The following is a 55,872-nucleotide window of genomic DNA, read 5'->3' as shown; positions in this document are numbered from 1 at the left end:
GAGCCGCTCGACCTCACGCTGACCATCGGTGGCGAGCAGCGCATGGGTGGCGGTGAGCGTTTCGACGTCGTCCAGCCGCACAACCACCGCTCGGTCCTCGGCACGCTCGCCGGCGCGACCCAGCAGGACACCGTCGACGCCCTGGCCGCGGCCCGCGAGGCCGCCCCGGCGTGGCGCGCGCTGTCGTTCGACGACCGCGCGGCGATCATCCTGCGTGCCGCCGACCTGCTCGCCGGCCCGTGGCGCTCCACCCTGAACGCGGCCACGATGCTCGGCCAGTCGAAGACCGCGATCCAGGCGGAGATCGACTCGGCGTGCGAGCTCATCGACTTCTGGCGCTTCAACGTGCAGTTCGCCCGGAACCTGATGGCCGAGCAGCCGATCTCCTCCCCCGGCGTCTGGAACCGCACGGACCACCGTCCGCTCGAGGGCTTCGTCTACGCGATCACGCCGTTCAACTTCACCGCCATCGCCGGCAACCTGCCGACCGCGCCCGCGCTCATGGGCAACGTGGTGCTGTGGAAGCCGTCGCCGACCCAGTCGTTCGCCGCGCACCTCACCATGCGGCTGCTGGAAGAGGCGGGCATGCCGCCCGGCGTCATCAACCTGCTGCCCGGTGACGGTCTCGCCGTGTCCGAGGTCGCGCTCAACTCCCCCGACCTCGCGGGCATCCACTTCACCGGCTCCACGCCGACGTTCCAGAAGCTGTGGGCGCAGGTCGGCTCGAACATCGCGAACTACCGCTCGTACCCGCGCATCGTCGGCGAGACCGGCGGCAAGGACTTCGTCCTCGCGCACCCGTCGGCCGACCCGGACGTGCTGCGCGTCGCCCTGATCCGCGGTGCCTTCGAGTACCAGGGCCAGAAGTGCTCCGCCGCGTCGCGCGCCTACGTGCCGCGCTCGGTGTGGAACAAGATCAAGGACCGGTTCCTCGACGAGGTCAACGCCCTGACCTACGGCGACGTCACCGACTTCTCGAACTTCGGTGGCGCGGTGATCGACCGCCGTTCGTTCGACAAGCTGTCGGGCGTGCTGCAGGCCGCTCGCGCCGACTCGTCGCTCGAGATCGCGGCCGGCGGCACCGCGGACGACTCGGACGGCTTCTTCGTCCGGCCGACCGTGCTGCTCGGCTCCGACCCCGCGAACTCCGTGTTCACCACCGAGTTCTTCGGTCCGGTGCTCGCGATCCACGTGTTCGAGGACGCGGACTACCTGACCGTGCTCAAGCAGATGGAGAGCGCGGCGCCGTACGGCCTGACCGGCTCGATCATCGCCCGTGACCGCGCCGCCGTGGCGCACGCGCAGGAGGAGCTGCGGTTCGCCGCCGGCAACTTCTACGTCAACGACAAGCCCACCGGTGCCGTCGTGGGCCAGCAGCCGTTCGGCGGCGGCCGCGCGTCCGGCACGAACGACAAGGCGGGGTCGGTCCACAACCTGCTCCGCTGGGTCAGCCCGCGCTCCATCAAGGAGACCTTCGCGGCGCCCACCTCCCACCTCCACCCGCACCAGGGCTAGATCCGGCCCTCCTGAGTGAGGGGAACGTCGTTGCGCCACAAGCACATCGACGTTCCCCTCACCTTTCACACCCTGAGGACGTGAACCTATGTTGCGCTCCAGTCTCCTTCTGGCGTCCCGCAGCGCGGGTGCCCGCAAGCTCGTCGAGTCGACGCCGCTGACCCGGCCGGTCGTCGACCGGTTCATCGCCGGTGACGACGTCTCGTCCGCGATCCGGGCGACCGCCGAGGTGCTCGGTGACGGCCGTCTGGTCACCCTCGACCACCTCGGTGAGGACACCTTCGAGGAGTCGCAGGCGAACGACACCGTCGAGGCGTACCTGACGCTGCTGTCGCGGCTGGAGTCGCACGGGCTCACCGAGGGCGCCGAGGTGTCGGTGAAGCTGTCGGCCGTCGGTCAGTCGCTGGCCGTGGACGGCGAGAAGATCGCGCTGGAGAACGCCCGGCGCATCTGTGCCGCCGCCGCTGTCGTCGGCACGACCGTGACGCTCGACATGGAGGACCACACCACCACGGACTCCACGCTGGGCATCCTGCGGGAGCTGCGGGTGGACTTCCCGTGGGTCGGCGCGGTGCTGCAGGCCTACCTCCGCCGGACCGAGCAGGACTGCCGCGACCTCGCGCACTCCGGTTCGCGCGTGCGGCTGTGCAAGGGCGCCTACCAGGAGCCTGCTTCCGTTGCATACCAGGACAAGCACGACGTCGACCTGTCGTACGTGCGGTGCCTGAAGATCCTCATGGAGGGTCAGGGCTACCCGATGGTGGCATCGCACGACCCGCGCCTGATCGCGATCGCCGCCGACCTGGCGTCCTCGCGCTCCAAGGACACCTATGAGTTCCAGATGCTGTACGGCATCCGGCCCGAGGAGCAGAAGCGCATCGCCGGCGAGGGCAACCGCATGCGCGTGTACCTGCCGTACGGCGACGAGTGGTACGGCTACTTCATGCGCCGTCTCGCGGAGCGCCCGGCCAACGTCGCGTTCTTCGCGCGGTCGCTGCTCACCAAGAGCTGAGCTCCTCGGCGGTCGCCAGGGCGAACTGCAGTTTCACCGGCTCACCCACCTCGCGCAGGATGTCGGCCGCGCGGCGGGTGAGCCGGAGTGCCTTCCCGGTCCCGAACCTCGTTTCCGCGCAGAGCTTTCCGTAGATCGTCAGGGCGTCGGCGTAGTCCACGTGCCGGTCGAGCTCGACGCCGGACAGGTGCCACAGCACGACGGCCGTGTGCGCCGTGTCGCGCGCCTCCTCCTTGCGTTCCGCGGCCCGAAGCCGGCACACGTGCCGTTGCAGCGCGTCGAGGTAGACGGTGGGCGCGGTCCTCGACCTGATCGCCGCGCAGACCCCGACGGTGAACTCGGACATGCCCAGCGCGCGGACGTGGTGGTCCGAATCGGACAGTGCGCGGGCCGTGTTCTGCAGCGGTGGCGCCAGGTTCGCGCCGAAGAACTCGACGAGCTGTGACGGCAGGCGGCGGCAGAGGTCGAGGCATTCGTCCGCGGTGGTCAGCGCGTCGCCGTCCTGGCCGTGCAGGAGCTGCTGGCGGACGAGGGTCGCGAGGGCGATCACCAGTCCCGCCTGGTTCCAGACGAGGTCCTGCGCGACCAGGTCCCGGTACACCCGCACGGCCTCCTCGGCCGCGCCGACGTCGCCGACGACCTGGGCGACGTTGAGCAGTGCCGCGGCCAGCCCCTTGAGGTCTCCCGTCTCCCGCCACAGCATCACGGCCTCGCGGGCGGTGAGCGCGGCGTCGACGTCGTCCGCCAGCTCCAGCAACGCCTTGCTGCGGTGCGTCAGCGCTTCGGCGAGCTCCTTGCCGAACGTGCCGGGGTTGGCGACGGCGAGGCGGCGGAAGAGGTCGACGGCCTCCCTCAGCGTCTCGCTCGCGGCCTCGGCCCTGCCCAGGTCGGTGAGCATCGTGCCGGCCGCGACGAGGTTGCGGGCGAGCTCGGGTTCGAAGCGCGGGTCCTCCTGGGCGAGCACCCGCCAGTTCGCGATGGAGAGCTGCATCGAGTCGGCGGCGTGCTGCCTGTTGCCCTCGACGTGGAAGCGGCGGGCCATCGCGGCGGCGACCCGCGCGAAGTCGGCGCGGAAGAGCGCCGGGTGGTTCTTGGCGAGCTCCTGGAAGAGCAGGGTGGCGCGGCTGATCGCGGTCATCGCGTCCTCGTCGCGGCCGAGCGCCTGGTAGCGGTAGCTGATCTGCTCCAGCGCGGACGCGAGCTGCGGGACGGTCTCCGGGTCGTCCTCCGCGATCTCGCGCCAGAGGTCGATCGCCTCCTCCGAGACGGCGAGCACCTCGTCGTTGCGGTGCGCGTTGATCAGCCTGAGTCCCAGGTCGCCCAGCGCGTCCGCGAGCAGCGGCCGGTTCTCGCGGTCCCGCGCGACGAGCTCGCGGTAGCAGGCGACCTCGGCCTGCGACGCCTCGACGGACTCCTGGCGCAGGCCGCACACCATCGTGCGGGCGCTGAGCATCCCGTACATCTCGGCGCGGTCGAGGACGTCCTCGGCGCGCTCGGCCAGGCGCCGGGTGAGGATCGACGGGAGGGCGTCGGTGGCGAAGCGCTCGTCGCGGAAGATCCTGCGCGCGATGGCCTCCACGGTCGCGATCGACCCGATCTCGGCGGCGATGCGGAGGCTGTCGGGGGCCATGACGTGCACGACGCCGGGGTCTCCGGTGATCAGCTCGTCGAGCCCGGGCCTGAGGGTCGGCCACCGCTGGGCGGCTCGGGCGAGCAGGTCCGGGTCCGGCGTGGCGGGGGTGGCGACCGCGAGGTGGTCCTCGGCGAGGCGGCCGGTCGCGGTGCCGTCGTCGCGCTGGAGGAGCTGCCGGACCAGTTGGGTGCGGTTCACGTCGCACGGGTCGCCGTGCACGACCGCCAGCGCGGCCATGTGCAGGTCGAGGACCGTCTCCTGGGCGATGTTGGGCGGCGGCTCGTCCGGGGCGGTGACGTCGAGGTGCTTCGCGAAGTGCTGGCAGGCGAGCGTGAACGACTCCTCCCGGCCGTCGAGCGTCGGCGCCAGCTCGACGGCGGTGACCTCGTGGTCGAAGTCCGCGATGCGCTGGCGGGTGGAGGACCACCACCACCCCGTGGTCCGCGCGGCCAGCAGGACCCGCGTGCGCGCCGGACCGTGGCGCAGCGTGTCCTGCAGCTGCCGGAAGACGTCCTGCCACGGGAGGCGGTCGGCGTCGTCGACCACCAGTAGCCTGCCGTGCTCCTCATCGTCCCAGTGCTCGTCCCGGAAGTGCTGGAGCAGCCTGGTCTTGCCCGCGCCGGCCGGGCCGTGCAGCAGCAGCGACGCCTGGGGCACGGGGCTGTCGCGCCAGAGCGCGAGCGAGCGGAGCTCGGATTCTCTGCCGTGAAAGGGGACCACCTGATGGGTGGGATCCAGCAAAGCGGCGACGCTGAGTGCTCGGTCCACCAGTTCATAGTCGGTCGCGGCTCAGGTCAGGGGTAGCAAGACCACACCATCGTGGTCTTTTGCCGTTTTTCCTTCACACCTTTGCTGACTGGCTTGGAGAACCTCCACCGGATAGCCACCGACTGCAAACGTTTTCTGTTCAGCCCGCACTGAAACTGTCGGACCTCGTCTGCACAATCTGGGGCGTGCTGGTCGCCCTGGTTCTGGACGCGGACGGCGCGGGGCGGTGGCAGAAGCTGCACGACGACGGGACCCCGGCGGGTCCCGCGATGGAGGCTTCGTCCGCCGCCGCGGCCGTCGCGTCGCTGGAGCGTGCCCACCGGCCGAGGTGGGTGTGGGCGGACACGTCCGAGGTCTACCCGGTGCTGCTGCGCGCCGGCGTGCGCGTCGACCGGTGCTGGGACCTGCACCTGACGGAGGCGTTGCTGCTCGGCGCCGAGGGGCGGCACAGGGAGCCGCGCGAGCTGGCAGGCGCGCTGGCGCGGGTGCTGGGGCTGCCGGCCCCGGCCGACGTGGGGCCGCCGAAGAAGGACGACGCGCTGACGTTGTTCGGGCCGGAACCGGTGGTGCTGCCGGGCGGGACGGACGAGCTGGCCGCGCTGTCGCTCGTCTTCCGGGCGCAGCAACGGAATCCGGCGCTGGGACTGCTGATCGCGGCGGAGTCGGCGTCGGCACTGGTGGCGGCCGAGATGACGTTCCACGGGCTGCCGTGGCGGGAGGACGTGCACACGCGGTTGCTGGAGGAGGTGCTCGGGCCTCGTCCCGCACCCGGTCAGCGGCCGAAGTTGTTGCAGGACCTGGCCGACCGGATCCAGGAGGCGTTCGGCGGCAAGGAGATCAACCCGGACGCGCCCGCGAGCATCGTGCGGGCGTTCGCGCGGGCGGGCGTCGAGGTGCCGTCGGCGCGGCGGTGGGTGCTGAAGAAGGTCGATCATCCTGCCGTGGCACCACTTCTGGACTACAAGGAGCGCGCACGGCTGTGGGTGGCGCACGGCTGGACGTGGCTCGACGCGTGGGTGTCGGAGGGGCGGTTCCGGCCGGATTACGTCGTGGGCGGCGTGGTTTCGGGGCGGTGGGCGTCGCGGGGCGGTGCGGCGTTGCAGATCCCGCGGCTGATGCGGCAGGCCGTGATCGCGGACGACGGCTGGGTGCTCGTGGCGGCGGACGCGTCGCAGCTCGAACCGCGGATTCTCGCTGCCCTGTCAGGGGATGCGCGCCTGATCGACGTGTGCGGGGACGACGACCTGTACGCCGCGCTGGCCGCGGACTCGTTCCGGGGCGAGCGGCCGCGCGCGAAGATAGCGATGCTGTCGGCGATGTACGGCGGCACGTCGGGTGAGGCCGGGCCGCTGCTCGCCGTGCTGCGCAAGAGGTTCCCGGTCGCCGTCGGGTACGTGGAGGCGGCGGCGCAGGCCGGTGAACAGGGCCGGATGGTGCGCACGCGGCTCGGGCGCACCTCACCCACGCCGTCCGCGGCCTGGCAGGAGCTGACCGGGGGCGCGGACGACTCGGGGGACGTGTCGCGGTCGTCGCGGCAGGCGGCGCGCAACTGGGGCCGGTTCACCCGCAACTTCGTCGTGCAGGGCAGCGCGGCCGACTGGACGGCGGCGTTGCTGGCCGTGCTGCGGGGCCGTCTGCCCGCCGAGGCGCAGCTCGTGTTCTTCCAGCACGACGAGGTGCTCGTGCACTGCCCGCGCGCCGACGCGGACGCGGTGGTCGAGGCGATCGCCGAGGCCGGGCGCGAGGCGACGCGGTTGCTCTTCGGCGAGACATCGGTGCGCTTCCCGATGAACGCGGTGCCCGTGACCTGCTACGCCGACGCGAAGTGAGTCCAAACGAGACTCCGCGTAATTTCCCCGTTACGCCGATTGGTCGCTTGTTCTTGCACCGTGAGAGCGCTCTCATAAATGGACTGCACCCGTGACGAGGAGGTCACTCGCGCATGAAGCAACGCCGCCGCGTCCTCGCGGCCTCGACAGCTCTTCTTGCCGCGGTACCCCTGGCGATCGCCGCCATGTCCGCCAACGCTTCGATCCCACCCCCTGCTTCGGGATGGACGCAGGTGTGGGGTGACGACTTCAACGGTTCCAACGGATCGCTGCCGTCGAGCGCCAACTGGATCATCGACACCGGCCACGGCTACCCGGGCGGCCCCGCCAACTGGGGCACGGGCGAGATCCAGAACTACACGAACAGCACCAACAACCTGAAGCTCGACGGCAACGGCAACCTGCGCATCACCGCCCTGAAGGACGGTGCCGGCAACTGGACGTCGGCGCGCATCGAGACCCAGCGCTCCAACTTCAAGCCCCCGGCGGGCGGCAAGCTCGCCATCGAGGGCCGCATCCAGATGCCGAACGTGACGGGCGAAGCCGCCCTGGGCTACTGGCCCGCGTTCTGGACCCTGGGTTCGCCCTACCGCGGCAACTACTGGAACTGGCCGGGCATCGGCGAGTTCGACATCATGGAGAACGTCAACGGCCTCAACTCCGTGTGGGGCGTCCTGCACTGCGACGTCGCCCCCGGCGGCGCCTGCGGCGAGTTCACCGGCATCGGCAACTCGCGGGCGTGCCCCGGCTCGTCCTGCCAGAGCGCCTTCCACACGTACCGCTTCGAGTGGGACGACGCCGCGAAGACGTTCACCTGGTTCGTCGACGGCCAGTCGTTCCACCAGGTCACGCAGGCCCGCGTGGGCGTCAACGTGTGGAACGCGATGACGTCGCACGCAGGCCACTTCATCCTGCTCAACCTCGCGATGGGCGGCGCGTTCCCGAACGCGCTGAACAACAACCAGCCGACCCCTGTCGCGGCCACCCAGTCCGGGCACTCCATGGTCGTGGACTACGTGGCCGTCTACTCGTCTGGTGGCGGGACCACCACTCCCCCGACGACCACGACCACGACGTCGAACCCCGGCGGTGGGGGTTCCGCGTACAGCGACCTGCAGGCGGAGAACGCCTCCGAGCGCTCCGGCGGCTCGGTGTCGCCCGGTGACGGCGGCTCCGGCGTCCACCAGATCGCGAACGGCGGCTACCTGAAGTTCTCCGGCGTCAACTTCGGCACCGGACCGGCCCGGCAGTTCTACGCACGGGTCGCCTCGGGCGCCGCCGGCGGCGTGAGCGGCCTGGTCGAGGTCCGTCTCGGCTCGCGCACGGCCACACCGGTCGGCTCGATCGCGGTCGGCAACACCGGGGGCTGGGACGCGTGGAGAACCATCCCCGCGAACATCTCGAACATCTCCGGCACGCACGACGTCTACATCACCTTCACGAGCGGGCAGCCTGCGCCGTACGTGAGCGTGAACTGGGTGAAGTTCGGAACCTGACCCCTGGATTCGGTGTCGGGGAGGCCCGTCCGCTAAGATGACATCCGCACGACCACGGATGATTAGCTCAGCGGGAGAGCACTACCTTGACACGGTAGGGGTCACTGGTTCAATCCCAGTATCGTCCACGTGAAATGGCGCCGCGTCCTCCAGGACGTGGCGCCATTTGCTTTGATGGACCCGTGTACGCCGAACGTCCCGCTCCCGCCGGACTGGCCTGCCTCTGGACGCGCACGGTGTCCTCGCCGACCATGCAGCGCGTGGTGCCGGACGGCTGCACGGACCTGATGTGGACGCCCGCTTCCGGCGCTCTCTTCGTGGCCGGCCCGGACGCTGTCGCACAGCTCGCTTCCGTTGCTCCCGGCACGTTGTACGGCGTTCGGCTACCACCCGGAGCGTTCCCGTCGGTGTTCGGCGTGCCCGCACATGCCGTACGCGACCTGCGGGTGCCGTTGTCCGACCTCGTGCCTTCAGCACGCTTGACGTCGTTCTCTTCGATGGTGGAGTTCTGCACCTCACGGGTCGTCGTCGATCCTGCTCTCGCCGCGACGGCGTCGTTGTTGCGCACCGGCGACGTGGCCTCGGCCGCGTGGGAGATCGGCCTGAGCTCACGCCAGTTGCGACGCCGGTGCCTCGACGCGTTCGGCTACCCGCCCAAGGTGCTGCAGCGCGTGCTCCGGTTCGACTCCGCGCTCAAGCTCGCCTGGAGTGGTCTGCCCTTCGCTTCGGTCGCCGCCGACGCCGGTTACGCGGACCAGGCGCACCTGGCCCGCGAGGTGAAGGCGCTGGCAGGGGTGCCTTTGAGTCAGCTGATCCGGCCGTAGCGGCGCAGCGTCAGCAACGAGTCGAGAGTGGCGATCGAACGCCATTCGAAGTTGACGACCGGCGTGAAGGCGGGGAAGCCGAAGTTCCAGCCGCCGTCCGCCTGCTGGCCGGTCTGGAGCGCGTCGAGGTCTTTCTCGATCTCCTCCGGCGTGAACCAGCGGCTCGCGACGCTGGTGGGCTTCTGCGCGAACTCGTGCGGGTCGAGCCCCTCGCCCTCCGCGTACCCCTCGGTGCTCGGCGTCAGGTGCTTGAGCTTCTCGGCCAGCAGTTCGGCTCGTGCCCGGTCCGGCACGGCGTCGAGGAACATCGCCGCACCCCGCAGCTCGTACGGGTGGGTCTGCTCGAGTCCCTCGATCTCGCGCCAGCAGTAGTCGGTGGCCTTGTCGAGCCACGGGTGGGTCACGCCGAGCTCGTGCAGGGCGGCGGCGATCTGCGAGGTGATGAGGAGCCCGCCCTGGTCGTCGGCCGCCACCCACGGCGCCTTGGGGTGGTCCTTGGAGGTGGAGAACCCGAACGGCACACTCCCGTCCGGACAGGTGTCGGTCAGCCAGGTGAGGATCGATTCGGCCTGGTCAGGAGCACCGGCCTGCCCGAACATCTGCAGGGCGCGCAGGGCGTGCAACGGCTGGCTGGTCGGCCCCCGGTGGTCGGGTTCGAGCCCGTACCCGTACCCGCCGTCGTCGTTGCGGTAGGCCAGCACCGCCCTGACCACAGCGTCCGCACTCCCGCCGTCGAAGGCGTGCTCGAACCAGCGCTGTTCCAGCGTGCGGGCGTTCAGCCAGAGGAAGGTCCTCGCTTCTTCGATCATGCGTCGAACCTAGGCCGATCGTGACACGCGGTCTTGAACGAATCGGCCATGTGACCTGATCTGCTGATTCGTTCGCCTCCACCGGGAACCGGTCCTATGCGAAAATCCTCCAACAGGGGTGTGGAGAGTTCTGAGGGGAGCTGGCTGAGATGCTGATGTTCGACGCGCTCGTACCCGTGAAGACCGCCGGGTCCGTCGGCAAGGGCGTCGGAGCGGCGCTCGGCGCGGCGGCAGGAGCAGCCGCCGGTGCTGGTGGCGGCGGTGTGGCGAAGTTCAGCGTCGACCCGGACCAGGCGCAGAAGATGATCGACGGCCTGAAGCTCGCCATCGAGAAGCTGGTCCAACTTCGGGACAAGTCCGATGAGATCCAGGCGTCAGGCGCTCCCGGTCCAGATCCCTACAGCGGCTACGCGACGCTCGCGATGCGCAGAACCGCAGGTGCTGAGCAAGGCGGGTACCTGTGGGCGAACCAGGAAGCGCAGAAGGCCCTGGAACAGACTGTGATGAACATCGAGAAGGCTCTGGCCGAGTACCGGAAGACCGACGAAGCGGCGACGTCCGCGATGAAGGGCTGACAGACCTTGAAGCGCATGACCGCCCTGCTGACCGCCGTGCTCGCTCTCGGTGTGCTGGCGGGGTGCACCAGCACCCAGACCGGCGGAAATCCGACCTCGGCACCCACGACGGGCGCCGGACAGACGAGCAGCCAGCCGACCAGCGACGGATCTGACGCGGGGCTCAGCATCGCCAAGTACGTGAGCAGCCCTTGCAGCATTCTCACCGCGAGCCAGGTGTCCTCGCTGGGTTCGGTCCGCGAGCCCGCTCCCGGATCGGGAACGCTAGGCCCCAACTGCGTGTGGATGGGCCAGGACGTCATCAAGAACTCGAAGTACACGGTGCATGTGACTGAGAACAAGTCCTTTGAAGACCTCGTGGGCAACGTCAAAGCCAACCCGGTCTTCACGGACAAGACGATCGATGGCGTGAGGGTCATCTCGACCAGTCAGACCGACGCGTCGACCGGCTGCCTGACTTCTCTGCAAGCGTCCAAGACCGACTCGATCACGGTGCAGGTCTCCACCGCCGCTGAAGAGCGTGCTAGCAAACCCGCCTGCCAGGAGTCCGAGCGGGTCGCACAGCTGATCATCACAAACCTGAAGGGGTAGCGAGATGGCTGGGGATGAGCCGAACATCGGCGGTTTCGCCTTTCTGCCCCTCGCGGGCGGAGAAACGATCTACAAGTGGTTCGAAAACGGTAGTGGGCCTGGTCAGAGCACGTCGCTCATGGCGCAGGCATGGCGTGATCTGTCCAGTGGTCACGGAGATGTCGCCCAGCTGATCGAGAAGGCCGTGCGCGACTCCGGGGCTGCCTGGGAGGGTTCCGCGGGTGACTCGGCCCGCAGCGGAACCTCACCGCTCGCCACCTGGGCAACCGTCACGGGTGACTCGGCGACTCAGGCCGGAACCACGGCCGACACGGTTGGCAGCGCCTACGTCGACGCCAAGAACTCGATGGCGATGCCGCCGTCCGTCCCCGACAAGCCGTTCCTGAACGACCTGCGCCCGTGGGACACGGACTACGACAAGGCGCTGGAGAAGAACCAGCAGGTCAGCGAGCAGAACATCCGCGCCTTCAACCAGTACGCGGGTGCGGTCAACGCCAGCATGAACAACCAGCCGACGTTCATCGCGCCGACCGCCACCGAGGGGTCCGTCGACGAGCAGTCGAGCGGTCAGTACAACGTCGACGAGGTCGGCAAGGTCGGGAACAACACCCCGCCGAGCATCGGCAACCCCGGCGGTGGCGACCGCAGCGGCGGGACCGACACGGGCACGTCCGGCTGGACCCCGCCCGGTACCGGTGGCAACAACGGCGGCAGCGACGGCACCAACACGGCCGGCGTGAACGACCCCAAGTTCACCCCGCCGCCGACTGACGACGGTGGCCGGCGCACGCCGCCCAACATCGGCAACCCGACCGACCCGCCCGGCGGTGTGTTCAACCCGAACGACCCGCGGCGGCCAGGTGGACCGCTCGACCCCAACAACCCGCGCAACCGCCCCGGTGGGCCCGGTAACCCCAACGGTCCTGGTGGCCGCGGGATCGGTGGGCCCGGTGGTGGCGGTGGTGGCGGAGCCGGTGGCGGCGGGCGTGGTGCCGGTGGTCTCGGAGGGCCCGGTGGCGGTGGCCTCGGTGGTGCCGCGGCCGCGAAGGGTCTCGGTGGGCCCGGTGGCATGGGCGGTGGCTTCGGCGGCGCGGCCGGTGTGGCCGGTAGCGGTTCCGGTGGCGCTGGTGGCTTCGGGCCTTCCGGTGGTGCCGCGGGTGCCGCCGGTCGTGGTGGCGCGGCGGGCATGGGTGCCGGCGGCATGGGCGCGGGTGGCGCGCGTGGTGACGGCGCGGAGGACTCCGAGCACAAGTCGGCGTCCTACCTGCAGGAGACCGAGGACATCTTCGGGGACGGAACGATGGTCGCTCCGCCGGTCATCGGCGGATAAGGGGGAAACGTGCTGCGGAGCAGGGTCGCCATCCCTGTCACGGCGCTTTATCAGGCCTGGCAGGCCGCGGGCCTGCCGACGATGCACCGTGCGCTGCTCGCCCAGGTCGACTTCGACGAGGCACTCCTCGAGTCGGGCGACGTGAGCGAGCTCGAACGGTTGCAGCGCTCGGCGTGGGCGCAGCTCGAGCAGTACGGGCTCGCGCGCGGCAACCAGATCCACCCGGACCTGGCCAACGCGCTGCGGCTCGTGGTCGAGGCCGGCGTGGAGTACTGGGCGTTCTTCAGCCTCAAGGACGGCCCGCAGCAGAGCGCGCTGGTCGTGTCGAACGGCCAGGACGCGCTGCGGATCGTGCTCACGGCGGACCAGCAGTTCGTGCTCGAACCGATCAGGGCGGACGAGGCACCGCAGGCGTTGGTCGGTGCCCTGCCGCCCACCCCGGCGGGCAGGGGTGCCCCGATCACGTTGCCGGAGGACGCGTTGCAGCCGAAGCGGCAACCGTCCTATGAGGACACCGGTTCGTTCCTGCAGCAGAGCCGGCCGACGAGCACGCCGAACGACCAGCTCGTCGCGCAGCTCAACGAGATCATGAGCCAGCCGCGCACCGGCGGCGGTCAGGTCTTCTCGGCCAAGCGCGACCACCTGGGCCGCAAGCAGCGCTGCGTCAACCCGCTCACCTACATCGACACGCCGAGCGGGCGGTACCTCGCGGCCAAGAGCGACGGCTGGTTGCGGGTGCAGCCGGCCGACTTCGGGACGCTGGCCCACATGACGGCCACGATGCCCTGAGAGACGAAAGAACCGGGTGGGCCGCGATCGCGGCCCACCCGGTGTCGTTTCAGGAGAACCGCAGCGCGTCCGGCCCCAGGTCGGCCGGGCTGCGGTGACCCGACAGCCCCAGCGTCAGGTCGAAGTCCGCGAGCAGGCTGCGCAGCACGTGCTTCACGCCGACCTGCCCGCCGTGCGCGAGCCCGTACGCGAACGGCCGCCCGACCATCACGGCCTTGGCGCCCAGCGCCAGCGCCTTCACGATGTCCGCGCCGGTGCGGATGCCGGAGTCGAACAGCACGTCGACCTGCTCCCCCACCGCCTCGACGATCGACGGCAACGCGTCCAGCGACCCGACCGCGCCGTCGACCTGGCGCCCGCCGTGGTTCGAGACGACGACACCGTCCATTCCGAACTCGACGGCCTTGCGCGCGTCGTCCGCGTGCTGGATTCCTTTGAGGACGATCGGGCCGTCCCAGTGCTCGCGCAGGAACGACAGCTGGTCCCACGACTTGTCGGTGCCGGTGAACAGCTGCACCCACCGCAGGATCGCCATCGGCATGTCCTCCTCGGGCGACTTCTGCAGCCCCGCGCGGAAGGCCGGGTCGCTGAAAGGGATCGCCGTGCCGATGCCGCGCAGGAACGGCAGGTAGGCCTGGTCCAGGTCGTGCGGCCGCCACGCGAGCGTCCACGTGTCCAGCGTGACGACGAGCGCCGTGTACCCGGCCTTCTTCGCCCGCTCCAGCAGCGACGCGCACACGCCGGGGTCGTTCGGCCAGTAGAGCTGGTACCAGCGCGGCCCGTCACCGGAGGCCTCCGCGACCTCCTCGATGGTGTGCGAGGACGCCGTCGACAACACCATCGGCACACCGAGCTCGGCCGCCGCCCGCGCCGTCGCCAGCTCGCCGTCCGGGTGCAGGATCGCCTGCACGCCAACGGGTGCGAGCATCACCGGGGCGGGCAGCTCGGTGCCCAGCACGGTCACGCCGAGATGCCGTTCGGTCGCGTTGGTCAGCATCCGCGGCACGAGCTGCACGCGCTCGAAAGCGGCGCGGTTCGCGCGCACGGTCGCGCCGGAGCCCGCGCCTCCCGCCACGTACCAGAACGGACCCGGTCCGAGCCTGTCACGCGCCGACTGCTCCAGCGCGTCCGGGTCGGTGGTGAACGGCGGCACGGCGCCACCGAGCCCCTGCAGGTAGATCTCGTTCTGGTACGAGGCGAAGGAGGTCATGCCGCCCACTCTGCTAGAAGCGGGCGGCACGGGCTAGACCCGCGCGGCCGCCGGGCGCTTCTTCGACGACGCCACCTGCCGCGGCCACCGCGACTCGAGCCAGATGGCGATCGGGGCGGCGGTGACCACTGTGGACACCGTGCCCGCCACCAGGCCGATCAGCAGCGCCACGGCGAAGTCCGCCAGGGAGCCGTCGCCCAGCACGAGCAGCGCCGCGAGCACGAAGAGCACGCCGATGCCCGTGTTCACGGTGCGCGGCACGGTCTGCACGACCGCGTCCGACACCACGTCCGGGTACGACCCCTTGAAGCGGGAGCCGCGGAGCTCGCGCAGGCGGTCGAAGACGACGACCGAGTCGTTGACCGAGTAGCCGATCACGGTCAGCAGGGCCGCGAGGAACACGCCGTCGGCCGTCTTGCCCATCCACGCGAACAGGCCGACCAGCACCAGGACGTCGCTGATCAGCGCGGCCACCGTGGCGAGGCCGAGGCGCCAGTCGAAGCGGACGGCCAGGTAGACCAGCTGGGCGGCGACGGCGATGGCGAGGCCGATCAGCGCGTTGCGGCGCAGTTCGGACGAGAGCGACGGGCCGATCAGCTCGTTGCTCGACTGGCGGGCGCCGCCGTCGACGGCCGAGGAGACGACCTGGCCGATGCGGGACGACGTGGCGTCGTCGATCGGGCCGGTGCGCAAAGACACCTCGTTGCCGGAGGACGACACCACGACGTCGGAGAAGCCCGCGTCGGACAAGGCGTCACGGACGCGACCGGAGTCCACGGCGCCGGCCGCGGTGAAGTCGAGCATGCGGCCGCCGGTGAACTCGACGCCCAGGTTGAGGCCGCGCACGAACAGGCCGGCGAACGCCACGAGCACCAGCACGCCGGCGCTGATCAGCCACCGCGACGGGCGCCGGTACAGCACGACCGACAGGCGCTGGCGGACGTAGCCCAGCGTGTGCAGGCCGCTCAGCTTCGGGCGACGCGCCACCCACTTGCTGCCGACGATCCACACGACCAGCACGCGCGACAGCACCAGGGCGCTGAACATCGACGCCAGCACACCGATCGTGAGCGTGACGCCGAAGCCGCGCACCGGGCCCGTGGCCAGCCAGAACAGCAACCCGGCTGCCAGCAGCGTCGTCACGTTCGAGTCGGCGATCGCGCTCAACGCGCCGCGGAAGCCGCTCTCCGAGGCGCGCCGGAGGTTGGGTTTGCGCGCGTACTCCTCGCGCGCCCGTTCGAAGATCAGGACGTTCGCGTCGACCGCCATGCCGATGGCCAGCACGAAGCCGGCCAGGCCCGGCAAGGTCAGCGTCGCCCCCACGGCCAGCAGACCGGCGTAGGCGACGCCCGCGTACCCGACCAGGGCGACGACGGCTAGGAACCCGGCCAGGCGGTAGGCGAACATCAGGAACAACGAGGTCAGGGCGATGCCGATGATCGCGGCCTTGGCGCTGGCCTCGATGGCGTCGGCCCCCAGGGTCGCGCCGACGGTGCGCTGTTCGATGACCTCGACCGGCACGGGCAGCGCGCCGGAGCGGATGACGAGGGCGAGTTCCTTGGCCTCGGGCTGGGAGAAGCGGCCGGTGATCGTGGTCGCGCCCCCGGCCTGACCGGCGCCGCAGGGCGTGTCGAGGCTGACCTCGGGCGACGAGATGGGCTTGCCGTCGAGCACGAACGCGATCTGGCGGCCGGGCGTGCCGGACGGTTCACAGGCCGCCTCGCCGGTGACCTTCTGCCAGGTCTTCGAGCCCTCGCCCTGGAACTGGACGTTGACCACGAACCCCGCACCCTGGGGGTTGGCGTTGGCCGAGGCGTCGGAGATGCCCTCGCCGGTCATGACGGTCTGGCCGTTGCGCTGCACGGTGAGCTGCGCGGTCTGGCCGAGGACCTTCACGGCCTCCTCGGGGTCCTGGACGCCGGGCAGTTCGACGACGATGCGGTTCTCGCCGGAGCGGGCGATCACCGGTTCGGCGACGCCCAGCGCGTCGACGCGGCGGCGCAGGACCTCCATGGAACGGTCGGCGGCGTCGGAGTCGCCCTTGGCTTCGAGCACGATCTGGGTTCCGCCGCGCAGGTCGAGGCCGAGGCGCGGGTCGGAGGTGAGCAGCAGGAATGCGGATGCGACGAGGACGCCCAGCGCTGTGAGACCGCGCACGAGCAGGCCCCGTCGCGCGGTGTCGCGCGACATGGGTGAAAGGCCTTCCGGAGAAGAAAGTGGTTGCTGGAGTGGGGACTTCAGCGACCGGAAGGCGGGGAGCGCGCGGGCTGCGGGGTCCAGCGGATGCCCTCGGGCGTGCGGTGCACGCGCCGGGCGAAGGAGACGACGTACCGCATCGGCAGCGCGGGCTTCGCGAGCGGCGGCACGTCGGACGGCACCTGGGTCTGCGGGACCTGGGCGGCGTTCGGGTTGTGCGGCTTGGGCGCGGTGACCGGCAGGTTCGCGTAGTCGTGGCCGTGGCGGACGACGGCACCGGAGGCGGTGGGCTCGGCGGGCGCGGCGACGATGAACAGCTGTCCGAGGAACAGCAGGAACGCGAGCGCGACCGCGTTGCGACGCATCACCGCTTCCTGCCTCCGCCGACGTAGACGAGCGCTCCCCCGACGACAGCGCACAACCAGGAAAGCACAAGTGGCTGCATCGTCGTAGCCCCGAACATCAACGCGACGGTCCAGCCGAGCAGGACGAGCGCCGACGCGGCGAGCAGCGACACCGTCACGGCGAGCTTGCGCAGGCTGAAGAGCAGCTTGAACGGACGCAGCCGCAGCGCCACGACCAGGCAGCACAGCACCAGCGCGCCGGTGAAGAACGCGAGGTAGGGCGTCGGCCGGGGCATGCCGGCGACGAGCGCGAGTAAACCGCCGCCGACCAGCAGCAACGAGAGCGTGCGCAGCGAACGCCACACCTGCACCTTGTTGAGGCGCAGCGGCGCGGGCCTGGCCGAACGCCGCCGTTGCACGGTCGCGAGGTTCGCCTTCGAGTCCGCATCGGACGGGTCGAGCTTGATCGCCGAGCGGTACGCGTGCTCGGCGGTGCCCCAGTCGCGCATCCGCAGCGCCGCGTCACCCAGCACCTGGAACGCGCGCGCCTCGGTCGGGGCGAGCTGCGAGGCGTGCAGGGCCGAGTCGAAAGCCTCGACGGCGCCGTCCTGCACGTCGGCGAGGACCTCGGCGAGCACGACGTAGCCGCGCCAGTCACCGGGCTTGCGCCGCACGGACTCCCGCGCCGCGACCGCCGCCTCCTGGTGCCGGCCGAGGTCGTTCAACGCCAGGGCCGCGAGCCGCTGGGGCCACGCGGGCTCGCCGTCGAGGATCATCGCGCGCTTGGCGGAGTCGAGAGCCTGGTCCGCCTCACCCAGGTCGAGGTGGGCGGCGGCGAGGCGGCACCACGCCTCGGCGTGCCGAGGGTTCGCCGCCACGAGGGGCCGCAACAGGTCGACGGCCTGCCGCGGCTTCCCCGAGGCGGTGAGTTCCGCGGCGCGCAGGAGCACCGCTGTCATCGGCTCGGACACGGGCACCAGTGTGACAAAGCGCCTCCGGCCCTCGAACGGGTGACCTCGGGCGGCGGACCGCGGCCGGGGTGGCGGCCCCCCTCCCGCCACCCCGGTCTGGTGCTCAGCGCGCGGCCCCGAACCAGCGCGCCAGCGCCCCCTCCACCCCCGCCTGGTCCGCGCCCGCCCACGCCACGTGCCCGTCCGGCCGGATCAGCACCGCGGGCGCGTCGAGGTCCTCGCTCACGTCCACCAGGTGGTCGACCCGATCGGCCCAGCCGCCGACCGACAACGTCCCGGCCTGGTCGAGCAGGATCCCGCGCCCGGCGTGCATCTGGTCGTAGAGCCCGCCGCGCTTGAGCGCCAGGTCGCCGATCCGCCGCCCGACCAGCTCGTCGTCGGACCCGAAGTCGTACCGCACCGCCACTGCGATGATCTTCTCGATCAGGTACCGGTTGACCTCCTCGAACCGCACCAGCTCGGTCAGCAGCCGCCGCACCGACTGCGGGCCGGGCTCGACCTTCATCAGCTCGATCTGCGCGCGGGTGTTGTTCAGCACCTCCTCGGCCACCGGGTGCCGCTCGGCCTCGTAGGTGTCCAGCAGGTCCGCGGGCGCCCACCCGTGCACGGCCGCGGCGAGCTTCCAGCCCAGGTTGTACGCGTCCTGCACGCCCAGGTTCAGGCCCTGGCCGCCGGTCGGCGGGTGGACGTGCGCGGCGTCGCCCGCGAGGAACACGCGGCCCGACCGGTACCGCTCGGCCTGGCGGGTGGCGTCGCCGAAGCGGGACATCCACCGCGGCGAGTGCACGCCGAAGTCGGTGCCCGCGATCCGGACGAGCTGCTGCTTGAAGTCGTCGAGGGTCGGCATGACCGCGCGGTCCTCGTTGACGCCGTCCGCGGGCACGACGACGCGGTACGTCGCGGAGCCGCCGATCGGGCCGACGCCGAAGCGCTTCTGCGTCTTGCGGACCTCCAGCATCAGCGGCATCGCCTCCTCCCACGGGATGCCGATCTCCATCTCGCCGAGCAGGGTCTCCACCCGTGAGGGCTCGCCGGGGAAGTCGATGCCGGCCAGCTTGCGCACGGTGCTGCGGCCGCCGTCGCAGCCGACCAGGTACCGCGCCCGCAGCGACGTGCCGTCCGCGAGCTCGACGGTCACGCCCTCGTCGTCCTGTGTCAGCCCGACGACCGTGGTCGAACGCCGGACGTCGGCACCGGCCTCGACTGCGTGCTCGGTGAGCAGCCGCTCGATCTGCGGCTGCGGCAGGCCGAGGACGACCGGGTACTTCGTGTCCAGCCGCTCCGGCGCCGGTCGGTCGATGCCCGCGAAGAACCCGGTGAGCGGATGGGTCGTGCCCGCGTCCAGGAAGCGGCCGGCGATGCCGCGCTGGTCCATCACCTCCATGCTGCGCGCGTGCAGCCCGAGCGCCCGGACGACCTTCGTCGGCTCCGCGTCCCGTTCGAGCACGACCACGTCCACGCCGTGCAGGCGCAGCTCCCCGGCCAGCACCATGCCGGTCGGCCCGCCGCCGGCGATGATGACGTCGATCATGGAGTTCCCCATTTCCCCAGGTGAATGACGTTGGCCGGGAAATGATGGGGTACGCCCGGGGTCTTGTGGCAAGGCCCCCGGTGCGCTATATGTTGAAGTGGGAGGAGAGCGGAGCTCTCCCCCTTTCGTCGTTTCAGGGGTCAGCGAAGAAGGCCCTCTGACTCCAGGTGGGCGAAGATGATCCGGTCGACCGGGGAGATCCGGTCCGCGTCGGCGGTGGTCAGCCAGGCGAGTTCCTCGATCTCGGCCGATGCCACCGGTTCCCCGTCGAACGACGCGGTGTAGCAGGTCATGCGCACGGTCACCCCCGACGAGTGGCCGTGTGCCTGCGCCTCGAACGTCCCCAGGTGCTCCGCCGACGCCGCGTCGATCTCGATCGACAGCTCCTCGCGGATCTCGCGCACGAGCGTCTCGACGTCGGACTCCCCCGGCTCGCGCTTGCCACCGGGCAGGTAGAACGTGTCCTTGCCCTTCGACCGGGTGCCGAGCACCTGGCCGTCCCTGAGATGGATCCAAGCCACCTTGTCGATCACAAGGCCGAACCCTAGGCGCTGGCCAGCTCCTTGACCACGCGGTGCGCGTCGGCCAGCGACTCGACGGCGAGCTCGCGGAACTGGTGCATCTGCGGCACCACGTCCGCCAGGGTCAGTTCGGCGTGCACGAACTCCAGGTTCTGGTCGAGGCCGACCATCGACAGCACGGCGCGCAGGTACGGCTCCTGGAAGTCGAAGCCCTCGCGGGGCGTGCCCGGCTTGTAGGAACCGCCGCGGGCCGTCACGACGACGACGCGCTTGCCGCCCCACGCGAACGTGCCGTCCTCGCGGGCGAAGTTCGCCGAGGTCGCGACCTGGTCGATCCACGCCTTGAGGGTCGACGGGATCGAGAAGTTGTACATCGGCGCGCCGAGGACGATCACGTCGGCCGCGTCGACCTCGGCGATCAGGTCGGCGGCGATGCCCTGCTCCGTGCCGTCCTTGTGCGGGATCGGCGACGCGTGCAGGTCCCGGTAGGTGTAGCCGGACCCCGGGTTCGCGGCACGCCAGTTCTCGGCGAACGCACCGGAGATCTCGCGGGTCACAGACCCCTCGTACCGAATGCTCGTGTCGATGTGAAGCAGATTGGTCATACCCAGAACATACGAGTGGAGAACTTCCGAGTCAAGATGTTCCGAGCCGAGAACATCTCTCCCGGGATGTAGGATGGGACACATGGAGGAGCAGTCGGATCTCGTCGAAGCCTGCGTGGAGAAGTGGGACTTCAACTGGCTGCTGCACCGCGCCACCCAGCGCGTCGGCGCCGCGTACGCCGAGGAGATCGCGAAGTTCGGGATCTCGCTGCGCGGCCAGCTCGTCCTTCAAGCACTCGCCAACGAGGAGCTCCAGCGCACGCAGCTCAAGCTCGGCGCGATGCTCGGCCTCGACAAGACCACGCTGACGAGCGAGCTCGACAAGCTGGAGCGGGCGGGCCTCGTCCAGCGCGTGCCCGACCCCAGCGACCGGCGCGTGCGCACGCCGGTGATCACGGACAAGGGCCGTGAGCTGCAGAAGGAGGCGGGCGACGCGCTCGCCGAGGTCGACAGGGCGTTCCAGGCGCGCTTCACCCACCAGGAGATGGTGATCATCCGCAAGGCCCTGCAGGACCTCTCGCGCGGCGAGGGCCCGATGCACGGCTCCTGCATCTAGGCCCTGTCCTGCCAGCTCGTCCGGTGAGAGGCGCGGGCGAGAGACCCGGAGGCGGTGTCGCCGCGACGCCCTCATACCGGGCGTATCCGGGCGTTGCGGCGGCATCGCCTCCGGGGCCCTCGGCCGCCACTGTCGCCCGACGAGACTTGCAGGACAGGGCCTAGCTCCTAGACCAGGGCGCCGAGGTCCGCCTCGCGCAGCTGTTCCGGCGTCACGGTCGCCTGCGCGTCCACCAGCGCCTTCAACGCCGTGCCGTGGTCCCAGACGTTGACGTTCATCGCCGCCCGCAGCCGCCCGTCGCGCAGCCAGAACGCGACGAACTCCCGCGCCGACACGTCACCGCGCACCACGAGTTCGTCGTCCGGGCCGGCGAGGCCGCGGTACTCCATGCCCAGGTCGTACTGGTCGGTGAAGAAGTACGGCGACTTCGCGTACGGCTCGTCCAGCCCGAGCAACGACCCCGCGACGTGCGTGCCCTGGTCCTTCGCGTTCGCCCAGTGCTCGACGCGCACCCGGCGGCCGTGGCGCGGGTGGTCGTGCGCGGCGATGTCGCCCGCCGCGAACACGTCGGGCGCGGAGGTGCGCAGCGCGGCGTCGACCGCCACGCCGCCTTCGGCCAGCTCCAGACCGGCGGCCTCGGCGAGTTCGAGGCGGGGTGTCGCGCCCACGGCTAGCACCGTCACGTCCGGCAGCAGTTCGGTGCCGTCGGCGAGACGCACTCCGGAGGGCGAGAAGCCCTCGACGCCCGTGCCGAGCCTGAACTCCACGCCGTGTTCCTCGTGCAGGCTGCGGAACACCGCGCCCATCTCCGGTCCGAGCACGCGCACGAGCGGTTCGGCCAGCGGGTCGACGACCGTGACGCGGCAGCCGTGCGCGCGAGCGGCGGAGGCCACCTCGCAGCCGATCCAGCCGGCGCCGATCACCACGACGTGCCTGCCCTCGCGCAACGCGGACCGCAACGCGAGGGAGTCGTCCAGCGTGCGCAGCACATGTCCTTGCGCCCCAGGCAGAACTCGGGGGCGCGACCCGGTCGCGAGCAACAACCGGTCGTAGGAGCGCACTGCTCCGTCCGAGTCGACGATCGTGTGATCACCCGGTCGCAGCTCCAACACGGACACCCCGAGCCGGAGGTCGATCTCGTTGTCGGCGTAGAAACCCGGTTCGCGCACCCACGCCGGTTCGCCCGCCTTGCCCAGCAGGACGTCCTTGGACAGCGCGGGAAGTTCGTACGGGCGGTGGCGTTCGGTGCCGAACACGACGATCTCGCCGCCGTAGCCGCGGTCTCGGAGCGCGCCTGCCGCGGAGGCACCGGCGAGGCCGGCCCCCACGATCACGATGCGTTGCGGTTCCGCCATTTTCACCCCTCCAGGTGACCTGAACTCGTCCCACGTGCGACGCTATCCGCAGCTCGGCGCAGTCGCTCGACGAAGAACGGAAACCTTCGTCATGACTTCCGGTGACGCACGTCTCTTCATCGTGGGCACCGGGTACACCGGGCCGGTGCATCGAGTGAGCTGGAGGAAGAACCCCGTGGGAGCCAAAGAGGAGTGGCAGGTGAGCTGCCGCGACATCGCTTCGCGCCGACGGGACATGACGGTGTTCGTCAGCCAGGGGCACATAGTGATCACCGTGCCGCCGGGCGAGGCCGCCGTCCTGACGCCACTGGAGGTCGGCCGGCTGCGGGCCGCGTTGCGCGACGCCGTCGTGAGCGCGTCCAACACCGAGGCGTGACCGCCGTCACACCGTTACCTACTCGCAAGTAGGTTGATGGCACAGTGGGTCCCATGGTGACCCGCGTGCTGCTGACCCTGGTCAAAGCCGGAGTGATCCGGCCGCTGGGCCCCCGAGGGCTCGCCGGTACCGTGCGCGGCTACCTGCACTGGGACATCACGCTGGCGTGGGGTTACCAGACGGGGGCCGGGCGCCACCCGGACCGTGCGGCGATCATCGACGACGACGGCGTGCTCACGTACGCGCAGGTGAACGAGCGCACGAGCCGCCTTGCGCATGCCTTCCGCCCCAGGGAGCGCATCGGGCTGTTGTGCCGCAACGGCCGTGCGTTCATCGAGACGATGACGGCGTGCACGAAGGTCGGCGCCGACGCCGTCCTGCTCAACACCGGGTTGAGCCAGGGGCAGCTCGCGCAGGTCGCGGCGGACCAGGAGATCGACAGGATCGTCGCCGACCGCGAGTTCGCCGGCGTGCTGCCGGACCTGCCGGTGCACTTCACCGACGAGCTCGAGTCGCTGATCGCCGACGGGCCTACCACGCCGCTGCCCCGCAGGCCTCCGCGCGGCAGGCTGATCATCCTCACCTCCGGCACCACCGGCACGCCGAAGGGCGCCCGCCGACCGGAACCCGCGAGCCTCGCCCCCGCCGCCGCGCTGCTGTCGCGGATCCCGCTGAAGCACGGCGACGTCATCTCCATCACCTCCCCGCTCTTCCACGCCTGGGGCCTCGCCGCGTTCCAGCTCGGGCTCGTGCTCGGCGCGACCCTGGTGCTGCGCCGCCGGTTCGACCCGGCGCAGGCGTTGCGGGACGCCGAGAAGTGCACGGCGATGTTCGTAGTTCCCGTGATGCTGCAACGGATGCTGGAGCAGGAGCACCGTCCGGAGCTGCGGATCATCGCCTCCAGCGGGTCGGCGCTGCCGCCAAAGGTCGCCGCCCGCACGCTCGAGGAGTTCGGCCCGGTGCTCTACAACCTCTACGGCTCAACGGAAGTGAGCTGGGCGAGCATCGCCACGCCCGAGGAGATGCTGCGCGAGCCCGGCACGGCGGGGAAACCACCACTCGGCACGCGACTGGCCATTGTGGACGACCAGGGCAGGCCGGTGCCGGAGGGCGAGACCGGCCGGATCTTCGTCGGCAACGAGATGCTGTTCGACGGCTACACCAACGGCACGAGCAAGGAGTCGCTGGACGGCCTGATGTCGACCGGCGACCTCGGTTACCGCAAGGACGGCCTGCTGTTCGTGGCGGGCCGCGACGACGAGATGATCGTCTCAGGTGGCGAGAACGTCTACCCGCACGACGTCGAGGACCTCCTCTCGACGCTCGACGGCGTGACGGAGGTCGCGGTGCTCGGGGTGCCGGACGAGGAGTGGGGCCAGCGCCTCGCCGCCTTCGTCGTCGGCGCGGAAACCCTGACCGCCGAACAGATACGTGACCACGTGAAGGCGAACCTGGCGCGGTACTCCGTTCCCCGCGATGTTTTCTTCGTCAACGAGTTGCCGCGCAACGCGGCCGGAAAAGTGTTGAAACGTCAATTGCGCGAGCAGCACTAGCGCCGCGGCGGCCGGTCGCCGCGGCGCTAGAGTCAGCCCCGAGTCGAGGGGGCTTGACCATGACGGTTCCCGGCAGGACCGCGGATCCGCGGTCCACCGCCGTGCACAACCTGCGCGAGGCGAGGATCGCACTGGACGAAGGCAGACCGGGCGAGGCCTTGGAGCACGCGGAGAAGGCCGTGGCGGCGTTCTCGTGGCTGGACGACGCGGAAGGCGTCGCCGAGGGGGTGCTGGCGCAGTCGGTGGCGCTGGGCAAGCGGGGGCTGTGGCCCAGCGCGCTCGACACGATCGACAAGGTGCAGGCGATCGCGGCGGCCAACCGCCACATCGGACTCCAGGCGCGCTGCAGCTTCTCCCGTGCCGTGGTGGAACTGCGTCTCGATTCGCGGGAACGGAGCTTCAACTCGTTCGCCCGCGCGCTCGGACTCGCGGAGCTCACCGGCGACAACGAGCTGATCGGCTCGGTGCTGTTCGAACAGGCGAAGTCGCTGCGCTCGCAGTACCACGAGCACTGCATGATCCGCACCGAGGAGAACCGCTGCAGCCTCGACGGGGAGCCGTGCGTGCGCAGACTCCGCCGCGCGGAGGCGTTGTGCGCCCAGGTGCGCGACCGGTGGAAGACGCTCGGCGACCCCGTGCGGATGGCGATGGTCAACGTCCTGCTGACACACGTCCGCATCGATCTGGGTGAACTTGACCGCGCGCACCGCAGCTGGCAGCGCGCTGACCAGTTGCTTGCCGGAAGGAACCGCCCGGTGGCGCTGGCGGAGGCGCTGATGGCACGGGCGCGGCTGAGCGGTGCGCGGGAGCGGCACGCCGAGCAGATCGCCCAGCTCACCCAGGCCGCCGAGCTCGCGATGAGCTGCCTCGCCAGGGAGGTGGCGGTGCACGCGCACCAGCAGCTGAGCGAGGCGCACGAACGGTCCGGCGACCTCGAACGCGCACTGCGGCACGCGCGGATGCAGCTGGAGCAGTACCGGTTGTGGGAGCTGCAGGAGGGCAGGGACCTCCTGCGGACGCGCGAGCACGACCTGTCGGCGCGACTCGTGGAACAGCTGGCGCACAAGCGTTTCGAGCCGAATCGGGAAGGCACCGCGATGCGCGTCCCGCACTCCGGCGAACTGCACGAGACCGGCACCGCGGAACACACGAACACCCGCATCGCCCGTGCTTTGAGGGCAGGGCTCACGAAGCGCGGCATCGAGGTGCTGCGGCTCGTGGCCGCCGGGGCGAGCACGGCGATGATCGCGGAGTCGCTCGGCCTGTCCCCCAAGACCGTGCAGAACCACCTCCAGCGCATCTACACGACTCTGGACGTCAACGGCCGCGCCGGCGCCATCGTGTGGTGGATGAACCTGACGTCAACGTAGTCATGCGTTGTCAAGCCGCTGACAAGTAGTCCGTGCGGGCGATGCCGATCATCGCCCGTTCGGCCGCTTGCCCCTTCCGGGGAACTGCCGGTTACCGGGTGTTCTACCCACGTACGCGCGGCGCAATTGGGTGATGTGATGGGTAACCGGTCTGTGTCATGCTCCGTTAACAAGGTGCCCGGTGAGTGAGCGAGGGGCGGTCATGACGAGGCAACGCCGCCCGGCGCCAGGACACGGGGCTTCAGTGCTTGCGCAGCGCGATGCGCGCCACGTCCCGCCACAGCAGCGGGTCGACGCCCTCGGGGTCGATGTGCTCCAGCAGTGCGGCGAGCGCCTCCCGCGCGGCACCGCCGTCGGTGTCGTCCTCGTCCGCGGCCCGCACCAGCACGAGGTGGCACCGCAGCTGCTGCTCGGCGTCGAGGCGCCCGGTCGCGAGCGCGGCCTCCGCGAGGTCGCGCGCCCGGCCGACCTCGCCGTCGCGCAACGCGAGCTCCGCCCGCAGCGCGCGGGCGTGCGCGAGGAGGTTCTCGTGCCGGCGCAGCGCCGTGACCGTGGTCTCGACCTCGTCCAGCGCCGCGGTCACGTCGTCGAGGTTCGCCTCCGGTGCGCGCAGCGCGATGGCGGCACCGGCGAGGCGGACGCGGCACCGGTACTCGGGGTCGCCGTCGAAGTCCTCGAGCAGCGCGAGCGCCTCGCGGATGCAGTGCACGGCCTCCATCCGGTCTCCCAGCCGGTCCGCGACCTTCGCGCGCACCCACCACGTGGAGATCGCGAGCCGGTCGCCGCCGAGCTCGGGCAGCCGCGCGGAGAGCTGGTCCACGACCTGTTCGGCATCGGCGAGACGGCCTGCCGCGGTGAGCTCCGCGCACAGCGCGACGAGCGCGCGGGTGTGGACGCGGCGCACCCGTTCGCCGTCCCCCGCCGCCAGCTCCACGGCCTCGGTCGCGGCCTTCACGGATTCGGCCGTCCGGCCGAGGCGCCGCAACGAGGATGCGCGCAGGATCTCCACGAGCGCGTCCACGGCCGGACCGGGAGACCACGACTTGCGCAGCTTCGCCGCCGCCAGGAGCAGGCCCTCGTGGTCCCGCTGCCGCGCGAGCACGCCCAGGCGGGTCCAGCGCACGCACCAGCCGAACATCTCCTCGTCGGACCGCTTTCCCAGCGCCTCCAGCAGGTCGCCCGCCAGCACCAGGTCGCCGTCGTGGTAGGCCAGCACCGCCTCGCACCACGTCAGCGCCTCGTCCTGCATCGCGGTGCCGTCCTCGTCGGCCACGAGCTCGGACGGGTCGACGCCGAGCACCTCGGCGAGCCTGCGCACGACCGCGGGCGACGGCACCCGTTCACCGGACTCGAGGCGCGACACGTAGCTCATCGAGACGCCGGGGCAGGCGAGGTCCTTTTGCGACAGACCGCGCTGCAGCCGGACCGCCCGCAACCGCGCACCGAACCTCGTCAACGACTTCCTGCCCTCAGTCACGGCCGCCACCTAACGAAGGAGCCCCTTCATGAAGTTGAACACTATCGCCCGCACCGCCGCCGCCGTGCTCCTCAGTTTGGGCGCACTGCTGGCGACCAGTGGCGGCGCGTCCGCGGCTGAGTCCGTGCAACCGCCGGTCTTCACGCCGCCGTACTGCGCACAGCCCTGACCGGTCGTCGGTGGTGAGGTGGTCCTGCCTCCCTCGCATGCGGGACCACCTCACCACCGACACACCAATTGACACACCTGTCCACACCGCCGGGTGCCGGTGAGGCACCCTGGTGGGGTGACTCTGCAACTGCGCACGCCTCGTCACCAGGTGAGCCCGAAGTCGGTCCTGCTGTGGACGATGCAGGCCGCCGTCTTCTGGCTCGTGCTGTTCGTGCCCCAGCTGGTCGTGTACCTGCTGGTGAGGAACCCGCCGACGTGGGAGTTCGTGCTCCTGGTCGCCACCGGGGTCGTCGGCCTCGTGCACACCGCGGTCGAACCGAGCTGGCGCTACCGCGTCCACCGCTGGGAGACCACGCCGGACGCCGTCTACACCCTCTCCGGCTGGCTGAACCAGGAGTGGCGGGTCGCGCCCGTGTCGCGCATCCAGACGATCGACACGAAACGCGGGCCGTTCCAGCAGTTGCTCGGCCTGTCGACCGTCACGGTGACGACGGCGTCGGCCGCCGGTCCGGTGGAGATCGAGGGGCTCGAGCACGAGACCGCGCAGAGGCTCGTCGTGGAACTGACGAACACCACCCAGGCCACGCCGGGTGATGCGACGTGAGCCTGCCGTCCGAGGTGCCGGCCGGGCTCCCCGCCGCACCGGAGTTCACGGAGCCGTTGCAGGAGTGGCACCGCCTGCACGTGCGGATGCTGGTCGTGCGGCCGCTCAACGAGGGCATCGCGATGCTGGTGCCGATCCTCGTGTTGCTGTTCACCGGCAACGGCGAGAAGTGGCGGCTCATCGCCAGCGGCGTGACGGTCGCGGCGATCCTGTCCTTCAGCTACCTCATCTGGCGCACCACGAAGTACCGCATCACCGACGACCAGGTCGAGCTGCACACGGGACTGCTGACCCGCAAGCAGCTCGCGGTGCCGCGTGATCGCATCAGGACGGTCGACCTCACCTCCAAGCCGGGCCACCGGATCTTCGGGCTCTCGGCGGTGCGGATCGGCACGGGCCAGCAGGACGTGCCCGGCACCGACGGTCTGACGCTCGACGCGGTGACGCAGCAGGAGGCCGAACGGCTGCGGTTGTTGTTGCTGCAGAAGGGTGTCGCGCCCCGACCGGCCTCACTGGACGAGCCCGGCGCGGAACCGGTGCCGCTGCCCGAGTCCGAGGTGATCTCGCAGCTCGACCTGAAGTGGCTGAAGTTCGCGCCGCTGTCGCTGTCCGGTCTCGTCGCGATCGGCGCCCTGTTCGGCGTGCTGTCCAACTACGCGGACGACCTCGGCCTGCACCCGGTGCAGGACCTGTGGGAGTGGCTGTTCGAGAACCCGAGCTTCGCGTTGTTCGCCGGGTTCCTCGTCGTGCTGGCCGTGGTCGGGCTCGTGCTGTCGATTCCGCTCTACATCCTGCAGTTCTGGAACTACCGGCTGACCCGCGAGCCGGACGGAACCCTGCGCGTGCAACGAGGCCTGCTCACCACCCGCTCGGTTTCGGTGGAGGAGCAACGGCTCCGCGGCGTCGACATCCAGGAACCGCTGCTGGTGCGCGCGGGCAAGGGCGCGAAGCTCGCCGCGGTGACGACGGGCCTGGGGTCGAAGGGCGAGAGCAACCTGCTGCTGCCGCCCGCGCCGTTGTCCGTGGCGCACCAGGTGTCACGGGACGTGCTGAAGGTCGGCAACGACCCGACGACGCTGAGGCTGCGCAAGCACCCGTTCGCCGCGCTGCGCCGCAGCGTCTTCCGGCACGTGGTGCCGTGGGTCGTGATCGCGGTCGGCCTGGCGGTCTGGGCGCCCTCGTGGGCGTGGCCGATCCCGGCCGCGGTCATCCCGCTGGCCGCGCTGGTCGGCTGGGACAACTACCGGTCGCTCGGCAACGCGATGGACGAGCGCTACCTGGTGACGCGCAACAACTCCCTCGTGCGCAGCACCGTCGCCCTGCAACGCACCGGCATCATCGGCTGGCGCATCCAGCGGTCGTTCTTCCAGCGCCGCAGCGGGTTGATGACGATCGGCGCCACCACGGCGGCGGGCGCGGGCATCTACCACGTGACGGACGTCGGCGAGTCGCACGGACTCGCGCTGGCCGACGAGGCCGTGCCGGACCTGCTGCGGCCGTTCCTGGTTGAATCCGATGTGGACGGTCAGGCGGAACGGAACGTCTGACGGTAGGCGCTCGGCGAGACCCCGATCGAGGCCGCCAGCTGCTGCCGCAGGGCCGCGCCGGTGCCGAAGCCGGCGTGGCTCGCGACCTGGTCGATCGGCAGGTCGGTGGACTCCAGCAGGTGCCGGGCGCGGTCGACGCGCTGCTGCGTCAGCCACTGGCCCGGTGACATGCCGGTCTCCGCGCGGAACCGGCGGGTGAACGTGCGCACGCTCATCCGCACCTGCCCGGCCATCGCGGCCAAGTCCAGCGGTTCCTGGAGCCGCTCCAACGCCCATTCGCGGGCGAGCGCGGTCGAGGTGTCCGGGTAGCTCGGTACCGGCCGGTCGACGAACTGCGACTGGCCACCCTGCCGCCACGCCGGGACGACGCAGTAGCGGGCGATCCAGTTCGCGACCTCGCTGCCGTGGTCGGACCGGATGACGTGCAGGCACAGGTCGATGCCCGCGGCGACGCCCGCCGACGTGAGCACGTCGCCGTCGTCGATGAACAGCACGTCCGGGTTGAGCCGCACCTTCGGGTACAGCCGCTGGAACTCGTCCGTGGTCCGCCAGTGCGTGGTCGCGGGCCTGCCGTCGAGCAACCCGGCCGCGGCCAGCACGAACGCGCCCGTGCAGATCGACATGATCCGCGAGGCGTTCGTCGTCGTGAGCGCCTCCAGGACGGCCGGTTCGAGCCAGCCCTCCCGTGCGGGCTGGTAGTGGGTGCCCGGCACGAGCACCGTGTCCGCGTCCTTCAGAGCCTCGAGACCGTGCTCGGGCGCGATGGTGAAGCCGCCGGTCGTGGGGATCGGGCGGCGGTCCGGCGAGCACACGACGACCTCGTAGCGGTCGGCGAGCCGGGCGAACATGTGCGTCGAGCTGCCGATGTCGAACGCCACCGACTGCTCCAGCGCGAGAACGGCGATCCGGTGCATGGCCCGATTCTTTCACATGTTGGCCATCGGGCCACTGGTTGGAGCGCCGGTCATCACCGAACCTGGTCGGCGTGAGACTGCATTGGGCCTGGGTTGTCGCAGGTGTGTCCTTCATCGCCCTGGTGGGCGCGGCGTCGTTCCGCGCGGCGCCGGGTGCGTTGATCGAGCCGCTGCGGGCGGAGTTCGGCTGGTCGACCGGCACGATCTCGCTCGCCATCTCGATCAACCTGTTGTTGTACGGGCTGACCGCGCCGTTCGCGGCCGCTCTGATGGACAAGTTCGGCGTGCGGGTCGTGGTGACCTATGCACTGACGATGGTCGCGATCGGCAGCGGGCTGACCGTGTTCATGACCGCGTCCTGGCAGCTGATCCTGCTGTGGGGTGTCGTGGTCGGGCTCGGCACCGGCTCGATGGCGCTGGCGTTCGTGGCGACGATCACCGGACGCTGGTTCGTGAAGCACCGCGGCCTGGTCACGGGCGTGCTGACGGCGGGTGGCGCGGCCGGGCAGCTGGTGTTCCTGCCCCTGGTGGCGTGGCTGTCGGAGAGCTACGGCTGGCGGCCCGCGTCGCTGGTGATCTGCATCGCCGCGTTCGCCGTGGTGCCGCTGGCGGCGTTCTTCCTGCGCGAATACCCGCGTGACGTGGGGCTGCTGCCGCTGGGCGCCACCGAGGACACTCCCCCGCCGCCGTCCGGTGGCGCGGCACGTCGTGCGCTGGGCGCGTTGGCCACCGCCGCGCGGACGCGGCCGTTCTGGTTGCTGGCCGGTGGGTTCGCGATCTGCGGGGCGTCCACGAACGGCCTGGTGGGCACGCACTTCATCCCCGCCGCGCACGACCACGGCATGCCGACGACGACCGCGGCCGGACTGCTGGCGCTGGTGGGCGTGTTCGACATCGTGGGCACCATCGCGTCCGGTTGGCTGACCGACAAGGTCGACTCGCGGATGCTGCTCGCGGGCTACTACGCGTTGCGCGGCCTGTCGCTGATGGTCCTGCCGCAGCTCTTCAGCGAGTCGGCGCACCCGTCGATGCTGGTGTTCATCATCTTCTACGGCCTCGACTGGGTCGCGACCGTGCCGCCGACCGTCGCGTTGTGCCGCCAGTACTTCGGCATGTCCGGGCCCGTCGTGTTCGGCTGGGTCTTCGCCTCGCACCAGCTCGGCGCGGCACTCGCGGCGTCCGCGGCCGGCCTCACCCGCGACCACCTGGGCAGCTACGACCTGGCCTGGTACGTCGCGGGCGGGCTCTGCATCGGTGCGGCCGTGCTCTCAGCGTCGCTTGCGCGAGGTCCCGAAGATGCCGCGCGTGATCTCGCGCGCCAGGGCGCTGCCCGCTGACCGCAGGAAGGACTTCACGGCGCTGTTGCCGAGCACCTTCTCGACGAGCCCCGGTTCCTCCTTCTCCTGCCGTGGAGGTTCCGGGGTTTGTTGTTCCTGTTGTGGTGGCGCGACCTTCTGCATCAGCTGCTCGTAGGCCGACTCGCGGTCGACGGTCTCCGCGTACTTCCCGTGGAGCTCGCTTTGCTGCGAGGCCTGCTTGATCGCGTCGTTGCCGATCGTGTCCATCAACGACCGCGGCGCCCGCAACCGGGTCCACGCGACCGGTGTCGGCGCGCCCTTCTCGCTCAGCACGGTGATGACGGCCTCGCCGATGCCGAGCGACGTGAGCGCCTTCTCCAGGTCGTAGTGCGGTGTCGTCGGGTACGTCTTCACCGTGCGCGCCAACGCCTTCTGGTCGTCCGGCGTGAACGCGCGCAGGGCGTGCTGGACGCGCGCGCCGAGCTGCGACAGCACGTCGTTCGGGATGTCGGTCGGCAGCTGCGTGCAGAAGAAGACGCCGATTCCCTTGGACCGGATGAGCTTCACGGTCTGGGTGATCTGGTCGAGGAACGCCTTGGAGGCGCCTGAGAACAGCAGATGCGCCTCGTCGAAGAAGAAGACGAGCTTGGGCTTCTCGACGTCACCTTCCTCCGGCAGCGTCTCGAACAACTCGGCCAGCAGCCACATCAGGAACGTGGAGAACAGCGCCGGGTTGCCCTGCAGCTCCGCCAGTTCCAGCAGGCTGACGACGCCCTTGCCGTCGCGTTCGCGCATCAGGTCGGCGGGGTCGAGCTCGGGTTCGCCGAAGAACCGGTCGCCGCCCTGCGCCTCCAGGTTCACCAGGGCCCGCAGGATCACACCAGCCGTGGAGCTGGAGACTCCGCCGATGCCCTTGAGGTCGGCCTTGCCCTCGTCGCTGGTGAGGTGCTGGATGACGCTGCGCAGGTCCTTGGTGTCGAGCAGCGGGAGGCCCCGCGAGTCGGCCCAGTGGAAGATCAGGCCGAGCGTCGACTCCTGCGTGTCGTTCAGGCCGAGCACCTTCGACAGCAGGATCGGCCCGAAGCTCGTGATCGTCGCCCGCAGCGGCACGCCGATGCCGCCCGTGCCGATCGACAGGAACTGCACGGGGAACGACTGCGGCTGCCAGTCGTCGCCGGTGTCGGCGGCCCTGGTCTTCGTGCGGTCGCTCTCCGTGCCCTGTTGGGACAGACCGGACAGGTCGCCCTTCACGTCCGCCATGAGCACGGGCACGCCGTTGTCCGACAGCTGCTCGGCGAGCAACTGGAGGGTCTTCGTCTTGCCGGTTCCCGTTGCGCCCGCGACAAGTCCGTGGCGGTTGACCATGGACAACGGGATGCGGACGTGCGCGGCCGGCTCGACGGTCCCGTCGACCAGCACGGCGCCGAGTTCGATGGCCGCGCCCTCGGACGCGTACCCCGCGGCGATCTCAGCTTGAGCCGTCATGCACGGGGAGCGTAACCAGGTTGCTGCACGCCGCCACTCGAAGTTGACGCTCCGCGCAGTAATGTTCAGGCCGTGATGGATCGTCTGGTGTGGATCGACTGCGAGATGACCGGACTCGACCTGGGCAAGGACGCTCTGATCGAGATCGCGGCACTGGTCACGGACGCCGAGCTCAACGTGCTCGGCGAGGGTGTGGACATCGTGATCCACGCCTCCGACGAAGTGCTCGCCTCGATGCCGGAAGTCGTCATGGAGATGCACGCCAAGTCGGGCCTGACCGAGGAGGTGCGCGCGTCCACCGTCTCCCTGGAGGAGGCAGAGGCCGCCGTGCTGGCCTACATCAAGGAGTGGGTGCCGGACCCCCGCACCGCTCCCCTGGCCGGCAACTCCATCGCCACCGACCGCGGCTTCATCGCCCGCGACATGCCGGCGCTGGACGCCCACCTGCACTACCGCATGGTCGACGTGTCGTCGATCAAGGAGCTGTGCCGGCGCTGGTACCCGCGCATCTACTACGCGCAGCCGGGCAAGGGCCTCGCGCACCGGGCGCTCGCCGACATCGTCGAGTCGATCCGGGAGCTCGCGTACTACCGGCGGACGGCGTTCGTGCCGCAGCCCGGCCCGTCGACCGAGCAGGCCCAGGCGGTGGCCGCTGACCTGCTGAAGGACGTCAAGTAGACCCCGATTTCAATATCGGTGGCTGCCGTTGCTATGCTTTCCTCGCCGGTCACGGACCGGTGATGGTGGGTGTAGCTCAGTCGGTAGAGCACTGGGTTGTGATCCCAGGTGTCGCGGGTTCAAGTCCCGTCACTCACCCTTTGTCGAAAGGCCTCCGCTTTTGCGGGGGCCTTTCTTCACGTTTACGGGAGCCTTCATGACCACGCTCGTCGCCAAGGACCTCGCCGCCGGTCACGGTGATCGCGTCCTGTTCTCCGGCCTGGACCTCGTCGTCGCTCCCGGCGACGTCATCGGCCTCGTCGGGGTGAACGGCGCGGGCAAGTCGACGCTGCTGAAGACCCTGGCCGGGCTGATCCCGGCCGAGTCGGGCCGCGTCACGCTGAACCCGCCGTCGGCCAACGTCGGCCACCTCGCGCAGGAACCGGAACGCCTCGAAGGCGAGACCGTGCGCGACTTCCTGGCCCGCCGCACCGGTGTCGCCGAGGCGCAACGGACCCTCGACGCGGCCACGGAGGCGTTGACCGCGGGCAACGACGAGGGCTACTCGGACGCGCTGGACCAGTGGCTCGCCCTGGGCGGCGCGGACCTGGAGGAACGCTCGCTGGAGGTCATCGCCGACCTGGGACTCTCGGTCGGGCTCGACGCGCTGATGACCTCGCTGTCCGGCGGCCAGGCCGCACGGGCGGGCATGGCGTCGCTGCTGCTGAGCCGGTACGACGTCTTCCTGCTCGACGAGCCGACCAACGACCTGGACCTCGACGGCCTGGAGCGGCTGGAGAAGTTCGTCACGGGCCTGCGCGCCGCCACCGTGCTGGTGTCGCACGACCGCGAGTTCCTGGCCCGCACGGTCACCGGCGTGCTGGAACTGGACCTGCACCAGAACTCCGTGCGCATGTACGGCGGCGGCTACGAGTCGTACCTCGAGGAGCGCGCACGGGCACGTCAGCACGCCCGTGACGACTACGAGGAGTACGCGGACACCAAGGCCTCGTTGGAGGCCCGTGCGCGCATGCAGCGGGCGTGGATGGACAAGGGCGTGAAGAACGCACGGCGCAAGGCGGGCGACAACGACAAGAACGCCCGCAAGTTCCGTGCCGACGCCACAGAGAAGCAGGCCTCGAAGGCCCGGCAGACCGACCGCATGATCGAACGCCTGGACGTCGTCGAGGAGCCCCGCAAGGAGTGGGAGCTGCGGATGGAGATCGCGTCCGCACCGCGTTCCGGCGCCGTGGTGGCGTCGCTGCGGGCGGCCGTCGTCGAACGCGGTGGGTTCCGGCTGGGCCCGGTGGACCTGCAGATCGACTGGGCGGACCGGGTCGCGATCACCGGCGCGAACGGCGCGGGCAAGTCGACGCTGCTCGCCGCCCTGCTCGGAAGGGCGGAACTGTCCTCGGGCCACGCGACGCTGGGGTCCGGCGTCGTGGTCGGCGAGGTCGACCAGGCACGCGGTCTGTTCCTGGGCGACCTGCCGCTGGTGGACGCGTTCCAGGAGGCCGTGCCGGAGATGAACCCGGCCGACGTGCGCACGTTGCTGGCGAAGTTCGGCCTGAAGGCGGCGCACGTGCTGCGAACGGCGGCGTCGCTGTCCCCTGGCGAACGGACGCGGGCGGCGCTCGCGTTGCTGCAGGGCCGCGGCGTGAACCTGCTGGTGCTGGACGAGCCGACGAATCACCTGGACCTGGCCGCCATCGAGCAGCTGGAGTCGGCGCTGGAGAGCTACACCGGCACGTTGCTGCTGGTCACGCACGACCGGCGGATGCTGGAGGCCGTGCAGGTGAACCGTCACCTGGCCGTGGCGGCCGGCCAGGTGACGGTGTCCTAGCTAGCGGTTGCCCTGGACCCAGGTCGACCACGGGACCTGCCAGTCGCCGAAGCCGTCCCACGACTCCAGGGCGGGGCCGCCGGAGTTGGTGACGATGACGACGTCGCCCTGCTTGCTGTTGTCGAACACCCACTTGGCGTTCTCCGGCGACAGGTTGAGGCAGCCGTGGCTCACGTTGCGGTGGCCCTGGTCCCCGACCGACCACGGCGCGCCGTGGAAGAAGATGCCGCTGTTGGACATCCGGAACGCCCAGTCGACCGGCGTCTTGTAGCCGCCGTTCTCCAGCGCGAGGCCGTACGTGGTCGAGTCCATGATCATGTGGTTGTACTTCTCCATCAGCACGTAGGTGCCGGTGGGAGTGGCGTCGGCGGGCTTGCCCATCGACGTCGGCATGGTGCGCACGACCTGGCCGTTGACCTTGGTGATCACCTGGTGCGTCTGGCCGTCGGCCTCGTGGATGACCTCGTCGCCGACAGTCGTGGTGATCGTGCGGTCCTCCTGGCCGTAGATGCCGTCACCGACGTGCTTGCCGTAGACCTTGACGTGCATGGTGATCTTGGTGCCCGACTTCCAGAACTTCTCCGGACGCCAGTGCACCTCCTTCTTGTTGAACCAGTAGAAGGCGCCCTCGACCTTCGGCTCGGTGGTGATCTCCAGCATCTTCTCGGCCGCGACCTTGTCGGCCACCGGCTCGTCGAAGTAGAAGGCGAGCGGCTGGCCCACGCCGATCGTGGTGCCGTCCTGGGGGTTCGTCGACACGTACGTGAGCGTGCGCGGCTTCACCGTGGTGAAGGACGACTCCTTGGTCTCCGTCTTGCCGTCCGCACCCGTCGCCGTCGCGACGAGCTTGTACGTCTTGGCGTACCCGAGCGGCTCCGTGTTCGTCCACTGCGTCGACTCGGGGTTCATCTTCCCCTCGACGACCTTGCCCTCGGGGTTGGTCAGCTTGACGTCGGTCAGCTTCCCGTCCGCGGCCGTGGCGATCACGGGCAGGCCGGGCGACACGTCGGCCGCACCGTTGTTCAGCGCCAGCGTCAGCGTGACGGGCTTGGGCGGCGGAGGAGGAGCACTGCTCGACTCACCACCGGCACCCCCGCTCGCGGTGTCGGCTCCACCTGAACAGCCTGCGATCAGCATCACAGCGACTCCCGCCATGACCACCCCACGACCGCGCCTGCTCCACATCCCCATCGGCGTACTTCCGATCTGCTTGTCGCCACTCCCGAGACTGCCTGCACGTAAGGCGTTTGGCGTCCCCCGACTAGGTGACGACACGAGGTGGCCCGGAGTTGCGCGAGTGGCCGGATCGTTACGTGGCCGATGCGCTCCCAAACCGGCACTGACCAGCCGATTGGGAGCGCGCGGAGGCGCTGTGCTAACGTTCTTCACGTCGGAACGAGCAAGCCTCCGGCACACAAACAAGCGCCGCTAGCTCAGTTGGTTAGAGCAGCTGACTCTTAATCAGCGGGTCCGGGGTTCGAGTCCCTGGCGGCGTACACCGGAGAAGCGGGTAGAGATTCGTCTCTACCCGCTTCTCCGCTTTTCGCGTACTCATCCGAATTCTGCCTTTCGTGGCTCTGGATCATGGTTCGCGAGCCCGAGGACATCCCTGGGATCAAGGGCTCACGCCGCAGCCAGGTGGCAGGCCCGGGCGGTGGTCTCGTGGTAGGTGGTGCGGCTGGTGAAACAGCCGTGGAGGATGCCGACGAGGTGGCGCAGTGCGGCGTTGTGCGGCACGCCGCGCGTCCACCACCTCGATGTCGGTGATGACCTTCGGCCCGGTCATCACCGACGAACAACACCTCACGCACTTCCACGCCACTCGATCAGCGGGAGAACGCCGGCAGCCGATGGTCCTGTGCTCACACCAGCGCTACGGCGGACACCTACCGCGCCCGGCCGGGGAGCCCTACCACGAAACGCCTGCGGCTTCTCCCGCTGCGACAACGGGAACAGCGGTGACGTCGCGGCCCGGAGTCGTGGAGGCCTTTCACTGCTGCCCTTGCCTGGCCCTCGTGCTCGCGATGGTGGCGAGGACGGCGGTCCGCGCCTCATCGAGAAGCCGAAGACCTTCCGCCGCAACCGCTTCGACGTCGTGCTGCTCCGCGGAGGACGAGCCGAGCAGCGCGTCCACGGTGGCGGCCAGCACCTCGGGGCTGGACACGTCACTCGGGTTCGCCGCACCGTCGAGTTCGACGAATCCCGCCAGGACCGCCTGCAGTGCGTACGCCTGGTCCTGCACGGACCAGTCGGTGCGGGCCATGCCGTGCGCACGCCACACGGGCAGCACCACCCGCAGCATCGCACCGTAGCCGAACCGGGAGAGCAGGTCCTGTGCGTTGGGGTGTTCGGTCAGCACCCCGAGGAGATCGGTGTCGCCGTACTGGATGGCTCGGATGAAGTGGTGGTCGCGGGCGCTCTGCTGGAGCATCGCGCAGAACCTCCGCGGTACCACCACACCGGGATCCTCGGTGAACGCCACGATGAACCCGTCGATCTCAGCGAGGAAGTCCCGGGCGCACAGTCCAAGGACGAGGTCCTCCTTGGTCGCCCAGTACAGGTAGATCGTGCCCTTTCCGACGTGGGCCTTCTCGGCGATCTCCGCGATCGAGACCCCCTTCGCCCCGCGTTTGAGGACGAGCTCCCCGGCCACCGCGAGGATGCGGGCAGCCTTGGGTGACTCGTGTTCGACCAGTGCTTCCATGGGCGGGAAACTACCGGTCACACGCACGCGATGTCGGCTTCCTTCATCCGGCTCGCTTTGCCCGAGGTCCGCTGCTGTTCGATGAACCGGCCGACGACGGGCATCTTGTGGCCGCGCGTGAGGAACCGCCGCAGCAGCATTTCCCAGCGGTTCACGGGCAGGAAGAACGCGCGCTGCTGCACGGCGTTGTGCTGGTAGAAGTCGATGTACGGGCGGAGTCGCCGCTCCCATTCGGCCAGCGCCCGGTCCACCGGGTACCGCTGCAGCATCGTCGCGAGCAGGTCGGCGCCGGCGAGTCCTGCCGACACCCCCATGCCCGCCCACAGCGTCACGCACCAGGCCGAGTCACCGACGAGGACGACCCTTCCCCGGCTCCATCTGCCCATCCGCACCTGCGCGATCGAATCGAACAGCATGGCTTCCGCGTGCTCGGCGGCGGCCAGCGTCTCCTCGAGCGCCCTGCCGAGCGGTTCCGGCCCGAACACCTCGCGCAGACGTTCCGCGTGGGGCTTGGTGAACTCCGCGTCCACGTCCTCCGTCTGCCACGACAACATGGCGCACGGCGCGTGATCGGCGAACGGGAAGATCCACATCGACCTGCCGGGCTCCAGCAGCGTGGCACCGTCCCCACCGGCGAGCTCGGACAACGAGTCGGGAAGGGCGAACGCCGCCACCATCTTGTCGAACCTGTGCAGGTACGACTCGTGCGGCCCGAACACCATCTGCCGGACGCTTGACCGGAGCCCATCCGCACCGACGACGAGGTCGAAGCGTTCGGTGCTGGTCCGCCCACCGCCCGACAGGGTCACGGTGACGCCGTCCGCGTCCTGCGTGATCGCCGTGGGGACGGTGCCGAAGCGGATCTCCACGTCGTCCGGGAGCCCCTCGAACGCCGCCTGCTCGACATCACCGCGCAACAACATCAGCGGCTTGCCCGGCAGATCGCGGAACCCGATCGACACACGCCTGTTGCCGGTCCGGTCGATCTCGAAGTTGTGCCCTCCGACCGACGTCCTGTCCTTGATCCGGTCGAGCACGCCCATCCGTCGTGCCGCGGCCTTGCCCGCGCCGAACAGCCCGACGAAGTATCCGCCGGTGCGCCGCTCCGGCGCCCTCTCGATGATCACGGGCGTCCAGCCGATCTCCCTCAGGCGCAGCGCCGTCGTGATCCCGCTGATTCCCAGGCCGACCACCAGGACCCGGTGGCCTCCGTCTTGAGTCTTGGTCATGCCACCAACGTAGAACCACTGACCGTTTCAGTCAAATGGTCATTCAGAGCTGTAGGTCACACTCCGCGCACTGCTGGCCCGTGCACAACGCGGCCCGGAAGTCGTTCTGCGACAAGCGGTGTGCGCGGGCAGGCGCGAGCACGCCGCCACCTATTCAGCGCGTCCGGGTTCTCACGAACCGCGCTCGCTCCGGGCCTGAACCAGGTGGCGGCATGTCCGACCAGGACGTGCTCCTGGCCGGACGGTCCTTCGACCGCGCGACTTCAGGTCGCGAGAGGACGTTCCGGCCTGTGCGGACTCATCGTGAGGCCGGGCTCCGACCGGGTGCGAAGAGTGCGACCGCGAGGAGCACGGCGACCCCGAGCACGGTCACCTGGCCGATGGCGTCCGCCCGGGACATGTGGCCGAGGTGGGCGACGTGGTAGGCGATGTGCAGCACCCCGAAGACCGTCCACGCGATGCCGAGCAGCTGGTAGACGTGTCGTGAAGGGCGGAGGAGTCCGAACACGCTCCCGGCTCCCAGTGCGAGGTACATCGCACCGTGGTCGCGGACGAGGTGCTCGTTGTACGGACCGTCCTGGGAGATCCACTCCCCCAGCACCACCGGGAAGTGGTCGAAGAACGACTCCGCGAAGAAGTAGGACCAGACCCCCACCACCCCCGCGATGACGACGGAGGCGACCAGTGCCCCCTTCTGAACGGGGCCCGCATGTTCCGCGCCGTGGGCCGCCGCACGCCCTCGTGCCGACGTCTCAGACATTCCCCTCACCTCTTCCGCTGTCGCCCGGGATCCGGATCCAGCTGGTGAGCTTCTCCGGATTGATCATGATCAGAACCTGGGTGATCAGCCCTTCGTGCGCGCCGAAGCTCACGACACCGGTCAGCACGTGACCGTTCTGGATCCGCACACCGAGTCCGTCTCCCAACCGCTGCTCCTCGAGGGCGAGCATCGGCAGCTTCGCCTGAGACCCGAGCAGGAAGCGCGCGACCCGGTCCTGGCCCTCCACGACGTTGGCCGCCGCGTTGACGTAGCCGCCGCCGTCCACGCGCAGCTGAACGTCCGGCGCCAGCGTCCGCATGAGCGACTGGACGTCTCCGGTGCGGCTGGCGGCGAGGAACGCCCGTACCGCGCGATCGTGTTCCGCGCGGGACACTCCGGCCACCCGGCTCTCGCGAACGTGCCGCCGTCCAGCCGTGGCGAGCTGTCTGACGGCCGCGGGAGACCGCCCGACGACCTCCGCGATCTCGTTGAACGAGATGCCGAAGACGTCGTGCATCACGAACGCGACGCGCTCCGCGGGCGTCATCGCCTCCAGCACGACGAGCAGAGCGGAGCCGACGGCGTCATCGAGAGTCACCCGATCGAGCGGATCGACGAGATCCGCGGTTCCCGGGACCTGACCGTCGCGGTGAGGGGCGGTGTACCTGAAGAGCTCGGCGTTCACGGGTTCGGGCAGCCACTGCCCGATGTACCGCTCCCGTCGTCGGCGTGCCGATCCGAGCAGGTCGAGGGCGACTCGGCTCGCGACGCGGGTCAGCCACCCGACAGGATTGGCGATCGCCTCGCGCTCCGCCTCCTCGAGCCGGTACCAGCGCAGATAGGTCTCCTGCACGACGTCTTCCGCGTCCGCGAGGGTCCCTGTCATGCGAAAGGCGAGCGACATCAGCCGACGCCGCTCGCCGAAAAGCTCATCGAGTTCCATCAACGGTTCCTAGGGTTCCGAGCGCTCTTGTCTGGCGTTCAACTCAGGGGAATGACGATGCAGATCGACGAAGTGTGAGGTGCGGCGCTTCGTCTCACACTTCTCGCTCTTCCGTCGTCATGTCGGCGAAGGGCGTTGACGGCCGGCGAGCCGGCCCACCAATGCGGGTGAGAACGAGCATCGGAGAACGAGAGTGAAGATCGCAGTGGCCGGCGGAACAGGAACCGTCGGCCGTCATGTCGTATCCGCCGCACGGAGTCGAGGACACGACGTCGTCGTTCTCGCGCGCGCCGAGGGGGTGGACGTCATCACCGGCGCCGGACTGAGGACGGCGCTCGCCGGAGTGGACGCGGTCATCGACACGACCAACCTCACGACGATGTCCGCACGCAGGTCCCGGGAGTTCTTCGAGACCGCGACGCGCACTCTGCTCAAGGCCGGGGAAGAAGCCGGAGTGGGCCATCACATCGCTCTCTCGATCGTGGGCATCGACGATCTGGACGCGTCGTACTACGCGGGCAAGCTCGCACAGGAACGCGCGGTGGCAGCCGGGAGAGTGCCCTACAGCATCGCGCGCACCGGCCAGTTCCACGAGTTCGCCGAGCAACTCCTGTCCACCATGAGGGGGCCGGTCGTCTTGGTTCCCCGAACGCTGCTGCGATCCGTCTCGGCACGTGAGGCCGGAGGACATCTGGTCGACGTCGCGGAGGCGGGTCCGGTCGGTCGAGCCGTGGACTTCGTCGGCCCCGAGGACGAACGCCTCGCGGACCTCGTCCGCCGCATGCTGGCCCACGACGGCTCCAGGCGCAGGGCCGTGGAGCTCGGACTGCCCGGTCTGTACGGAAGGGGGCTGGCTTCCGGCGCGCTGCGGGGAACCCCACCTCGTCTGGAAGGCGAGACGACCTTCGACGATTGGCTGAACAGCGAGGACCACCGCCCGGTCGGGTGAGACAGGGGGCCGGCCGTCGCACTCACCACGAGAAGCGGACGCGGCCGAGGAGCCAGGACGGCGTTCCCGCGTGCTCGCCTCACATTCTTCTCCGTTGCGTCGTCATAGTGGTGAGGGCAGCGGGCGCTGCCTCGAACGGAGTCGCGAAGTGAAGGTCTTCATCGCAGGTGGACGCGGTCGTGTGGGGGCTCGTCTCGCCTCCAATCTGGAGGAGAAAGGAATCGAGGTCGTGTCCGGTGGGCTCGAGGACGGGATCGACGTGATCTCGAACGACGGGCTCGCTGACGCACTCGTCGGAGTCGACACCATCGTGAACGTGCTCAACACCGACCGCTTCGATCCCGAAGGGGCGATCTCCTTCTTCGAGACGTCCACGAAGAACCTGATCTCCGAAGGCGAGCGGGCAGGCGTGCGCCACCACGTCGTGCTCTCCATCGTCGGAGTCGGAGACGAGAACGCTTCCGAGGTCGGCTACTACCTGGGCAAAGTGGCGCAGGAGAGGACAGCGAGGTCCGGCTCGATTCCCGCCACCATCGTGCGCGCCACCCAGTTCCAGAGTTACGTTCCGGTCCTGGCCGATCAGCACACCGTGGACGGAAAGGTCCTCGCCCCGAGATCGCTCATCCAGCCGGTCGAACTGGACGAGGTCGTCGAACTGCTCGCCGAGGCCGTCACCACGCTGGAGAGGGGCAGCGTGGTCGAGATCGCCGGCCCCGACCGCTACTACCTCGACGACCTCTTCCGCGCCACGCTCGCCGAGCGGGGGGACGACCGCGAGGTCGTCACCGTGGCCGGGAACGAAGCCTCGAACGCCCTGGTCCCGCACGGCGACCACCGCACGGGCCTGGTGCGGTACCCGATCGCCGGGATCGCCACCGTCTGAACCGGGAAGGCCGGCCGAGAACCCGGGCCCCTCCTGGCCGGGCCGGGAGCGGCGGACTGCCCGACCACCGGTGGCACGGTTCACGCCGTCCCGCGGAGTCCCCCGGCGGCGTGCTCCGGGAGGGACCCGTCTCCCGGCCTGCGCCGCGTTTCGCGTCGACACCAATCCGCACCGCGGAAGTCGCCGAATCACCGGTGTCCGCGGCGCTGGGCGGCGTGGCTCGGCGCTGAAGCCCGTCCGAGAGGCCGATCGGCTTGTACCAGACCGGCATCGTGCTGATCGCCGTGCTCGCGGCGGTGTCGCTGCTCCCCTCCCCCGCACCGGTGCTGTGGGTGGTGCGCGCGCTGGCGCTGAGCCTCGCGCCTCCTCTGGCACTGCTCGCGACCGCGCTGGCCGTCGTGGCCGTGGTCGACGGGGATCTCGTCTTCGCGGTCGTCGCGGCGGTCACCGCGGGCGCGCAGGTCTGCGTGGCCGGAGCGCAGTGGGGGCAGGCGCTGGCGATCGGTGCCCGTCCCTCCCTGACTTCCGCGTTCTTCGACCTCACCGGGTTCCTCCGCGCTCGGGCGCCGGAGACGCACGAGCTCGTCTCCCGCGACGGCGTTCGTCTTCCGCTGGGTGTCTGGCATCCGGCGGACCGCACGACGACAGGACCCGCCGTTGTGCTCGTGCACGGCGGCGGGTGGGCGAGCGGGAACTGGCGGCAGCTGCGCGCGTATGCGAACTGGTTGGCGGACAACGGTTATCGCGCCGTGTGCATCAGCTATCGGCTGGCTCCCCCTGCTCGGTGGGACGTCGCTCCGTTCGACGTGGTCGACGGGGTGCGGTGGGTGGAGGCGCACGCGGGCGAGCTCGGTGTCGATCCGGACCGGATCGCGTTGTTCGGTTCGTCCGCGGGCGGGCACCTCGCGTTGCTCGCGGCGAGTCTTGATGACCTTCCGCGCGCGGTCGTGTCGGTGTACGGGCCGGTGGACCTGCTGTCGCTCTACGGCACGTTGCGGCGCAGGCGCTTCGGTCCGGTCGACCGGGAGGTGTCCCCGCTGGTCGACTTCCTCGGCGGCACGCCTCGGGAGGTGGCGGACCGCTGGGAGTGGAGTTCACCCCTCGCTCACGTCGAGTCGGCGCCGGCACGCGTCTGCGTCGTCACGGGGGCCCAGGACCAGTGGGTGCCGCTCGAGACGATCACGCCGTACATGGTGGCGCCGGAGCTGCCGACGCTGGTCGCGCTCAAGCGGGCCGACCACTGCTTCGACCTCGTCTGGGGCTCGATCCCCGCCCAGACCGCGCGCTTCGTCGTGCTGGAGTTCCTCCGCCAGGCCTTCGCGGGGCGGTGACGGAGGAACTCCGGCAGCACGTCCGCTACTTCGCGAACGCCACGCCGACGACCTCGCCGCCCGCGAGTCCGACGGCCGAGGCCCGGCCGGTCTCCAGGTTGATCCTCACCAGCAGCGACCCGCCCAGCAGCGACGGACGCACGGCCGCGAGGGCGTGGTGGCGGCCGTTGACGGTCGCGATGTCGAAACCGTTGGTCTTCTCCACGTCGACGCCGAGTCTGCCGACGGTGAAGAGCTGGCCGGTGTTCGGCGACACGACCGGGGTGACGCCGGCGACGGTGCCCTGGGTGACGAGCGTGTCCTTGCCTGCGTCGAGGTCGTAGAGCGTCGTGGAGGTCGCTCCGGCGACGCTGTTGGTGTAGCCGGCCGCGGACACCTTGGGTGTGGAGCCCGCCGCGCGGTCACCCGGCGCGTAGGACAGCGGGACGTCCGTCGCGGCGAGTGCGCCGGTGTCGGGAACGAGGCGCAGGTTCTGGCCGTTCGAGGTGACGAGGCGGATGCGGTCGACGGTCGGGTTGAAGTCGAACCCGATCGCCGTGCCGTCGAGGGCGACCGGGGTGCCGACGGCGGTGGCGCGGCCGGTGCGGGCGTCGAGCGTGTAGAGCTGGCCGGAGCGGGCGATCGCGTAGAGGACGCCGGTGGCGGGGCGCACGTCGATGCCCGCCAGCCGGTCGTGGGCCTTCAGGCCGGTGACGCGGACGCGGTGCTGGGCGAACAGCGGGGACGACCAGGTGCGGGTGCTGAGCACGCCGTCGTCGGTGAGCAGGTGGACGCGGAGCTGGTCGCCGGACGCCGAGGCGGGCGCCGCGCCGAGCACGCCGGCGAGCAGTGCCGCCGCCGCGGCGATGACGGTCGTGCGAACGATGCGCATGGTTTCTCCCAGGTGCGGTGAACGCGGAACACGGGTGTGTACGACGCGTCGGCCGCCGCTGTTGAAGCGCGAACGGAACAAATCAGACCCATCCGTCCCAGCCCCGGCGCCGAACTGGCTTCCAGGAGAGGCGACGGGGAGCTCATGGCGATCATCGGCAAACGAGGTGACCTGGACCTCCGCGACGTCTACGCCGCACACGGCCCGGAGATCTACCGCTTCGCGCTCCGGCAGCTCGGGAACGGCCAGGCGGCGGAGGAGGCCGTGCAGGAGGTGTTCCTGAGGGCCTGGCGCTCCGCCGCGCGGTTCGACCCGGACCTGGCGAGCCTGCGCGTGTGGCTCTTCGCCATCGCCCGCAACGTCGTGATCGACGAGGCGCGGGCACGCGTCCGGCACGAGCGGCGGCTTCTCGCGGTGGCGGCGGACCCGCCCGCGGCCACCTCCGACTTCGCCGACTCGGTGCTCGACCAACGCCTGGTGGAGCAGGCCCTGCTGAGGATCAGCGACGATCACCGCGTGGCCCTGGTGGAGACTTACCTGCGGGGCCGGTCCTATGAGGACGTCGCCGCCGAGGTCGGCGTGTCGAAGGTGACGCTGCGCAGCCGGGTCTTCTTCGGACTGAAGGCGCTGCGGCTCGCGATGGAGGAGATGGGGGTGCGGCTGTGAACGACTTCGTGCACCAACGGCGAACGGACCTGCTCGGCGCCTACGTCCTCGACCACCTCGCCGAGCCCGAGCTCACCGCGGTGCGGGACCACCTCGACGCGTGCGCGGACTGCCGGCGCACGGTCGCCGAACTCACTCCCGTGGCACGGGCGCTGTCCGGTGTGAACGCCGACGACGTCACCGTGCCCGCACACCTCGAAGAGCTCGTGGTGCGGCGAGTCGGGGCCCACCGCGGCCGGCGGTTGCGCCGATCCCTGCTGCTCGCCGCCGCTGCCGCCGCGGTGATCGCGGGCGGCGCCGCCTGGTGGTACCTGCGCCCCACCGCACCCCTCGAACCGGTCGCGCTCGTCCTGCAGGCACCGGGCGTGACGGCGGAGGCGTCCCTCGTCCCGCACACCTGGGGCGTCGAGATCAAGCTCGACGGACAGGGGTTCGTCTCCGGGCAGACCTACCGGGTCGCCGTCACCGGCACCGACGGCAGCGAGGTGTCCGCCGGTTCGTTCATCGGCACCGGCGAGAACCCCATGCGCTGCAACCTGAACAGCTCCGTGTTGCGCGCGAACGCCTCCGGTCTCGTCGTTCGCGACGCCGCCGGGACGGTCGCACTCACCTCGACCTTCCCCCGGCGCTGACACACGGTAAAGGCGGGGCCGGCAGCTGCCGGCCCCGCCTGGTGGTGTCACGGAGTGGTGGGTCAGACGACGGTCAGGAGCACTTGCGGCCGTCGTTCACGCACTTCACGATCTTCGCCATCGTCTGCTCGGAGTTGACGTTCGCGAAGTCGTTGTGGTCGGAGAAGGGGTTGTGCTCCTCCTCCGGGAAGGCGTCGAGCTGGTACTGGCCCTTCTGCTGGACGTCGCGGGAGATGTTGTAGGAGATGCTGATCCGCAGCTGCGGGATGGCCTTGAAGCCCTGCGGGCACGCGCCGGTCTGCTTGTCGGCGAACCGGACGTGGTCGCGGTGGTTGGCGCTGTCGGCGTTCTGACCGTCCCAGCAGCCCGCGAAGTCGTGCACGCGCATGACCTTGCTGCCGTTCGGGCAGATGACGTACTTGTCGGAGAGCCGGTCCTCGAACCCGCTGCAGGTCCACGTCGCGCGGGCGTTGGCGGGGCCGCGGCTGGTCGGCTTGGCGTCACCGGTGACCATCTTCAGGAACTTCGGCATGCCCGTGACCTTGCTGGTCGCGTTGCCGCGGTACTCGATCTTCACCTGGGCCGGGCGGACGATCTTGCCGTTGTTGCCGACGAGCTCGAGGTTCTTGCCCGTGGGGGCGGCCAGCGGCGGGGCGGTGGTGGCAGGAGCGGTGGTGGTGGCAGGAGCGGTCGTCGTGGCACCGCCGTTGTTGTTGCCGCCGTTGTTGTTGCCGCCGTTGTTGTTGCCGCCGTTGTTGTTCTCGTTGCCGTTGTTGTTCTCGCCGTTGTTGCCGTTGCCCTCTTCGCCCTCGTTGAGGCCGCACTTCGCGAGGCGCTCCAGGCCCTGCGGCTTCTCGCCGGCGCGGCCGATCGCGATCGCGATCCGGTCGATCGTCGCGGTCCGCTTGTCCTTCAACGGCCCGAGGATCGCGTTGTCGATGAAGTTCGGCCCGCCCTGCCCCTTGGTCTTCACCAGGCGCTGGTTGCCCTCGGCGATCTGCTTGTCGAGCTGCTCGAGGTTGTTGTCCACCTCGTCCAGTGCCTGGTCCGGCACGCCGGGCAGCGCCTCGCGCACCGACGGGCACTTGATGGTGGGCGTGGCGGCGTCCTGCTCGGCGCCGTTCTGCCCGGCCGCGTTCTGCTCGGCACCGTTCTGCTCCGCCTGCTGCAGAACGCCGTCAGCGGCGAACTTGCGCGGCTTCGAGTGGTTGTGGCCGCTGCCGCCGCCGTGGTTGCCGTGGCCCCACCGCAGGTCGCAGTCCGCGAGGGAGGTCAGGTTCGGCTTGCGGCCGGACCGGCTCAGCGCGGTCGCGATGCGGTCGAGGGTGGCGGCGCGCTTGGCGCGCAACGGGCCGAGGACGGTGTTGTTGACGAAGTTCGGGTCGGCCGGGTTCTGGGCGCGCGTCACCCGGTCGTTGGCCTCCCTGAGCTGCTGGGCGAGCTGCTGGAGGTTGCGGATGATCTCGTCGCGCACCCGCTGCGGCACGGCGGGCAGCCGGTTCGCGACACCGGGGCAGGCGACCTCGCCCGGGCCGTTCTCCTTGATCTTGTCCGGGTTCGAGCCCACGGACGACGGGTTGGCCTTCGGGTTGATGCGCACGACAGGCCAGAAGTAGGACGAACGGTCACCGTTGCGGCAGGTCGTCTCCGAGTCGACCAGGCTCTCGTCGGTCGACTCCGCGCTGATCGAGAGGTTGCCGACGAAGTCGTGGACGTGCTGGGCACCGTGCTTCAGACCCGGCTGGGCGACCGGGTTGTCGGCGCTGAACTTGCCGTTCTCGTTCGTGCCGCAGTCCACGGTGAACACGCCTGCGGCGCCGTTCTTCCCGACCTTCGGCTCGACGACGTTCTTGCCCACCTGCTCAATGGGTACGAACGCGGTGAGCGGTGCCGGCTCACCGTTCTTGGCGGCCAACGCCACCGTGGCGGTGCCCGCCGCGACCACGGCCACCGCCGACAACGAAGCGATCAGGCGGAACTTCCGTCTGTCCGTCACTCGGTGCGTCATACGTACTCCTCGCTCATGCGGCGCATGACCGGGAGTACGTACGGAGAGGTTCATCGGCTCAACCGAATTGTTACCCGCGATCTCGGCCGGGCCGGCGGCGAGTTGCGCCGGGCTGTCGTAACAATTACGGTTACTTCCAACGGGAGGAGGTGGCGGTGAGCGCGAACAGCAGGCTGACCGTGGCCGTGCACGCCCTGGCGTGGATCGGCCTGAACGAGCGCCTCGGCAACGGCATCGCCACCTCCGAACAGGTCGCCACCAGCGTCAACACCAATCCCGTGGTGATCCGGCGCCTGCTCGGCGAACTGCGCGCGGCCGGGCTGGTGAAGTCGCAGCGCGGCTCCGGCGCCGGCTGGACGGTGACCCGCGACCTGGCCGGCATCACGCTGCTGGACGTCTACGAGGCGATCGACCCCGGCCCGCTGTTCGGCATGCACCGGGGTGAGCCGAAGCAGGACTGCGTGGTGGGCGCGCGCATCCAGCCCGCCATGAACTCCGTGTACGACCGGCTCGAACAGACCCTTCGGGCCGAACTGGCCGACACGACCGTGGAGGACGTCCTCAGAGACGTCCTCGCCCCTCACTAGGAAAACTCGCGCGACCCCGGCCGGGGCTCACGCCGACCTCCGATGTAACAATTTTGGTTACTTCTGATTGGTGGATCATGGGAACGATGACCGGCAAGACGGCGCTCGTCACCGGCGGCTCGACCGGGATCGGGCGCGCCATCGCGCAGCGCTTCGCCGACGACGGCGCGCGGGTCTACCTGACCGGCCGGCGCGAGGCCGAGCTGGAGACGGCCGCGAAGGAGATCGGGCCGAACGCCGTGGCGGTGCGCTGCGACGTGTCCGTGGCCTCCGACCTCGACCACCTCTTCGACGTCGTCCGCCAGGACGGCCGCACCCTCGACACCGTCGTCGCGAACGCGGGCCTGGGGACGACGGCCGGCCTCGTGGACGCCACCGAAAAGCAGTTCGACCACGAGTTCGGGGTCAACGTCAAGGGCACGCTGCAGACCGTGCAGAAGGCGTTGCCGCTGATGGGAACCGGTACGACGGTGATCCTGCTGTCGTCGTCCACCACGAGCCAGGGCGTTCCCGGCATGGGCGTGTACGCCGCGTCGAAGGCCGCCATCCGCAGCCTGGGGCGCACGTTCGCCGCCGAGCTCGCACCACGCGGGATCAGGGTCAACGTGATCACACCGGGCCCGGTCGAGACGCCCGCCATCGCCGGTCTCGCCGCCGAGGCCGGTCAGAGCACCGCGGACTTCCAGGAGGCGCTCGCCTCCTCGACCGCCCTCAAGCGCATGGGCAGGCCCGAGGAGGTCGCCGCGATGGCCGCGTTCCTCGCGAGCGAGCAGAGCTCGTTCTCCACCGGGGCCGAGTTCTTCGTGGACGGAGGACAGGTCCAGGTCTGACCAGCTCCGGCTCAGGAGGCGCCCCTGCTCGGCGACCAGCCGGCACAGGGGAATCGCTAGGTTCGAAGGACATCGACCTGCTGGGGGCGGACGTGGTCCTGTACGACGACATCGGTGCCGGGTACGCGTCGGGACGGCGCACCGATCCGCGGTGGATGACCGAGATCGCCTCCGCGCTCGGCACCGCCCGCTCCGTCGCGGACGTCGGCGCGGGCACCGGTTCCTACGAACCGCGCGATCGGACGGTGGTGGCGCTGGAGCCGTCCGCCGGGATGATCGGCCAGCGGCCGCCGGGCGCGAGCCCGGCCGTTCGCGCCGTGGCCGAAGCGCTTCCGTTGCGGGGCAACGCGGTCGACGCCGTGCTGGCCGTGCTCACCGTGCACCACTGGACCGACTGGCGGGCGGGGCTCGCCGAACTCCGCCGGGTCGCGCCGCTGCGGGTCGTCCTCGCCTACGACACGCGCCGGCACACCGAGTTCTGGTTCGTGCGCGAGTACGTGCCGGAGATCGCCGCGCTCGAGCTCGGCCGGCCGTCCGCCGACGACATCGCGGACGAACTGGGCGCGGACACCGTCCTGCCCCTGCCGGTGCCCTGGGACTTCACCGACGGCGTGTTCCCGGCCCACTGGCGGCGCCCCGCCGCATACCTCGACCCCGGCGTCCGCCGCGCGTGCTCGGCCCTCGCCCAGACCGACCCGGTGGCCGTCGAGCGCGGGATCTCCCGGCTGCGCGCGGACCTGGAGACCGGCCGGTGGCACGAACGGCATCAGGACCTGCTCGGCCTCGACTCGTGGGACGCCGGGTTCCGGCTCGTCGTGTCACGGCGCTGAGCGCGCGCCTATCATCGACGCGCTGGCCGCCGTCCTCGGTGCTCGGCCCGAACCGAGGAGGAGACGGTGCCCGACCTGCACGCGCTCTACCGCGACCTGCACCAGCACCCGGAGCTGTCGCTGCAGGAGTTCCGCACGGCCGGCGTGCTGGCGGACGCGTTGCGGCCGTTGGGGTACGAGGTCACCACCGAGGTCGGCGGCACCGGTGTGGTGGGCGTGCTGCGCAACGGCGACGGCCCGCTCGTCATGCTCCGCGCGGACATCGACGCGTTGCCCGTCGAGGAGACGACGCGGCTCCCCTACGCCTCAACGGCTCGGGCGACCACTGTGGACGGTGAGGACGTGCCGGTGGCGCACGCGTGCGGACACGACATGCACGCGACGTGCCTCGTCGGGGCGGCCGCCGAGCTCGCGCGGACCCGCGAGGAGTGGGCCGGAACGCTGCTCGTCGTGTTCCAACCGGCGGAGGAACTGGGCCGGGGCGCCCGGGACATGGTCGGCGACGGGCTGTTCGAGCGGTTCGGCAAGCCGGAAGTCGTGCTGGCGCAACACGTCAGCCCGCTGCCCGCCGGAATGATCGCGTACGGCAGCGGTCCGGTCATGGCGGCGTCCGACTCGGTGCGCGTCACGCTGTTCGGGCGCGGCGGCCACGGTTCGGCACCCGAGGGCGCGGTCGACCCGGTGCTGATGGCCGCGCACACCGTCGTGCGGCTGCAGGGCATCGTCGCGCGCGAGGTGGCGCCGTCCGAGAGGGCGGTCGTCACGGTGGGCCGGTTGCACGCCGGCACCAAGGAGAACGTCATCCCGGAGACGGCCGAGATCGGCGTCAACATCCGGACGTTCAACGAGCAAGTGCGCGGCGTCGTGCGTGCCGCAGTTGAACGGATCGCGCGTGCCGAGGCCGCCGCGTCCGGTGCACCGCGCGAGCCCGAGTTCGACTGGCACGACGGCACTCCCGTGCTCGTGTCCGACCCGGACGCGACCACGACGACGATGGCCGCGTTCGCCGAGCGCTTCGGCAAGGAGAACCTGATCCCCGGCGCGGTGGTCAACGCCAGCGAGGACGTCGGCGTTTTCGGTTCTGCCGCAGGGGTTCCGACCGTGTTCTGGTTCCTCGGCGGCACCGACTTCGGCCGCCGCGAGCCCGGCAGGCCGGTCGCGATGAACCACTCCCCCGAGTACGCGCCGGACGTCGAGCCGACGCTGTCCACCGGAGTGGCCGCTCTCGTCGTCGCCGCGCGGACGTGGCTGCGGTAAACGGTTTCCCGGTTCCGGAAAAGCGCGGAGCACCGCGCACCTCCTCCATCGCCCGGTGTGTCGCAGGCGTTACGCATAGCGCACAAATAGGTTGTGACCTGCGCTTGGTGCCGCTTAGATGGCGGCGTCGGACACGACAGATTTCTTTGGGGGAAGTCGAAACATGCGTTTGAAGCGTGCAATCGCGGCTGTCGCCGGCCTCGCGGCGATGATCACCGTCGTCAGCGCGGCGCCGAGCTCCGCGCAGGGGGATGTTCCGTCCATCAAGGGTGTCGAGCGCGAGCGGGGACCGAAGCCCCTCACGACCGACGGCCAGTCGTTCCTGGAGATCAACGGCGTCGGTGAGCTCGTGCACTGGCAGCGTTCCGGCGAGAGCTACGCCAAGCAGCTCCGCGGCTGGGGCTGGCAGAACACCCGCGCCATCACGACCCTCGACAACCAGACGTTCCTGGAGGTCAAGGGTGACGGCCGCCTGTCCAAGTGGACGTGGAACGGCGGCACGTACATCGAGGCCGTCGTCGGGCAGGGCTGGGACAACGCGCGCCTCGTGACGGGCGTCGCGGGCAACCAGTTCATCGAGATCAACAACCAGGGCGAGCTCGCCTACTGGACGTTCGACGGCTCCAACAACCTGTCCAAGGTCGTCCGCGGCTGGGGCTGGCAGGGCACGAGGAGCATCACGGGTCTCGACCAGTTCCTCTTCTTCGAGCTCAAGGGCGACGAGCTGAACACCCTGTCGTGGTGGGTCAACACGTCGACCGGCCTGCAGGAGTTCCGCGAGAACGACGGTTCCGACAACACCTGGATGCGTCTCATCGCCGGTAACGACGCCGAGCACTTCACGGTCGTCACCACCGATGGCACGCTGCTCGAATACGCGCTCGACGCGGCGAGCAACTGGGTCCCCACCGTGCGCGGCTGGGGCTGGAACGGCACCCGCCTGATCGGCTGATCGGGCAAGCGGTTCTTCCCGCGGTGACGAAGGGCCCGACCGGTTCGCCGGTCGGGCCCTTCCGCGTTCCGGGTCAGCGGGCCGCGATGCCGTCGTACATCACGCGCCGCAGTGCTTCGCTTTGTGCCGCTTGGGCTTCCGGCGCGCGCAACGACGAGATGGCCGTGCCGAGGATCATGCCGTTGATGGCCCTGGCCGTGTTCTCGACGTCGAGATCAGCGCGCAGGTAACCGAGTTCGACGCCGTGCGAGAGGTAGGCGGCCGTCAGCGCGGCGGCGAGGTCGAACAGGTCGAGGATCCGCTCGGCCATCGCCCGGTCGATGCCGGGCGCCTCGAACAGCAGCAGGCGCGGCACACGCGGGTCCTCGCCGAAGATGCGGCCCAGCGCCTCGCCGATGCGCGCGGACTGCGCGCGGTACTCGTCGAGCGTCGACACCGCGTCCGGCGCGTTCTCGGCCGTCAGGGCGCCGGTGATGCGCCCCACCAGGTCGTCCACCACGTGGTCGACGATGTCCCGCTTGTTCTGGAAGTAGCGGTAGAACGTGCCGTGCCCGATGCCGAGCCGCGCGGCGACGTCGGCGATCCCCGTGGCGTGGTAACCGCGTTCGGCGAAGCAGTCGAAGGCCGCGTCGATGATCTCGCGGCGCAACTCCTGCTTCTTGCGCTCGGCGCGGCTGACGGGCTCGGCACTGGACGTCATGCGCCCAAGTCTATGACCTGCGGACTCTTGCGATCACCTCAGAACTGACATACGGTTCCGAAACTGACACACGGTTCCGTTCGAGTCGGGAGGCCGGGATGACCAGGCGGTACGACGCGGTCGTGGTCGGGGCGGGGTTCGGCGGCATGGGCGCGGCCATCGAGCTGAAACGGCTCGGACTGCACGACCTGCTGATCCTCGAGCGCGAGGACGACCTGGGCGGCACCTGGCACGTGAACCGCTACCCGGGCCTCGCCGTGGACATCCCGTCCTCGACCTACTCGTACTCGTTCGAGCCGAATCCGCACTGGTCACGGCTGTTCGCACCCGGCGAGGAGCTCAAGCGCTACGCCGAGCACGTGGCCGTGAAGTACGGGCTGAAACCGTTGATGCGCTTCGGCGTGACCGTGACCGGCGCCCGCTGGCAGGGCGAGCACTGGGAGGTGAGTGCGGGCGGGGAGATCGTCACCGCGCGGTACCTCGTGACCGCCACGGGCTTCCTGTCGATGCCGAGGAAGCCGGACATCGCGGGCATCGACTCGTTCCGGGGCGAGGTCGTCCACACGGCCGCATGGGAGCCGTGCGACCTGACGGGCAAGCGGATCGCGGTCATCGGCACCGGCGCGACCGCTGTGCAACTGATCCCGGAACTGGCCAGGGAGGCGTCCGCCCTGACCGTCTTCCAGCGCACGCCGATCTGGGTCAGCCCGAAGCCCGACCTCCCGATCCCGCCGGCGGTCAGGAAGGTGTTCGCACGCCTGCCGCTCGTCCAACGGGCCGTGCGGTGGCTGGGCAGCTCCGTCCTGGAACTGATGATGATCTCGGGAGTGGTCCGCTACAAGCAGTTGCGCGTCGCGAACCGCCTGGCCGAGCTGTGGTGCCGCGCGCACCTGCGCCGGCAGGTCCGCGATCCGGCGCTCCGCGACAAGCTCACGCCGGACTACTCGTTCGGCTGCAGGCGCCCCACGTTCTCCAACGACTACTTCCGCACGTTCACGCGCCCGCACGTGCACCTCGAAACGTCCACGATCGACCGCGTCGACGAGACCGGCATCGTCACCGCGGACGGCCGCACCGAGGTCGACGTTCTCGTGCTCGCAACGGGATTCGACCTCTGGGACACCAACTTCCCGGCGTTCGAGGTCATCGGCCGCGACGGCGAGGACCTGGGCGCGTGGTGGCGGCAGAACCGCTTCCAGGCCTACGAGGGCGTGACCGTGCCGGGGTTCCCGAACTACCTGTCGCTCAACAGCCCGTACTCCTACAGCGGCCTGTCGTACTTCACGACGATCGAGTGCCAGATGACGCACATGCGCCGCCTGTTCACGGCGATGCGCTCCCGCGGCGCATCGACTTTCGAGATCACCCGGCGCGCCAACGACGAGTTCCTCGACCGCATGCGCACGAAGGTCAAGCAGAACACGGTGTTCTCCCTCGGCCAGTGCGCCACCGCCCGCAGCTACTACTTCAACCAGCACGGCGAGGCCACCCTGCTGCGACCGACGTCGACCGCGAGCGCACACCGCGCCGCCGCCAGCTTCCCGGTGTCGCACTACGACTTCTCCCCGTCTCCTAGTCTGTGCATCTCGACGACGAGGGGCGCTCCATGAAGAAGCAGGCGTACGCGGTCGCCGCAGCCGTCGACTCGATCGCCGCGGCCGTGCGCGGCACCAACAACGTGCGCAAAGTCACGAAAACCTCCCTCATGCCCGTCCTCGCCGTGGCCACCCCACCCCGAGACCCCGGAATGGCGCTGGGCCTCGCCGGCTCGTGGGCAGGCGACGTGGCCCTGCTGGGCGACTCCGACCAGGCATTCCGAACAGGACTGTTCAGCTTCCTGGTGGCCCACGTCGGCTACACCGCGGCACTGGCCCGCCACTCGGAACCGGGCTCGCGCAAGGCGGTGGTGCCGATCCTCACAGCATCGGCCGCGGGCGCGGCGGTCTTCGCCCGCGCGGCAGGCCCACTGGGCAGGCCGGTGGCCC

At 70.1% G+C, this 55,872-nt stretch carries 52 protein-coding genes and 3 tRNA genes (2 of these 55 only partly in view); 34 read left to right on the top strand and 21 right to left on the bottom strand.

The window, feature by feature from the left end:
* Positions 1–1,515, top strand: the 3' portion of a protein-coding gene (gene pruA / locus BMY74_RS31470; RefSeq protein ID WP_089922130.1) for an L-glutamate gamma-semialdehyde dehydrogenase. The gene continues 111 nt to the left of window position 1, outside the view; 1,515 of the gene's 1,626 nt are visible here — the last part of the coding sequence; its start codon lies off the left edge, out of view; the stop codon is at positions 1,513–1,515.
* Between the two features lie 88 nt (positions 1,516–1,603).
* A complete protein-coding gene (locus BMY74_RS31465) occupies positions 1,604–2,527 on the top strand; it encodes a proline dehydrogenase family protein (RefSeq protein ID WP_089922129.1) in 924 nt (307 codons plus the stop codon).
* On the opposite strand, the gene BMY74_RS31460 is transcribed toward BMY74_RS31465, so the two are convergent.
* On the bottom strand, positions 2,514–4,928 hold the full coding sequence (locus BMY74_RS31460) for a tetratricopeptide repeat protein (protein WP_143091770.1): 2,415 nt from the start codon (positions 4,926–4,928) through the stop codon (positions 2,514–2,516). The two genes, BMY74_RS31465 and BMY74_RS31460, sit on opposite strands and share 14 nt — an antisense overlap.
* A 185-nt stretch (positions 4,929–5,113) precedes the next feature.
* Between BMY74_RS31460 and BMY74_RS31455 the strand changes: the two genes are divergently transcribed.
* The 4 genes from BMY74_RS31455 to BMY74_RS31440 all read left to right on the top strand — a co-directional run bounded on the left by BMY74_RS31455 (position 5,114) and on the right by BMY74_RS31440 (position 9,077).
* Entirely contained in the window at positions 5,114–6,757 is a 1,644-nt protein-coding gene (locus BMY74_RS31455; protein ID WP_089922127.1) for a bifunctional 3'-5' exonuclease/DNA polymerase, read from the top strand.
* A gap of 113 nt (positions 6,758–6,870) precedes the next feature.
* On the top strand, positions 6,871–8,253 hold the full coding sequence (locus BMY74_RS31450) for a carbohydrate-binding protein (protein ID WP_089922126.1): 1,383 nt from the start codon (positions 6,871–6,873) through the stop codon (positions 8,251–8,253).
* 56 nt (positions 8,254–8,309) lie between these two features.
* Positions 8,310–8,381 (top strand) — tRNA-Val (locus BMY74_RS31445).
* A gap of 54 nt (positions 8,382–8,435) precedes the next feature.
* Positions 8,436–9,077 (top strand): helix-turn-helix domain-containing protein, encoded by a 642-nt coding sequence (locus tag BMY74_RS31440; RefSeq protein ID WP_245786461.1) that lies wholly within the window; start codon positions 8,436–8,438, stop codon positions 9,075–9,077.
* Here the strand turns inward: BMY74_RS31440 and BMY74_RS31435 are convergent.
* Complete coding sequence (locus BMY74_RS31435; RefSeq protein ID WP_089922124.1) at positions 9,059–9,886, bottom strand: prenyltransferase/squalene oxidase repeat-containing protein; 828 nt, start codon at positions 9,884–9,886, stop codon at positions 9,059–9,061. The two genes, BMY74_RS31440 and BMY74_RS31435, sit on opposite strands and share 19 nt — an antisense overlap.
* Positions 9,887–10,035: 149 nt before the next feature.
* Here BMY74_RS31435 and BMY74_RS31430 point away from each other — a divergent pair, with 149 nt between their 5' ends.
* The 4 genes from BMY74_RS31430 to BMY74_RS31415 are packed head-to-tail and all read left to right on the top strand — an operon-like array spanning position 10,036 to position 13,171.
* A complete protein-coding gene (locus BMY74_RS31430; protein ID WP_089922123.1) occupies positions 10,036–10,461 on the top strand; it encodes a hypothetical protein in 426 nt (141 codons plus the stop codon).
* 15 nt (positions 10,462–10,476) lie between these two features.
* Positions 10,477–11,052, top strand: a complete 576-nt coding sequence (locus BMY74_RS31425; RefSeq protein WP_089922122.1) for a DUF3558 domain-containing protein — start codon at positions 10,477–10,479, stop codon at positions 11,050–11,052.
* A gap of 4 nt (positions 11,053–11,056) precedes the next feature.
* On the top strand, positions 11,057–12,382 hold the full coding sequence (locus BMY74_RS31420; protein ID WP_089922121.1) for a PPE domain-containing protein: 1,326 nt from the start codon (positions 11,057–11,059) through the stop codon (positions 12,380–12,382).
* A gap of 9 nt (positions 12,383–12,391) precedes the next feature.
* On the top strand, positions 12,392–13,171 hold the full coding sequence (locus tag BMY74_RS31415) for an ESX secretion-associated protein EspG (RefSeq protein ID WP_089922120.1): 780 nt from the start codon (positions 12,392–12,394) through the stop codon (positions 13,169–13,171).
* A gap of 49 nt (positions 13,172–13,220) precedes the next feature.
* Here BMY74_RS31415 and BMY74_RS31410 read toward each other — a convergent pair whose 3' ends face one another.
* The 7 genes from BMY74_RS31410 to BMY74_RS31380 all read right to left on the bottom strand — a co-directional run bounded on the left by BMY74_RS31410 (position 13,221) and on the right by BMY74_RS31380 (position 20,549).
* Positions 13,221–14,381 carry a lactate 2-monooxygenase gene (locus tag BMY74_RS31410; RefSeq protein WP_089922119.1) on the bottom strand — a complete coding sequence of 387 codons (1,161 nt, stop codon included), beginning with the start codon at positions 14,379–14,381 and terminating at the stop codon, positions 13,221–13,223.
* 33 nt (positions 14,382–14,414) lie between these two features.
* Positions 14,415–16,571: a protein translocase subunit SecD gene (gene secD, locus BMY74_RS31405; protein WP_089922118.1), complete on the bottom strand. Its 2,157-nt coding sequence runs from the start codon at positions 16,569–16,571 to the stop codon at positions 14,415–14,417.
* A gap of 47 nt (positions 16,572–16,618) precedes the next feature.
* Positions 16,619–16,942, bottom strand: coding sequence for a hypothetical protein (locus tag BMY74_RS31400; protein WP_089922117.1), 324 nt, complete (start codon positions 16,940–16,942; stop codon positions 16,619–16,621).
* Positions 16,942–17,892: a tetratricopeptide repeat protein gene (locus tag BMY74_RS31395; protein WP_089922259.1), complete on the bottom strand. Its 951-nt coding sequence runs from the start codon at positions 17,890–17,892 to the stop codon at positions 16,942–16,944. Before BMY74_RS31395 ends, BMY74_RS31400 begins: the two co-directional genes overlap by 1 nt.
* 103 nt (positions 17,893–17,995) lie before the next feature.
* Complete coding sequence (gene rox, locus BMY74_RS31390; RefSeq protein ID WP_089922258.1) at positions 17,996–19,423, bottom strand: rifampin monooxygenase; 1,428 nt, start codon at positions 19,421–19,423, stop codon at positions 17,996–17,998.
* Between the two features lie 140 nt (positions 19,424–19,563).
* Complete coding sequence (locus BMY74_RS31385; protein WP_089922116.1) at positions 19,564–19,956, bottom strand: NUDIX hydrolase; 393 nt, start codon at positions 19,954–19,956, stop codon at positions 19,564–19,566.
* A gap of 11 nt (positions 19,957–19,967) precedes the next feature.
* Positions 19,968–20,549, bottom strand: a complete 582-nt coding sequence (locus BMY74_RS31380; RefSeq protein ID WP_089922115.1) for an FMN-dependent NADH-azoreductase — start codon at positions 20,547–20,549, stop codon at positions 19,968–19,970.
* Positions 20,550–20,631: 82 nt separating this feature from the next.
* Between BMY74_RS31380 and BMY74_RS31375 the strand changes: the two genes are divergently transcribed.
* Complete coding sequence (locus tag BMY74_RS31375) at positions 20,632–21,105, top strand: MarR family winged helix-turn-helix transcriptional regulator (protein ID WP_089922114.1); 474 nt, start codon at positions 20,632–20,634, stop codon at positions 21,103–21,105.
* A 167-nt stretch (positions 21,106–21,272) separates the two neighbouring features.
* Here the strand turns inward: BMY74_RS31375 and BMY74_RS31370 are convergent, their stop codons facing one another.
* Positions 21,273–22,460 (bottom strand): NAD(P)/FAD-dependent oxidoreductase, encoded by a 1,188-nt coding sequence (locus tag BMY74_RS31370; RefSeq protein WP_089922113.1) that lies wholly within the window; start codon positions 22,458–22,460, stop codon positions 21,273–21,275.
* A gap of 175 nt (positions 22,461–22,635) precedes the next feature.
* On the opposite strand from BMY74_RS31370, the gene BMY74_RS31365 reads away from it, so the two are divergent.
* Genes BMY74_RS31365 through BMY74_RS45805 form a run of 3 tightly spaced genes read left to right on the top strand, consistent with a single transcriptional unit; the run spans position 22,636 to position 25,759 of the window.
* Positions 22,636–22,836, top strand: coding sequence for a hypothetical protein (locus BMY74_RS31365; protein ID WP_089922257.1), 201 nt, complete (start codon positions 22,636–22,638; stop codon positions 22,834–22,836).
* Positions 22,837–22,889: 53 nt separating this feature from the next.
* Positions 22,890–24,389, top strand: a complete 1,500-nt coding sequence (locus BMY74_RS31360; protein ID WP_177230008.1) for an AMP-binding protein — start codon at positions 22,890–22,892, stop codon at positions 24,387–24,389.
* Positions 24,390–24,448: 59 nt separating this feature from the next.
* Complete coding sequence (locus BMY74_RS45805; RefSeq protein WP_218159802.1) at positions 24,449–25,759, top strand: LuxR family transcriptional regulator; 1,311 nt, start codon at positions 24,449–24,451, stop codon at positions 25,757–25,759.
* A gap of 241 nt (positions 25,760–26,000) precedes the next feature.
* Here the strand turns inward: BMY74_RS45805 and BMY74_RS31350 are convergent, their stop codons facing one another.
* On the bottom strand, positions 26,001–27,236 hold the full coding sequence (locus BMY74_RS31350; RefSeq protein WP_177230007.1) for a helix-turn-helix domain-containing protein: 1,236 nt from the start codon (positions 27,234–27,236) through the stop codon (positions 26,001–26,003).
* Positions 27,237–27,264: 28 nt separating this feature from the next.
* Here BMY74_RS31350 and BMY74_RS45325 point away from each other — a divergent pair, with 28 nt between their 5' ends.
* From BMY74_RS45325 to BMY74_RS31340, 3 genes are all read left to right on the top strand, one after another.
* On the top strand, positions 27,265–27,405 hold the full coding sequence (locus BMY74_RS45325) for a hypothetical protein (protein ID WP_177230006.1): 141 nt from the start codon (positions 27,265–27,267) through the stop codon (positions 27,403–27,405).
* Between the two features lie 123 nt (positions 27,406–27,528).
* Complete coding sequence (locus BMY74_RS31345) at positions 27,529–28,011, top strand: PH domain-containing protein (protein ID WP_425434877.1); 483 nt, start codon at positions 27,529–27,531, stop codon at positions 28,009–28,011.
* Complete coding sequence (locus tag BMY74_RS31340; RefSeq protein WP_245786460.1) at positions 28,008–29,558, top strand: PH domain-containing protein; 1,551 nt, start codon at positions 28,008–28,010, stop codon at positions 29,556–29,558. Before BMY74_RS31345 ends, BMY74_RS31340 begins: the two co-directional genes overlap by 4 nt.
* Here BMY74_RS31340 and BMY74_RS31335 read toward each other — a convergent pair.
* The gene (locus BMY74_RS31335) at positions 29,537–30,472 is read right to left on the bottom strand and encodes a GlxA family transcriptional regulator (RefSeq protein ID WP_089922111.1); all 936 of its coding nucleotides are present in this window, start codon (positions 30,470–30,472) and stop codon (positions 29,537–29,539) included. The two genes, BMY74_RS31340 and BMY74_RS31335, sit on opposite strands and share 22 nt — an antisense overlap.
* Before the next feature lie 62 nt (positions 30,473–30,534).
* On the opposite strand from BMY74_RS31335, the gene BMY74_RS31330 reads away from it, so the two are divergent.
* Positions 30,535–31,809, top strand: a complete 1,275-nt coding sequence (locus tag BMY74_RS31330) for an MFS transporter (protein WP_089922252.1) — start codon at positions 30,535–30,537, stop codon at positions 31,807–31,809.
* Here the strand turns inward: BMY74_RS31330 and BMY74_RS31325 are convergent.
* The gene (locus BMY74_RS31325) at positions 31,741–33,255 is read right to left on the bottom strand and encodes a helicase HerA-like domain-containing protein (protein WP_089922110.1); all 1,515 of its coding nucleotides are present in this window, start codon (positions 33,253–33,255) and stop codon (positions 31,741–31,743) included. The two genes, BMY74_RS31330 and BMY74_RS31325, sit on opposite strands and share 69 nt — an antisense overlap.
* A gap of 72 nt (positions 33,256–33,327) precedes the next feature.
* Here BMY74_RS31325 and orn point away from each other — a divergent pair, with 72 nt between their 5' ends.
* The 3 genes from orn (at position 33,328) to BMY74_RS31310 (ending at position 35,755) form a co-directional block, all read left to right on the top strand.
* Positions 33,328–33,933: an oligoribonuclease gene (orn, locus tag BMY74_RS31320; protein ID WP_089922109.1), complete on the top strand. Its 606-nt coding sequence runs from the start codon at positions 33,328–33,330 to the stop codon at positions 33,931–33,933.
* A gap of 65 nt (positions 33,934–33,998) precedes the next feature.
* Positions 33,999–34,071, top strand: a tRNA-His gene (locus BMY74_RS31315).
* Positions 34,072–34,129: 58 nt separating this feature from the next.
* Entirely contained in the window at positions 34,130–35,755 is a 1,626-nt protein-coding gene (locus tag BMY74_RS31310; RefSeq protein ID WP_089922108.1) for an ABC-F family ATP-binding cassette domain-containing protein, read from the top strand.
* Here BMY74_RS31310 and BMY74_RS31305 read toward each other — a convergent pair whose 3' ends face one another.
* Positions 35,756–36,892 (bottom strand): L,D-transpeptidase, encoded by a 1,137-nt coding sequence (locus tag BMY74_RS31305; protein ID WP_245786475.1) that lies wholly within the window; start codon positions 36,890–36,892, stop codon positions 35,756–35,758. It abuts the gene before it with no gap.
* 285 nt (positions 36,893–37,177) lie between these two features.
* Here BMY74_RS31305 and BMY74_RS31300 point away from each other — a divergent pair.
* A tRNA-Lys gene (locus tag BMY74_RS31300) sits at positions 37,178–37,251 on the top strand.
* A gap of 494 nt (positions 37,252–37,745) precedes the next feature.
* Here the strand turns inward: BMY74_RS31300 and BMY74_RS31295 are convergent.
* The 4 genes from BMY74_RS31295 to sigJ form a co-directional block, all read right to left on the bottom strand.
* Positions 37,746–38,459 (bottom strand): TetR/AcrR family transcriptional regulator, encoded by a 714-nt coding sequence (locus tag BMY74_RS31295; protein ID WP_089922106.1) that lies wholly within the window; start codon positions 38,457–38,459, stop codon positions 37,746–37,748.
* 17 nt (positions 38,460–38,476) lie between these two features.
* Positions 38,477–39,688 carry an FAD-dependent monooxygenase gene (locus BMY74_RS31290; protein ID WP_089922105.1) on the bottom strand — a complete coding sequence of 404 codons (1,212 nt, stop codon included), beginning with the start codon at positions 39,686–39,688 and terminating at the stop codon, positions 38,477–38,479.
* Between the two features lie 298 nt (positions 39,689–39,986).
* Positions 39,987–40,448 carry a hypothetical protein gene (locus BMY74_RS31285; RefSeq protein WP_089922104.1) on the bottom strand — a complete coding sequence of 154 codons (462 nt, stop codon included), beginning with the start codon at positions 40,446–40,448 and terminating at the stop codon, positions 39,987–39,989.
* Positions 40,441–41,391, bottom strand: coding sequence for an RNA polymerase sigma factor SigJ (gene sigJ / locus BMY74_RS31280; RefSeq protein ID WP_089922103.1), 951 nt, complete (start codon positions 41,389–41,391; stop codon positions 40,441–40,443). The genes BMY74_RS31285 and sigJ overlap by 8 nt, the downstream gene beginning before the upstream one ends.
* Before the next feature lie 193 nt (positions 41,392–41,584).
* On the opposite strand from sigJ, the gene BMY74_RS31275 reads away from it, so the two are divergent.
* The 3 genes from BMY74_RS31275 to BMY74_RS31265 all read left to right on the top strand — a co-directional run bounded on the left by BMY74_RS31275 (position 41,585) and on the right by BMY74_RS31265 (position 44,554).
* Positions 41,585–42,340, top strand: a complete 756-nt coding sequence (locus BMY74_RS31275) for an SDR family oxidoreductase (RefSeq protein WP_089922102.1) — start codon at positions 41,585–41,587, stop codon at positions 42,338–42,340.
* Positions 42,341–42,410: 70 nt separating this feature from the next.
* Entirely contained in the window at positions 42,411–43,223 is an 813-nt protein-coding gene (locus tag BMY74_RS31270) for an SDR family oxidoreductase (protein WP_342718251.1), read from the top strand.
* 254 nt (positions 43,224–43,477) lie between these two features.
* Positions 43,478–44,554 (top strand): alpha/beta fold hydrolase, encoded by a 1,077-nt coding sequence (locus tag BMY74_RS31265; protein WP_177230005.1) that lies wholly within the window; start codon positions 43,478–43,480, stop codon positions 44,552–44,554.
* Positions 44,555–44,579: 25 nt separating this feature from the next.
* On the opposite strand, the gene BMY74_RS31260 is transcribed toward BMY74_RS31265, so the two are convergent.
* Complete coding sequence (locus BMY74_RS31260; protein WP_089922099.1) at positions 44,580–45,425, bottom strand: DUF4394 domain-containing protein; 846 nt, start codon at positions 45,423–45,425, stop codon at positions 44,580–44,582.
* A 144-nt stretch (positions 45,426–45,569) separates the two neighbouring features.
* Here BMY74_RS31260 and BMY74_RS31255 point away from each other — a divergent pair, with 144 nt between their 5' ends.
* Entirely contained in the window at positions 45,570–46,091 is a 522-nt protein-coding gene (locus BMY74_RS31255) for a sigma-70 family RNA polymerase sigma factor (protein WP_089922098.1), read from the top strand.
* Complete coding sequence (locus BMY74_RS31250) at positions 46,088–46,723, top strand: anti-sigma factor family protein (protein WP_089922097.1); 636 nt, start codon at positions 46,088–46,090, stop codon at positions 46,721–46,723. The genes BMY74_RS31255 and BMY74_RS31250 overlap by 4 nt, the downstream gene beginning before the upstream one ends.
* Positions 46,724–46,796: 73 nt before the next feature.
* Here BMY74_RS31250 and BMY74_RS31245 read toward each other — a convergent pair whose 3' ends face one another.
* Entirely contained in the window at positions 46,797–48,731 is a 1,935-nt protein-coding gene (locus tag BMY74_RS31245) for a DUF1996 domain-containing protein (protein WP_177230004.1), read from the bottom strand.
* A gap of 155 nt (positions 48,732–48,886) precedes the next feature.
* On the opposite strand from BMY74_RS31245, the gene BMY74_RS31240 reads away from it, so the two are divergent.
* From BMY74_RS31240 to BMY74_RS31220, 5 genes are all read left to right on the top strand, one after another.
* Entirely contained in the window at positions 48,887–49,318 is a 432-nt protein-coding gene (locus tag BMY74_RS31240; RefSeq protein ID WP_089922096.1) for an Rrf2 family transcriptional regulator, read from the top strand.
* Between the two features lie 86 nt (positions 49,319–49,404).
* Positions 49,405–50,148, top strand: coding sequence for an SDR family NAD(P)-dependent oxidoreductase (locus tag BMY74_RS31235; protein ID WP_245786459.1), 744 nt, complete (start codon positions 49,405–49,407; stop codon positions 50,146–50,148).
* A gap of 92 nt (positions 50,149–50,240) precedes the next feature.
* The gene (locus BMY74_RS31230; RefSeq protein ID WP_425434872.1) at positions 50,241–50,978 is read left to right on the top strand and encodes a class I SAM-dependent methyltransferase; all 738 of its coding nucleotides are present in this window, start codon (positions 50,241–50,243) and stop codon (positions 50,976–50,978) included.
* Between the two features lie 66 nt (positions 50,979–51,044).
* The gene (locus tag BMY74_RS31225; protein WP_089922094.1) at positions 51,045–52,235 is read left to right on the top strand and encodes an amidohydrolase; all 1,191 of its coding nucleotides are present in this window, start codon (positions 51,045–51,047) and stop codon (positions 52,233–52,235) included.
* A 163-nt stretch (positions 52,236–52,398) separates the two neighbouring features.
* Complete coding sequence (locus tag BMY74_RS31220; protein ID WP_089922093.1) at positions 52,399–53,187, top strand: hypothetical protein; 789 nt, start codon at positions 52,399–52,401, stop codon at positions 53,185–53,187.
* A gap of 73 nt (positions 53,188–53,260) precedes the next feature.
* Here BMY74_RS31220 and BMY74_RS31215 read toward each other — a convergent pair whose 3' ends face one another.
* Complete coding sequence (locus BMY74_RS31215) at positions 53,261–53,887, bottom strand: TetR/AcrR family transcriptional regulator (protein WP_089922092.1); 627 nt, start codon at positions 53,885–53,887, stop codon at positions 53,261–53,263.
* 98 nt (positions 53,888–53,985) lie between these two features.
* Here BMY74_RS31215 and BMY74_RS31210 point away from each other — a divergent pair, with 98 nt between their 5' ends.
* Positions 53,986–55,497, top strand: coding sequence for a flavin-containing monooxygenase (locus BMY74_RS31210; protein WP_089922091.1), 1,512 nt, complete (start codon positions 53,986–53,988; stop codon positions 55,495–55,497).
* Positions 55,494–55,872 carry the 5' portion of a lysoplasmalogenase gene (locus tag BMY74_RS31205; protein WP_089922090.1) on the top strand. It continues 230 nt past the right edge of the window, so only the first 379 of its 609 coding nucleotides appear in the window; it begins with the start codon at positions 55,494–55,496; its stop codon lies beyond the right edge, outside the window. The genes BMY74_RS31210 and BMY74_RS31205 overlap by 4 nt, the downstream gene beginning before the upstream one ends.

The sequence above is a fragment of the Lentzea albida genome, from assembly GCF_900111005.1.
Lineage (GTDB): Bacteria > Actinomycetota > Actinomycetes > Mycobacteriales > Pseudonocardiaceae > Lentzea > Lentzea albida.
This window is presented reverse-complemented; position numbering and strand designations above follow the sequence as displayed.

Excerpts from the sequence above, each read along its gene's own strand:
- BMY74_RS31465 (WP_089922129.1), top strand. The coding sequence starts at position 1,604 with ATGTTGCGCTCCAGTCTCCTTCTGGCGTCCCGCAGCGCGGGTGCCCGC.
- BMY74_RS31450 (WP_089922126.1), top strand. The coding sequence starts at position 6,871 with ATGAAGCAACGCCGCCGCGTCCTCGCGGCCTCGACAGCTCTTCTTGCC.
- BMY74_RS31435 (WP_089922124.1), bottom strand. The coding sequence starts at position 9,886 with ATGATCGAAGAAGCGAGGACCTTCCTCTGGCTGAACGCCCGCACGCTG.
- BMY74_RS31430 (WP_089922123.1), top strand. The coding sequence starts at position 10,036 with ATGCTGATGTTCGACGCGCTCGTACCCGTGAAGACCGCCGGGTCCGTC.
- BMY74_RS31425 (WP_089922122.1), top strand. The coding sequence starts at position 10,477 with ATGACCGCCCTGCTGACCGCCGTGCTCGCTCTCGGTGTGCTGGCGGGG.
- BMY74_RS31420 (WP_089922121.1), top strand. The coding sequence starts at position 11,057 with ATGGCTGGGGATGAGCCGAACATCGGCGGTTTCGCCTTTCTGCCCCTC.
- BMY74_RS31410 (WP_089922119.1), bottom strand. The coding sequence starts at position 14,381 with ATGACCTCCTTCGCCTCGTACCAGAACGAGATCTACCTGCAGGGGCTC.
- secD (WP_089922118.1), bottom strand. The coding sequence starts at position 16,571 with ATGTCGCGCGACACCGCGCGACGGGGCCTGCTCGTGCGCGGTCTCACA.
- BMY74_RS31400 (WP_089922117.1), bottom strand. The coding sequence starts at position 16,942 with ATGCGTCGCAACGCGGTCGCGCTCGCGTTCCTGCTGTTCCTCGGACAG.
- rox (WP_089922258.1), bottom strand. The coding sequence starts at position 19,423 with ATGATCGACGTCATCATCGCCGGCGGCGGGCCGACCGGCATGGTGCTG.
- BMY74_RS31380 (WP_089922115.1), bottom strand. The coding sequence starts at position 20,549 with ATGACCAATCTGCTTCACATCGACACGAGCATTCGGTACGAGGGGTCT.
- BMY74_RS31375 (WP_089922114.1), top strand. The coding sequence starts at position 20,632 with ATGGAGGAGCAGTCGGATCTCGTCGAAGCCTGCGTGGAGAAGTGGGAC.
- BMY74_RS31370 (WP_089922113.1), bottom strand. The coding sequence starts at position 22,460 with ATGGCGGAACCGCAACGCATCGTGATCGTGGGGGCCGGCCTCGCCGGT.
- BMY74_RS31360 (WP_177230008.1), top strand. The coding sequence starts at position 22,890 with ATGGTGACCCGCGTGCTGCTGACCCTGGTCAAAGCCGGAGTGATCCGG.
- BMY74_RS45805 (WP_218159802.1), top strand. The coding sequence starts at position 24,449 with ATGACGGTTCCCGGCAGGACCGCGGATCCGCGGTCCACCGCCGTGCAC.
- BMY74_RS45325 (WP_177230006.1), top strand. The coding sequence starts at position 27,265 with ATGAAGTTGAACACTATCGCCCGCACCGCCGCCGCCGTGCTCCTCAGT.
- BMY74_RS31335 (WP_089922111.1), bottom strand. The coding sequence starts at position 30,472 with ATGCACCGGATCGCCGTTCTCGCGCTGGAGCAGTCGGTGGCGTTCGAC.
- BMY74_RS31325 (WP_089922110.1), bottom strand. The coding sequence starts at position 33,255 with ATGACGGCTCAAGCTGAGATCGCCGCGGGGTACGCGTCCGAGGGCGCG.
- BMY74_RS31310 (WP_089922108.1), top strand. The coding sequence starts at position 34,130 with ATGACCACGCTCGTCGCCAAGGACCTCGCCGCCGGTCACGGTGATCGC.
- BMY74_RS31305 (WP_245786475.1), bottom strand. The coding sequence starts at position 36,892 with ATGCTGATCGCAGGCTGTTCAGGTGGAGCCGACACCGCGAGCGGGGGT.
- BMY74_RS31295 (WP_089922106.1), bottom strand. The coding sequence starts at position 38,459 with ATGGAAGCACTGGTCGAACACGAGTCACCCAAGGCTGCCCGCATCCTC.
- BMY74_RS31290 (WP_089922105.1), bottom strand. The coding sequence starts at position 39,688 with ATGACCAAGACTCAAGACGGAGGCCACCGGGTCCTGGTGGTCGGCCTG.
- BMY74_RS31285 (WP_089922104.1), bottom strand. The coding sequence starts at position 40,448 with ATGTCTGAGACGTCGGCACGAGGGCGTGCGGCGGCCCACGGCGCGGAA.
- sigJ (WP_089922103.1), bottom strand. The coding sequence starts at position 41,391 with ATGGAACTCGATGAGCTTTTCGGCGAGCGGCGTCGGCTGATGTCGCTC.
- BMY74_RS31260 (WP_089922099.1), bottom strand. The coding sequence starts at position 45,425 with ATGCGCATCGTTCGCACGACCGTCATCGCCGCGGCGGCGGCACTGCTC.
- BMY74_RS31255 (WP_089922098.1), top strand. The coding sequence starts at position 45,570 with ATGGCGATCATCGGCAAACGAGGTGACCTGGACCTCCGCGACGTCTAC.
- BMY74_RS31245 (WP_177230004.1), bottom strand. The coding sequence starts at position 48,731 with ATGACGCACCGAGTGACGGACAGACGGAAGTTCCGCCTGATCGCTTCG.
- BMY74_RS31235 (WP_245786459.1), top strand. The coding sequence starts at position 49,405 with ATGACCGGCAAGACGGCGCTCGTCACCGGCGGCTCGACCGGGATCGGG.
- BMY74_RS31220 (WP_089922093.1), top strand. The coding sequence starts at position 52,399 with ATGCGTTTGAAGCGTGCAATCGCGGCTGTCGCCGGCCTCGCGGCGATG.
- BMY74_RS31215 (WP_089922092.1), bottom strand. The coding sequence starts at position 53,887 with ATGACGTCCAGTGCCGAGCCCGTCAGCCGCGCCGAGCGCAAGAAGCAG.
- BMY74_RS31210 (WP_089922091.1), top strand. The coding sequence starts at position 53,986 with ATGACCAGGCGGTACGACGCGGTCGTGGTCGGGGCGGGGTTCGGCGGC.